This is a genomic window from Variovorax sp. DAIF25 (assembly GCF_050711835.1).
GTDB lineage: Bacteria > Pseudomonadota > Gammaproteobacteria > Burkholderiales > Burkholderiaceae_C > Variovorax.
Genome location: NZ_CP136636.1, coordinates 6,346,173 through 6,399,264 on the forward strand (window position 1 = coordinate 6,346,173; position 53,092 = coordinate 6,399,264).

Annotated in this window: 61 protein-coding genes (2 of these 61 only partly in view); 25 read left to right on the forward strand and 36 right to left on the reverse strand. The window is 70.0% G+C overall.

What is annotated here, in order from left to right:
- The 4 genes in view from pxpB to R0232_RS29415 are tightly spaced (at most 44 nt apart) and all read right to left on the reverse strand, a layout consistent with a single transcriptional unit that may run on beyond the window.
- On the reverse strand, positions 1-11 hold the 5' portion of the coding sequence (gene pxpB / locus R0232_RS29400) for a 5-oxoprolinase subunit PxpB (RefSeq protein ID WP_208512591.1). Its footprint begins 652 nt before the window's first position; the window shows 11 of its 663 coding nt (coding positions 1-11); the start codon lies at positions 9-11; its stop codon lies off the left edge, out of view.
- 9 nt (positions 12-20) lie between these two features.
- Positions 21-524, reverse strand: coding sequence for a pantetheine-phosphate adenylyltransferase (gene coaD / locus R0232_RS29405; protein WP_057596071.1), 504 nt, complete (start codon positions 522-524; stop codon positions 21-23).
- A 44-nt stretch (positions 525-568) separates the two neighbouring features.
- A complete protein-coding gene (locus R0232_RS29410; protein WP_431510351.1) occupies positions 569-1,225 on the reverse strand; it encodes an RsmD family RNA methyltransferase in 657 nt (218 codons plus the stop codon).
- Between the two features lie 38 nt (positions 1,226-1,263).
- Entirely contained in the window at positions 1,264-1,899 is a 636-nt protein-coding gene (locus tag R0232_RS29415) for a LysE/ArgO family amino acid transporter (protein WP_093347394.1), read from the reverse strand.
- A gap of 75 nt (positions 1,900-1,974) precedes the next feature.
- Here R0232_RS29415 and R0232_RS29420 point away from each other — a divergent pair, with 75 nt between their 5' ends.
- Entirely contained in the window at positions 1,975-2,877 is a 903-nt protein-coding gene (locus R0232_RS29420; RefSeq protein WP_431510352.1) for a LysR family transcriptional regulator ArgP, read from the forward strand.
- 6 nt (positions 2,878-2,883) lie between these two features.
- On the opposite strand, the gene R0232_RS29425 is transcribed toward R0232_RS29420, so the two are convergent.
- Together R0232_RS29425 and R0232_RS29430 are read right to left on the reverse strand one after the other, a co-directional pair.
- Positions 2,884-4,209 (reverse strand): M16 family metallopeptidase, encoded by a 1,326-nt coding sequence (locus R0232_RS29425; protein ID WP_431512936.1) that lies wholly within the window; start codon positions 4,207-4,209, stop codon positions 2,884-2,886.
- Between the two features lie 95 nt (positions 4,210-4,304).
- The gene (locus R0232_RS29430) at positions 4,305-5,747 is read right to left on the reverse strand and encodes a M16 family metallopeptidase (RefSeq protein WP_208512974.1); all 1,443 of its coding nucleotides are present in this window, start codon (positions 5,745-5,747) and stop codon (positions 4,305-4,307) included.
- 29 nt (positions 5,748-5,776) lie between these two features.
- Here R0232_RS29430 and ftsY point away from each other — a divergent pair, with 29 nt between their 5' ends.
- Positions 5,777-7,072, forward strand: coding sequence for a signal recognition particle-docking protein FtsY (gene ftsY / locus R0232_RS29435; protein ID WP_431510353.1), 1,296 nt, complete (start codon positions 5,777-5,779; stop codon positions 7,070-7,072).
- A 15-nt stretch (positions 7,073-7,087) separates the two neighbouring features.
- Here the strand turns inward: ftsY and R0232_RS29440 are convergent, their stop codons facing one another.
- Together R0232_RS29440 and R0232_RS29445 are read right to left on the reverse strand one after the other, a co-directional pair.
- Positions 7,088-8,878: an ATP-binding response regulator gene (locus R0232_RS29440; protein ID WP_093347405.1), complete on the reverse strand. Its 1,791-nt coding sequence runs from the start codon at positions 8,876-8,878 to the stop codon at positions 7,088-7,090.
- Between the two features lie 10 nt (positions 8,879-8,888).
- On the reverse strand, positions 8,889-9,614 hold the full coding sequence (locus tag R0232_RS29445) for a response regulator transcription factor (RefSeq protein ID WP_057597537.1): 726 nt from the start codon (positions 9,612-9,614) through the stop codon (positions 8,889-8,891).
- 176 nt (positions 9,615-9,790) lie between these two features.
- Between R0232_RS29445 and R0232_RS29450 the strand changes: the two genes are divergently transcribed.
- Positions 9,791-10,261: a DUF962 domain-containing protein gene (locus tag R0232_RS29450; RefSeq protein WP_431510354.1), complete on the forward strand. Its 471-nt coding sequence runs from the start codon at positions 9,791-9,793 to the stop codon at positions 10,259-10,261.
- A gap of 171 nt (positions 10,262-10,432) precedes the next feature.
- A complete protein-coding gene (rpoH, locus tag R0232_RS29455; RefSeq protein WP_057597535.1) occupies positions 10,433-11,374 on the forward strand; it encodes an RNA polymerase sigma factor RpoH in 942 nt (313 codons plus the stop codon).
- A gap of 66 nt (positions 11,375-11,440) precedes the next feature.
- On the opposite strand, the gene R0232_RS29460 is transcribed toward rpoH, so the two are convergent.
- Genes R0232_RS29460 through R0232_RS29485 form a run of 6 tightly spaced genes read right to left on the reverse strand, consistent with a single transcriptional unit; the run spans position 11,441 to position 16,622 of the window.
- Positions 11,441-12,304, reverse strand: coding sequence for a DNA alkylation repair protein (locus R0232_RS29460; RefSeq protein WP_431510355.1), 864 nt, complete (start codon positions 12,302-12,304; stop codon positions 11,441-11,443).
- A 4-nt stretch (positions 12,305-12,308) separates the two neighbouring features.
- Positions 12,309-12,926, reverse strand: a complete 618-nt coding sequence (locus tag R0232_RS29465; protein WP_208512971.1) for an SCO family protein — start codon at positions 12,924-12,926, stop codon at positions 12,309-12,311.
- A gap of 3 nt (positions 12,927-12,929) precedes the next feature.
- Complete coding sequence (gene cyoE, locus R0232_RS29470; protein ID WP_208512970.1) at positions 12,930-13,835, reverse strand: heme o synthase; 906 nt, start codon at positions 13,833-13,835, stop codon at positions 12,930-12,932.
- The gene (locus R0232_RS29475) at positions 13,832-15,070 is read right to left on the reverse strand and encodes a COX15/CtaA family protein (protein ID WP_431510356.1); all 1,239 of its coding nucleotides are present in this window, start codon (positions 15,068-15,070) and stop codon (positions 13,832-13,834) included. The genes cyoE and R0232_RS29475 overlap by 4 nt, the downstream gene beginning before the upstream one ends.
- Positions 15,071-15,106: 36 nt before the next feature.
- Positions 15,107-15,787: a hypothetical protein gene (locus R0232_RS29480; protein WP_093347419.1), complete on the reverse strand. Its 681-nt coding sequence runs from the start codon at positions 15,785-15,787 to the stop codon at positions 15,107-15,109.
- The gene (locus R0232_RS29485) at positions 15,774-16,622 is read right to left on the reverse strand and encodes an SURF1 family protein (RefSeq protein ID WP_431510357.1); all 849 of its coding nucleotides are present in this window, start codon (positions 16,620-16,622) and stop codon (positions 15,774-15,776) included. The genes R0232_RS29480 and R0232_RS29485 overlap by 14 nt, the downstream gene beginning before the upstream one ends.
- A 27-nt stretch (positions 16,623-16,649) precedes the next feature.
- Here R0232_RS29485 and R0232_RS29490 point away from each other — a divergent pair, with 27 nt between their 5' ends.
- On the forward strand, positions 16,650-16,880 hold the full coding sequence (locus R0232_RS29490) for a twin transmembrane helix small protein (RefSeq protein WP_093347422.1): 231 nt from the start codon (positions 16,650-16,652) through the stop codon (positions 16,878-16,880).
- A gap of 77 nt (positions 16,881-16,957) precedes the next feature.
- Here R0232_RS29490 and R0232_RS29495 read toward each other — a convergent pair whose 3' ends face one another.
- The 8 genes from R0232_RS29495 to R0232_RS29530 form a co-directional block, all read right to left on the reverse strand.
- The gene (locus R0232_RS29495) at positions 16,958-17,839 is read right to left on the reverse strand and encodes a cytochrome c oxidase subunit 3 (RefSeq protein WP_093347424.1); all 882 of its coding nucleotides are present in this window, start codon (positions 17,837-17,839) and stop codon (positions 16,958-16,960) included.
- 71 nt (positions 17,840-17,910) lie between these two features.
- Positions 17,911-18,132 (reverse strand): DUF2970 domain-containing protein, encoded by a 222-nt coding sequence (locus R0232_RS29500; RefSeq protein WP_296801225.1) that lies wholly within the window; start codon positions 18,130-18,132, stop codon positions 17,911-17,913.
- On the reverse strand, positions 18,132-18,758 hold the full coding sequence (locus R0232_RS29505; RefSeq protein ID WP_431510358.1) for a cytochrome c oxidase assembly protein: 627 nt from the start codon (positions 18,756-18,758) through the stop codon (positions 18,132-18,134). The genes R0232_RS29500 and R0232_RS29505 overlap by 1 nt, the downstream gene beginning before the upstream one ends.
- A 40-nt stretch (positions 18,759-18,798) precedes the next feature.
- On the reverse strand, positions 18,799-18,912 hold the full coding sequence (locus tag R0232_RS29510) for a cytochrome oxidase small assembly protein (RefSeq protein ID WP_218159410.1): 114 nt from the start codon (positions 18,910-18,912) through the stop codon (positions 18,799-18,801).
- 46 nt (positions 18,913-18,958) lie between these two features.
- Positions 18,959-20,596 carry a cytochrome c oxidase subunit I gene (gene ctaD, locus R0232_RS29515; RefSeq protein ID WP_093347430.1) on the reverse strand — a complete coding sequence of 546 codons (1,638 nt, stop codon included), beginning with the start codon at positions 20,594-20,596 and terminating at the stop codon, positions 18,959-18,961.
- A gap of 62 nt (positions 20,597-20,658) precedes the next feature.
- Positions 20,659-21,831 carry a cytochrome c oxidase subunit II gene (gene coxB / locus R0232_RS29520; RefSeq protein ID WP_093347433.1) on the reverse strand — a complete coding sequence of 391 codons (1,173 nt, stop codon included), beginning with the start codon at positions 21,829-21,831 and terminating at the stop codon, positions 20,659-20,661.
- Between the two features lie 60 nt (positions 21,832-21,891).
- Complete coding sequence (locus R0232_RS29525) at positions 21,892-22,368, reverse strand: DUF2244 domain-containing protein (RefSeq protein WP_093348338.1); 477 nt, start codon at positions 22,366-22,368, stop codon at positions 21,892-21,894.
- 178 nt (positions 22,369-22,546) lie between these two features.
- A complete protein-coding gene (locus tag R0232_RS29530; protein WP_296788237.1) occupies positions 22,547-23,464 on the reverse strand; it encodes a biotin synthase in 918 nt (305 codons plus the stop codon).
- Positions 23,465-23,487: 23 nt separating this feature from the next.
- Here R0232_RS29530 and R0232_RS29535 point away from each other — a divergent pair, with 23 nt between their 5' ends.
- The 3 genes from R0232_RS29535 to R0232_RS29545 all read left to right on the forward strand — a co-directional run bounded on the left by R0232_RS29535 (position 23,488) and on the right by R0232_RS29545 (position 25,111).
- The gene (locus R0232_RS29535) at positions 23,488-24,204 is read left to right on the forward strand and encodes a double zinc ribbon domain-containing protein (RefSeq protein ID WP_431510359.1); all 717 of its coding nucleotides are present in this window, start codon (positions 23,488-23,490) and stop codon (positions 24,202-24,204) included.
- A gap of 20 nt (positions 24,205-24,224) precedes the next feature.
- On the forward strand, positions 24,225-24,686 hold the full coding sequence (gene trmL / locus R0232_RS29540) for a tRNA (uridine(34)/cytosine(34)/5-carboxymethylaminomethyluridine(34)-2'-O)-methyltransferase TrmL (protein ID WP_203202772.1): 462 nt from the start codon (positions 24,225-24,227) through the stop codon (positions 24,684-24,686).
- A 131-nt stretch (positions 24,687-24,817) separates the two neighbouring features.
- Positions 24,818-25,111: a DUF4148 domain-containing protein gene (locus R0232_RS29545; RefSeq protein ID WP_093347443.1), complete on the forward strand. Its 294-nt coding sequence runs from the start codon at positions 24,818-24,820 to the stop codon at positions 25,109-25,111.
- 21 nt (positions 25,112-25,132) lie between these two features.
- On the opposite strand, the gene R0232_RS29550 is transcribed toward R0232_RS29545, so the two are convergent.
- A complete protein-coding gene (locus R0232_RS29550; RefSeq protein WP_208512965.1) occupies positions 25,133-25,594 on the reverse strand; it encodes a MaoC family dehydratase in 462 nt (153 codons plus the stop codon).
- A gap of 94 nt (positions 25,595-25,688) precedes the next feature.
- Positions 25,689-26,309, reverse strand: a complete 621-nt coding sequence (locus R0232_RS29555; RefSeq protein ID WP_208512964.1) for a ParA family protein — start codon at positions 26,307-26,309, stop codon at positions 25,689-25,691.
- Between the two features lie 79 nt (positions 26,310-26,388).
- Here R0232_RS29555 and R0232_RS29560 point away from each other — a divergent pair, with 79 nt between their 5' ends.
- The gene (locus R0232_RS29560; protein WP_208512963.1) at positions 26,389-27,114 is read left to right on the forward strand and encodes an NAD(P)H-dependent oxidoreductase; all 726 of its coding nucleotides are present in this window, start codon (positions 26,389-26,391) and stop codon (positions 27,112-27,114) included.
- Entirely contained in the window at positions 27,115-28,965 is a 1,851-nt protein-coding gene (gene kefC, locus R0232_RS29565) for a glutathione-regulated potassium-efflux system protein KefC (RefSeq protein WP_431510360.1), read from the forward strand.
- On the opposite strand, the gene R0232_RS29570 is transcribed toward kefC, so the two are convergent.
- Positions 28,962-29,912, reverse strand: a complete 951-nt coding sequence (locus R0232_RS29570) for a succinylglutamate desuccinylase (RefSeq protein ID WP_431510361.1) — start codon at positions 29,910-29,912, stop codon at positions 28,962-28,964. The genes kefC and R0232_RS29570 overlap by 4 nt on opposite strands.
- Positions 29,909-30,904: a Bug family tripartite tricarboxylate transporter substrate binding protein gene (locus R0232_RS29575; RefSeq protein ID WP_431510362.1), complete on the reverse strand. Its 996-nt coding sequence runs from the start codon at positions 30,902-30,904 to the stop codon at positions 29,909-29,911. Before R0232_RS29575 ends, R0232_RS29570 begins: the two co-directional genes overlap by 4 nt.
- Positions 30,905-31,038: 134 nt before the next feature.
- On the opposite strand from R0232_RS29575, the gene R0232_RS29580 reads away from it, so the two are divergent.
- Positions 31,039-31,926, forward strand: a complete 888-nt coding sequence (locus R0232_RS29580) for a MurR/RpiR family transcriptional regulator (protein ID WP_431510363.1) — start codon at positions 31,039-31,041, stop codon at positions 31,924-31,926.
- Here the strand turns inward: R0232_RS29580 and R0232_RS29585 are convergent, their stop codons facing one another.
- Positions 31,927-32,805 (reverse strand): amidohydrolase family protein, encoded by an 879-nt coding sequence (locus tag R0232_RS29585; RefSeq protein ID WP_431510364.1) that lies wholly within the window; start codon positions 32,803-32,805, stop codon positions 31,927-31,929. It lies immediately after the preceding gene.
- A gap of 103 nt (positions 32,806-32,908) precedes the next feature.
- Here R0232_RS29585 and R0232_RS29590 point away from each other — a divergent pair, with 103 nt between their 5' ends.
- From R0232_RS29590 to R0232_RS29610, 5 genes are all read left to right on the forward strand, one after another.
- Positions 32,909-33,682, forward strand: a complete 774-nt coding sequence (locus tag R0232_RS29590) for a crotonase/enoyl-CoA hydratase family protein (protein WP_431510365.1) — start codon at positions 32,909-32,911, stop codon at positions 33,680-33,682.
- A gap of 48 nt (positions 33,683-33,730) precedes the next feature.
- Positions 33,731-35,590, forward strand: a complete 1,860-nt coding sequence (locus tag R0232_RS29595; RefSeq protein WP_431510366.1) for a feruloyl-CoA synthase — start codon at positions 33,731-33,733, stop codon at positions 35,588-35,590.
- Between the two features lie 31 nt (positions 35,591-35,621).
- Positions 35,622-36,386 (forward strand): SDR family NAD(P)-dependent oxidoreductase, encoded by a 765-nt coding sequence (locus tag R0232_RS29600; protein ID WP_431510367.1) that lies wholly within the window; start codon positions 35,622-35,624, stop codon positions 36,384-36,386.
- Between the two features lie 32 nt (positions 36,387-36,418).
- A complete protein-coding gene (locus tag R0232_RS29605) occupies positions 36,419-37,414 on the forward strand; it encodes a Bug family tripartite tricarboxylate transporter substrate binding protein (protein WP_093347478.1) in 996 nt (331 codons plus the stop codon).
- Between the two features lie 73 nt (positions 37,415-37,487).
- Positions 37,488-37,988, forward strand: a complete 501-nt coding sequence (locus R0232_RS29610) for a MarR family winged helix-turn-helix transcriptional regulator (protein ID WP_093347480.1) — start codon at positions 37,488-37,490, stop codon at positions 37,986-37,988.
- 31 nt (positions 37,989-38,019) lie between these two features.
- Here the strand turns inward: R0232_RS29610 and R0232_RS29615 are convergent, their stop codons facing one another.
- On the reverse strand, positions 38,020-38,685 hold the full coding sequence (locus R0232_RS29615; RefSeq protein ID WP_093347483.1) for a TetR/AcrR family transcriptional regulator: 666 nt from the start codon (positions 38,683-38,685) through the stop codon (positions 38,020-38,022).
- Positions 38,686-38,845: 160 nt separating this feature from the next.
- Between R0232_RS29615 and R0232_RS29620 the strand changes: the two genes are divergently transcribed.
- From R0232_RS29620 to R0232_RS29640, 5 genes are all read left to right on the forward strand, one after another.
- Positions 38,846-39,271 (forward strand): VOC family protein, encoded by a 426-nt coding sequence (locus R0232_RS29620; protein ID WP_431510368.1) that lies wholly within the window; start codon positions 38,846-38,848, stop codon positions 39,269-39,271.
- Between the two features lie 58 nt (positions 39,272-39,329).
- Complete coding sequence (locus R0232_RS29625) at positions 39,330-39,866, forward strand: SRPBCC family protein (RefSeq protein WP_296799162.1); 537 nt, start codon at positions 39,330-39,332, stop codon at positions 39,864-39,866.
- Positions 39,867-39,914: 48 nt separating this feature from the next.
- On the forward strand, positions 39,915-40,334 hold the full coding sequence (locus tag R0232_RS29630; protein ID WP_431510369.1) for a VOC family protein: 420 nt from the start codon (positions 39,915-39,917) through the stop codon (positions 40,332-40,334).
- A gap of 61 nt (positions 40,335-40,395) precedes the next feature.
- Positions 40,396-41,871, forward strand: coding sequence for a DHA2 family efflux MFS transporter permease subunit (locus R0232_RS29635; protein WP_431510370.1), 1,476 nt, complete (start codon positions 40,396-40,398; stop codon positions 41,869-41,871).
- Positions 41,872-41,935: 64 nt separating this feature from the next.
- Positions 41,936-42,295, forward strand: coding sequence for a DUF1428 domain-containing protein (locus R0232_RS29640; RefSeq protein WP_093347496.1), 360 nt, complete (start codon positions 41,936-41,938; stop codon positions 42,293-42,295).
- A gap of 19 nt (positions 42,296-42,314) precedes the next feature.
- Here the strand turns inward: R0232_RS29640 and R0232_RS29645 are convergent, their stop codons facing one another.
- From R0232_RS29645 to R0232_RS29655, 3 genes are all read right to left on the reverse strand, one after another.
- A complete protein-coding gene (locus R0232_RS29645; protein WP_296799154.1) occupies positions 42,315-43,076 on the reverse strand; it encodes a sulfite exporter TauE/SafE family protein in 762 nt (253 codons plus the stop codon).
- Positions 43,077-43,176: 100 nt separating this feature from the next.
- Positions 43,177-43,782, reverse strand: coding sequence for a nuclear transport factor 2 family protein (locus tag R0232_RS29650; RefSeq protein ID WP_208512950.1), 606 nt, complete (start codon positions 43,780-43,782; stop codon positions 43,177-43,179).
- 40 nt (positions 43,783-43,822) lie between these two features.
- Positions 43,823-44,698 carry an intradiol ring-cleavage dioxygenase gene (locus tag R0232_RS29655; RefSeq protein WP_431510371.1) on the reverse strand — a complete coding sequence of 292 codons (876 nt, stop codon included), beginning with the start codon at positions 44,696-44,698 and terminating at the stop codon, positions 43,823-43,825.
- Between the two features lie 166 nt (positions 44,699-44,864).
- Between R0232_RS29655 and R0232_RS29660 the strand changes: the two genes are divergently transcribed.
- A complete protein-coding gene (locus R0232_RS29660; protein WP_431510372.1) occupies positions 44,865-45,797 on the forward strand; it encodes a LysR substrate-binding domain-containing protein in 933 nt (310 codons plus the stop codon).
- A gap of 145 nt (positions 45,798-45,942) precedes the next feature.
- Positions 45,943-46,413: a DoxX family protein gene (locus R0232_RS29665; RefSeq protein WP_431510373.1), complete on the forward strand. Its 471-nt coding sequence runs from the start codon at positions 45,943-45,945 to the stop codon at positions 46,411-46,413.
- 12 nt (positions 46,414-46,425) lie between these two features.
- Here R0232_RS29665 and R0232_RS29670 read toward each other — a convergent pair whose 3' ends face one another.
- A complete protein-coding gene (locus tag R0232_RS29670; protein WP_431510374.1) occupies positions 46,426-47,172 on the reverse strand; it encodes a Crp/Fnr family transcriptional regulator in 747 nt (248 codons plus the stop codon).
- Between the two features lie 53 nt (positions 47,173-47,225).
- Between R0232_RS29670 and R0232_RS29675 the strand changes: the two genes are divergently transcribed.
- Both R0232_RS29675 and R0232_RS29680 read left to right on the forward strand, forming a co-directional pair.
- On the forward strand, positions 47,226-48,869 hold the full coding sequence (locus R0232_RS29675) for an adenylate/guanylate cyclase domain-containing protein (protein ID WP_431510375.1): 1,644 nt from the start codon (positions 47,226-47,228) through the stop codon (positions 48,867-48,869).
- Between the two features lie 167 nt (positions 48,870-49,036).
- Entirely contained in the window at positions 49,037-49,495 is a 459-nt protein-coding gene (locus R0232_RS29680; protein WP_281077139.1) for a hypothetical protein, read from the forward strand.
- A gap of 104 nt (positions 49,496-49,599) precedes the next feature.
- Here the strand turns inward: R0232_RS29680 and R0232_RS29685 are convergent, their stop codons facing one another.
- The 4 genes from R0232_RS29685 to R0232_RS29700 form a co-directional block, all read right to left on the reverse strand.
- A complete protein-coding gene (locus R0232_RS29685) occupies positions 49,600-50,661 on the reverse strand; it encodes a maleylacetate reductase (RefSeq protein WP_431510376.1) in 1,062 nt (353 codons plus the stop codon).
- 98 nt (positions 50,662-50,759) lie between these two features.
- Positions 50,760-51,179 (reverse strand): DoxX family protein, encoded by a 420-nt coding sequence (locus R0232_RS29690; protein WP_431510377.1) that lies wholly within the window; start codon positions 51,177-51,179, stop codon positions 50,760-50,762.
- The gene (locus tag R0232_RS29695; protein ID WP_431510378.1) at positions 51,176-52,597 is read right to left on the reverse strand and encodes an MFS transporter; all 1,422 of its coding nucleotides are present in this window, start codon (positions 52,595-52,597) and stop codon (positions 51,176-51,178) included. Before R0232_RS29695 ends, R0232_RS29690 begins: the two co-directional genes overlap by 4 nt.
- On the reverse strand, positions 52,594-53,092 hold the 3' end of the coding sequence (locus R0232_RS29700) for a 3-hydroxybenzoate 6-monooxygenase (protein ID WP_431510379.1). The gene runs 722 nt beyond the window's last position; 499 of the gene's 1,221 nt are visible here — the last part of the coding sequence; its start codon lies beyond the right edge, outside the window — the gene reads right to left on this strand; its stop codon occupies positions 52,594-52,596. Before R0232_RS29700 ends, R0232_RS29695 begins: the two co-directional genes overlap by 4 nt.

Consider the following 53,092-nt stretch of genomic DNA (forward strand, 5'->3'; position numbering starts at 1 on the left):
GCGCCGCTCATCGGCGGCGCCTACTCTCTGCCGAGGCTTCGGACCTTGGCCGCGAGCTGCTGTTCGACGTTGGGCGAGACGAACTTGTGCACCTCGCCGCCGAGCATCGCGATCTCGCGCACGAAGGTGCTGGAAATGAACTGGTACTTGTCGCTGGGCGTGAGGAACACGGTCTCGACGTCGGGCATCAGCGAGCGGTTCATGCCCGCGAGCTGGAACTCGTAGTCGAAGTCGGTGACGGCGCGCAGGCCACGCACCATGGCCTTGCCGCCGCGCGCCACGACGAAGTCGCGCAGCAGGCCCGAGAAGCTCTCGACCGAGACCTGGTCGCTGTAGGGCTTGACGGCTTCGCGCGCCATCTCGATGCGTTCCTGCAGCGTGAAGAGCGCCTTCTTGTGGTGACCGGCCGCCACGGCGACGATCACCTTCGAGAACAGTTGGGTCGCACGCCGCACCACGTCCTCGTGCCCGAGGGTGATGGGGTCGAAAGTGCCGGGATAAACCGCGATCACGTTGCTGGCCATGGTTGCTACCTCCTCATGCAGCCGATGCGGCTTGGGTCGGCGGATTATGCAGTGCCGTGTGCGGCATGCATCAAAAGGTGTGCATGCACCGCGCCGGCCTTCAAGTGACGGAACACGACGAGGCCGAGCGCGGCCGCCTCCTCGTCGCTCCAGCGGCGCGGTGCCTCGAGGTAGATGGCACCACCCGCGCGGACCGCGCGCGCGGCGGCGCGCAGCGCGGGTTCGTAGAGCGTGGTGCTGTCGAAGGGCGGGTCGAGGAAGACCACGTCGAGGCTCGCGGCCGGCGCGCGCTCGAGCGCCGTGACGCCGTTGCCGCGCTCCACGCGCACCGCCTCGGCAGCGAGTTTGGTCTTGGCGGCCTGGATCTGCGCGACCAGCGCGGCGTCCTGCTCGCACAGCAGCACGCCGGCCGCGCCGCGCGACGCGGCCTCGAGGCCGAGCGCGCCGGTGCCCGCGAAGGCATCGATGCACTGCCAGCCCGGCAGCTCGCCGCCACCGGCGCCGGCCAGGCTCGCGAGCCAGTTGAACAGCGTCTCGCGCACGCGGTCGGGCGTGGGGCGCAGGCCGGGCTTGTCGGCGACGGCGAGGCGGGTGCGTTTCCACTGGCCGCCGATGATGCGCACCTCGTGCGCGCGCGCCGGACGCGCGGGGGAAGAAGTCGTTGGGGTGCGCGGGGGCGCGGCGGCAGGCTTGCGGGGCATGCGGCGAGCTTAACGCGCCCGCCCGGCCCCACCGCAGCTCAGAAGCCCGCGATGGCGCGTCGCGCGAGCAGCGCCGCCAGCACCAGCATCGTGCCGCCGATCAGCGCGTCGAGCATCTGCCAGGCGCGCGGCCGCGCGAACACCGGCGCCAGCAGTCGCGCGCCATAGCCGAGGGCCGAGAACCACAGCGCGCTCGCGAGCGCCGAGCCGGCCACGAACCATCCCTTGAGCGAGCCCGCGTACTGCGCGCCGGTGCTGCCCACGAGCAGCACGGTGTCGAGGTAGACGTGCGGGTTGAGCAGCGTGAAGCCCGCGGCCTGGGCCAGCACCGCGGTGCGCGACAGCGAACTGCCCTGCGTGACCGTGCGCAGCGCACCGGCCGCGCGCGAGCGCCACAGCGCGCGCAGCCCGTAGCCGGCGAGGAACAGCGCGCCGAAGCCGGCGAGCGCGGTGGCCAGCATCGGCCGGCCCTGGAGCGCCTGCGCCATGCCGGCCACGCCGGCCGAGATCAGCACCGCGTCGCTCACGGCGCAGAACAGCACGACCGCGCTCACGTGCTCGCGGCGCAAGCCCTGGCGCAGCACGTAGGCGTTCTGCGCGCCGATGGCGACGATGAGCACCAGGCTCATGAAGAGCCCGTTGAGGAAGGCGGTGGTGACGAGTTCGGCAGACATGGTGCGAGCTTGCCGTCGCGCGCGAATTAACTCAAACTAAACTTTCTTAAGCCAATTCAGTTTTGCTTCATTCACATGCTCGACTACGCCGCCCTCAACGCCCTGGCCACCGTGGTGCGCGAAGGCAGCTTCGAGCGCGCGGCCCGCGCGCTCAACGTCACGCCCTCGGCGGTGTCGCAGCGCGTGAAGCTGCTCGAGGAACGCATCGGCGGCGCGCTGCTGGTGCGCGGCCAGCCCTGCGTGGCGACCGAGGCCGGGCTGCAGCTGTGCCGGCACGTCGAGCGCGTGGGCATGCTCGAGCACGAGCTGCGCGATGCGCTGCCGGTGCTGGACGCCGGCGAGGCCGGCGAGCGGGTCACGGTGCGGGTGGCGGTCAATGCCGACAGCCTCGCGACCTGGTTCGTCGGCGCGGCGGCCGCCTTCTCGCAGCAGCACGGCGCGTTGCTCGACCTCACGGTCGACGACCAGGACCACACGGCCGAGCGCCTGCGCAGCGGCGCGGTGCTGGCGGCGGTCACCGCGCTGGCGCAGCCGGTGGCCGGCTGCAACAGCGAGGCGCTGGGCACCATGCACTACGTGGCGGCCGCCAGCCCGGCCTTCGTGCAGTCGCATTTCGCCAAGGGCGTGGGCGCGCGCACGCTGGCGCAGGCGCCGAGCCTGGTGTTCGACCGCAAGGACGCGCTGCAGGCGCGCTGGGTGCGGCGCATCTGCCATCGCGAGGTCGAGACGCCGCGCCACTGGCTGCCCTCGCCGCAGGCCTTCGTCGAGGCCGCGCGCGCGGGCATGGGCTGGGGCATGCATCCGCTGAGCATGGTGGCGCAGGCCTTGCGCGACGGCTCGCTGGTGGAGCTGGTGCCGGGCTCGCGGCTGCCGGTGCCGCTGTACTGGCAGCAGGCGCGCGCGGCGCCGCGGCTGCTCGCGCGGCTCGGCGATTGCGTGCGCGCCGCCTCGCGCACGGGGCCGCACGCGCTGGCCTGAAGCGACCTACTTGCCGTCCCGCGGCTTGGCCTGCGGGTCGCTGCCCACCACCACCGTCACCATGCGATCGGGCTGCAGCTTGCGCGCGAACGCGGCCTTGATGTCGGCGGCGGTCACGGCATTCATGCGCGCGGTCCAGGTGTCGAGGTAGTCGAGCGGCAGGTCGTTCCAGGCGATGTTGGCGACGTTGCCGATCAGCTTGCGGTTGCTGTCGAGCAAAAGCGGAAAGCCGCCGATCAGGTTGTCCTTCGCGGCCTTGAGCTCGTTCTGCGTGGGCCCCTCGGCGACGAACTTCGCGAGCACCTCGCGCGCCACCTTCACCGCCTCGGCCGCCTGGTCGGGCCGGGTCTGGAAGCCGACGCGGAACGCGCCCGCGTCGAGCCCCGGCGCGAAGCCGCTGTAGACGCTGTAGGTCAGGCCACGCTTCTCGCGCACCTCGTCGGTCAGGCGCGAGACGAAGCCGCCGCCGCCGAGGATGTAGTTGCCGAGGTTGAGCGCGAAGTGGTCGGGGTCCTTGCGCGGATAGCCGGGCTGGCCGATGTAGACATGGGTCTGCGCCGACTCGAAGGGAATGCGCACCTCCTTCGATTCGGCCAGCGCCGGCACCGGCGCGATCGCGGGCAGCGGCGTGCAGGCCTCGGGGCCGGGCAGCCGCGACAGCATCGCGTTGGCGATGCCCTCGGCCTGCGCGCGCGTCACCGCGCCCACGATGCTGAGCTTGGCGCGGCACGGCACGATCAGTTGCTGGTAGCGCTGGCGCATGGCCGCGGTGTCGATGCGCGCGAGTGTGGCCTCGGTGGTCTGCTGGCCATAGGGATGGCCGCTGTAGACCGCGGTCGCGAAGGCACGCGCCGCGACCGTCGCGGGCTTGGTGTTGCCCTCGCGGATCGAGGCGGAAAGGCGCTCGCGTTCGCGCTGCCAGATGTCGTCGGGGAAGGTGGGTTCGCCGATCACGCGCGCGGCCAGCGCCACCGCCTTGTCGAGCAGCTTGGGGTCGGCGAGGCTGCGCAGCGTGTAGCTGGTGCGGTCGTTGCTGGCGCTGACGTCGAACTCGGCGCCCAGATCGGCCCAGGCCTCGCCCAGCGCGTTCTGGTCGAGCGCGGGCTCGCCGTCGCGGCCGGCGCGCACGCCCTTCTCGACCATGGTCGAGCTCACGCTCGCGAGGCCGGCCTGGTCGGCGGGATCGCGCCGGCTGCCGGCATCGAAGTCGACCTCGACGTCGACGATCGGCAGCGCCTGCGAGGACACGAGGTAGATCTTGGCGCCGTTGGCCAGCGTCCAGTGTTCGATCGGCAACGCGGCCTGCGCGGCCAGGCCGGCGAAGCCGAGCATGGCCAGCACGCCGGTGCGCAGCAGGCGGCCGGCGGCGGCCGGCTTGGAATGGGAGAGGGACATGGGGATCTGACCTTCGAGCGATGCAGCGGCGTTCAACGCAGTTCTCCCGCGGGAGCGGCGAAGCCGCGGGCACGGGGCCGCGCATCGGGCGGCAGCGGGACCAAGGTGGCCACGGTGAGCTGGTCGTCGCCGAAGTACTTGGCGGCCACCGCCTGCACCTGCGCGGCGGTCACGGCCTGCAGCTTCGCGATCATGCGCGGGTCGGCATCGAGCGGCAGGCCCTGCACCCAGTTGCTGCCGAGTTCGCGCGCCTGCGCCATCACCGAATCGCGCTTGTAGGTCTCGCTCGCCACCCACTGCGTCTTGACGCGCGCGAGCTCGGCCTCGCCCACGCCTTCCCTGGCGATGCGCGCGACCTGCGCTCGCAGCGCGGCCTCGACCTGCGCGGCGGTCTTGCCGGCCGCGGGCACGCCCGCCAGGCCGAACAGCTGCGGACCGCGTCCCATCAGCCCCGAATAGGCACCGGCCGAATCGGCCACGCGCTCGGGTCCCTGCGTGAGCGCACGGTCGAGCCGCGAGCCGGTGTAGCCGTCGAGCACGGCCGACAGCACCTCGAGCGCCCAGGCGTCGCTCTCGGCATCGATGCTCTCGAGCTGCGGGATGCGGAAGGCCAGCGAGACGTAGGCCTGCTCGGCCGGTGCCTTGAACTCGATGCGGCGGATGCCGCGCTGCGGCGGCTCGATGCGCGGCTTGCGCACCGGCACCGCGCGCGCGGGGATGCCGCCGTAGTACTTCTCGGCCAGCGCGCGCACCTTGTCGACGTCGACATCGCCGGCGATCACGATCGCGGCATTGGCGGGCACGTACCAGCGGCGGTGGAACTCGCGCACGTCCTCGGGCGTCATCGCGTCGAGGTCGCTCATCCAGCCCACCACCGGCCGGTGATAGGGCGAGGCGATGAAGACGGCCGCGCTCTGCTGCTCGCCGAGCAGGGCGCGCGGCTGGTCCTCGGTGCGCATGCGGCGCTCTTCCTTGACCACCTCGATCTCGCGCTTGAACTCGTCGTCGGGCCACTGGTTGTTGGCGAAACGGTCGGATTCGAGCTTCATCACCTGCTCGAGGCTGCCGACCGGGATCTGCTGGTAGTAGCCGGTGTAGTCGCGCGTGGTGAAGGCGTTCTCCTGCCCGCCCAGCGCCGCGACGCGGCGCGAGAACTCGCCGGGCTTGATCGACTTCGTGCCCTTGAACATCATGTGCTCGAGCGCATGGGCCACGCCCGAGGTACCGTCGACTTCGTCGATCGAGCCCACGCGCACCCAGACCATCTGCACCGCGGTCGGCGAACGCCGGTCGGGCTGCACGATCAGGGTCATGCCGTTGGAGAGGGTGAACTGCTGGGGACCGGGGGCGGAGGCAGTGGCTGCGGTGGCCGGGGGCGATGGCTGTTGCGCCTGCGCAGGCAAGCCCCAGGGCGCCGCGAACGCCAGGGCCAGCACCGCACCAGACGCAGCGCGGCGTGGCGAGGGGTGTTTCATAGAATGGCTCCGATTCTAAAAAGCGCCCGATGTTCAGTTTCTTCAAGAAAAAACCACCCGCGGAAACGCCCGAAGCACCGGCCCCGCAGGCGCCAGCGATCCCGCCGGCCGATCCTGCCCCCGCCGCGGAGAGCGCGCCCTCGCGCTCGGTGTTCTCGCCCTCGAGCTGGTTCGGCGCGAAACCGGCGGCGAAGGAAGTGCCGGCCGCGGCACCGGTGGCGCCAGTGGCACCACCCGCGGCCACGCCGGCACCGGCTCCGATCGCTGCGCCCGCGGTGCCCACGGTCCAGCCCGTGGCGCCGGCGCCCGTCGCACCGCCACCTGTCGCACCGCCGCCGCCCGCCGTCGACCTCCCGATCCTCGCGCCGGCCCCCGCGCCGGTGCCGGCACCGGTGCTCGAGGTCGCTCCGCCGCCCGCACCCGAGCGCCGGGGCTGGCTCGACAAGCTCAAGACCGGCCTGCGCAAGACCGGCACCGGCATCCAGGCGGTGTTCGTCAATGCCCAGATCGACGAGGCGCTCTACGAAGAGCTCGAATCCGCGCTGCTGATGGCCGATGCCGGCGTGAAGGCCACCGAATACCTGCTCGACGACCTGCGCCGCCGCGTGAAGAGCCAGATGGCGACCGACGCATCGCAGGTCAAGCGCCTGCTCGCCGAGGCCATCGCCGACCTGCTGCGCCCGCTCGAGAAGCCGCTGGAGATCGGCCGCCACACGCCCACCGTGATCATGGTCGCGGGCGTGAACGGCGCGGGCAAGACCACCTCCATCGGCAAGCTCACCAAGCACCTGGCCAACGAAGGCGCCTCGGTGCTGCTGGCCGCGGCCGACACCTTCCGTGCCGCGGCGCGCGAGCAGCTGCTGGTCTGGGCCGACCGCAACACGGTGGAGATCGTGAGCCAGGAAGGCGGCGACCCCTCGGCCGTGAGCTTCGACGCGGTGAACGCCGGCAAGGCGCGCGGCAAGGACGTGGTGCTGGTCGACACCGCCGGCCGGCTGCCGACCCAGCTGCACCTGATGGACGAGCTCAAGAAGATCAAGCGCGTGGTCAACAAGGCCGACGCCACCGCGCCGCACGAGGTGCTGCTGGTGATCGACGGCAACACCGGCCAGAACGCGCTGGCGCAGGTCAAGGCCTTCGACGAGACGCTGGGCCTGACCGGACTGGTCGTGACCAAGCTCGACGGCACGGCCAAGGGCGGCGTGCTGTGCGCGATCGCGCGCGAGCGGCCGATCCCGGTCTACTTCATCGGCGTGGGCGAGAAGCTCGAGGACCTCGAGACCTTCGACGCGCGCGAGTTCGCGCAGGCGCTGCTGGGCAATTGAGGGTCGCCCGCTCCCTCAACGAGCGAGCACCGCCTCGCTCATCGCCTCGAGCAGCCGGTTCGCCACCACCGGCTTGAACAGCACCGGCACGCGCGACTCGCGCACGCGCAGCAACCGGTCGGGCGAGGTCTCGCCGGTGATCAGCAAGAGCGGCGTGGCACCGTCGCCGGCCCGGCTCAGGCGCAGGCCTGCATCGAGGCCGTCGGCGCCATCGGCCAGCCGGTAGTCGCACAGCAGCAGTTCGAAGGGACGGCCCTCCCCGCGCGCCTGCGCCAGCGCCCGCGCGGCCGACGCTTCGTCGCCCACGGCCTGCGCCTCGACCGCATGCGAGCGCAGCAGGCCGGTCATGGCCTCGCGGATCTCCTGCTCGTCGTCGAGCAGCAGCACGCGCGCGGGCAGCCGCGCCGCGCCGCGGCGGCGCTGTTCCTCGGCATCGGCCGCCGCGGCCTGCGGCGGAAACGGCCCGGCCAGCGCGCTGGCCTGCGCGTTCGCGGCCTGCACCACCAGCCGGAAATGCGTGCCGCGGCCCAGGCGCGAATGCATCTGCACCGGATGGCCGAGCAGGCGCGAGAGACGCTGCACGATCGACAGCCCGATGCCCAGCCCGTGCGAGCGGTCGCGGCCCGGGTTGTCGACCTGGTAGAACTCCTCGAAGATCCGGCCCGACTGCTCGGGCGCGATGCCGATGCCGGTGTCGCGCACCTCGATCCAGACCGTCTCGCCGCGGTCGCGCGCGATCACCGTCACGCCGCCGCTGGCGGTGTACTTGAGCGCGTTGTCCATCAGGTTCGACAGCATGCGGTGCAGCAGCTGCGGATCGCTGCGCACCCACAGGCCACTGGCGCGCACGCGCAGTTGCAGCGACTTCTGCTCGGCGCGCGCCGAGAAGGTGTGGTTGAGCGGCAGGAACAGCGCATCGAGCTGCACCGCCTGCACCTCGGGCACGACCACGCCGGCGTCGAGCCGCGAGACGTCGAGCATGGTGTCGAGCGAGGCGCCGAGCGCGTTCACGGCGCGCATCAGCCGTTCGGCATTGCGGCCTTCGGGGCGGTTGCGCAGTTCGTTCTCGAGCGCCGCGCCGAACAGCGCGATGGCATGCAGCGGCTGGCGCAGGTCATGGCTGGCGGTGCCGAGGAAGCGGGTCTTCTCGAGGCTGGCGCGCTCGGTGGCCGCGATCTGCTCGCCCAGGCGCGCGGCCAGCGCCTCGTTCTCGAAGCGCAGCATCAGCGAATCGGTCAGGAGCCGGTGCTGGCGGATGCCCGCATGCAAGGTCAGCATCAGGTAGGCCGCGCCGGCCGCGGCCAGGAACAGGTGCAGCCCGTCGCCCTGCCAGGCCAGCGCGGTGATCATGCCCAGCGACATCGGCAGCGTGTAGCCGAACAGCGCCGGCTTCAGCGGCCACAGCGACTGCGAGGCACGCGCGCAGCTGCCGACGATGACCGCCATCAGCAGCGAGGTCATCGGCAGGTTGCCGGCCGGCACGACCAGCCAGGGCACGACGGCCGTGACCATGCTGACCAGCGTGACCAGGCGCGAGATCTTGCGCGCCCAGTACGGGCTCTCGACGGCCGGCCGCGCCGGGTACCAGCGCGGCGTGAAGAAGACGTAAATGTCGGCCAGCACCATGCCGGCCATCCAGAACAGCAGCCGCGGGTCGTGCAGCTGCGCGTAGAGGATGGCGCCGAACACCGCCACGAAGCACAGGTGGGTCAGCGTCGAGGCGCTGTAGGTGTCGTAGACCGAGGCGACGTGTTCGCGCAGCACGCGCTGGCCGAGAACGACGTCGGCGGCCGGGTCGTTCAGCACCGCGCGCCGTTCAATGCAGGGTGCTGATCAACTGGGCCCGCGAGCGCATGCCGAACAGCAGCAGGATGGTCGACACGTGGTTCTTCACCGTGCCTTCGCTCAGATTGGCGAGTTGGGCGATCTCCTTGTTCGCCTTGCCCTCGAGCACCCACTGCAGCACCTGCATCTGGCGCGGCGTGAGTTCCTGCCAGGCGCTGGCGTGGGCGAACTCGGCATAGCCGGTGAGCGCCTTCGGCACTGCCGGCGGCGGCGACTGGGCGGCATCGGGGTCGAGCAGGCCGCAGGCGCGGATGAAGCTCACCACTTCCTTGAGGTCGGCCGACTTGGGCAGGAAGGCGCTCGCGCCCAGCGCCAGCACGCCCTGCGCCAGGGTGCTGTTGCCGGTGCCCGAAAGCACCACGATGCGGGCCTCGGGATAGCGCAGGCGGAACTCGGCCAGGCCGCTCAGGCCATGGGTGTCGGGCAGCGCGAGGTCGAGCAGCACCAGGCCGATGGCGTCCTGGTGTGCCTCGTAGAGCTTGAGCGCGTCGGCGACGTTGCCGGCCTCGTAGACCTCGATCGCGGCGCCCGAGGAAGTCGCCTGGGCCTGGACCAGCGCGCAGACGCCGAGCCGCAGCAGGTCGTGGTCATCGACCACCAGGATCGCGGTGCGGCCGCGCGGCGCGATGCCGGCCTGGGCCGCCGAGGACGGGGGAGTGGAGGAGGAAGAGGGATCGAGCGGAGCCACGCGCCGCATCTTAGCGGTGCACCCAGGGCGCGACAGTGCCGGAAGTCATGGCGATCCCCGCGATGGCCGCTCGATGTAATGCTATTGTTTATATAGCACTTGCCAGCGAAGCCGGCGCGGGGCACCATCGGCGGATTCCATCGCGGGCCGCAACGAACGGACCGCACGAGCCACGGAGACATGCCATGCCGCACACCGCCACCGCCCACGCGCCCGAGGCCGCCAGCGACCGCAAGATCGACCGCCTGCTGGCCCACTACGAACAGAGCCACCGGCACCCGACCAACGAACTGATCCACTTCGTCGCGATCCCCGCGATCATGGTCAGCCTGGTCGGGCTGATCTTCGCGATCCACCCCTGGGCCGCCTACGCCTTCCTGCTGGCCAGCCTCGTCTACTACCTGACGCTGCGCTCGCCGGCCTTTCTGCTCGCGATGGGCATCCAGACCGCCATCCTGCTGGCGCTGGTCCATGCCATGGGCAGCCTTGTGTTGCCGATTTCCGCCGCCATCTTCGTGGTGGCCTGGATCTTCCAGTTCGTCGGCCACAAGATCGAGGGACGGAAACCTTCGTTCTTCGAAGACATCCAATACCTCTGGGTCGGGCCGCTGTTCGTGGTGTCCAAGCTGCTGCTGAAGCTGGGCATCCGCTGGTAAGTACCCGCTTACGGGGCTTTGCCGGCTGCAAGTCGGACAAGACCGCGGTCCTTCGGGGCCGCCGGCCGACAGCCCTTGCCTATCGGCCCGATAGAGACTTTAGGGGAACCCTTGCCTTAGCACTCCCTCTAACCGAGTGCTAATATGGCCAATACGAAGGAGTTTCCCCTGATGACATCCCTGTCTGGAGCCTCTGCCAACCAGCTCGCCGTCGCCAACCCCTGGTCGATGGTGCCCCCGCTGGGTAACCTGGATGCTTACATTTCGGCCGCCAACCGCCTGCCGCTGCTCACCCTCGAGGAAGAGCAGGGCTTCGCCCGCCGTTTGCGCGACCACAACGACCTCGAAGCGGCCGGTGCGCTGATCCTTTCGCACCTGCGCCTCGTGGTCTCCATCTCCCGCCAGTACCTGGGCTACGGGTTGCCGCACGGCGACCTGATCCAGGAAGGCAACGTCGGCCTGATGAAGGCCGTGAAGCGTTTCGACCCCGACCAGGGCGTGCGGCTGGTGAGCTACGCCATGCACTGGATCAAGGCCGAGATCCACGAGTACATCCTGAAGAACTGGCGCATGGTCAAGGTCGCGACGACCAAGGCCCAGCGCAAGCTGTTCTTCAACCTGCGCTCGATGAAGCAGGGCTTCAAGGCCGACTCGGCCGCGGCCGACACCGGCACGCACCGCGAAACGCTGAGCGCCGACGAGGTGACGCAGATGGCCGCGCGCCTGAACGTGAAGCCCGAGGAAGTGCTCGAGATGGAAACCCGGCTGTCGGGCGGCGACGTGCTGCTCGACCCGAGCCCGAACGACGACGGCGAGGAAGCCTTCGGCCCGATCGCCTACCTGGCCGACGCGACGCAGGAACCGACCGCGCTGCTCGAATCGCAGCAGCGCGACCGCCTGTCGAGCGACGGCATCGCGACCGCGCTCGAGGCCCTCGACGCGCGCAGCCGCCGCATCGTGGAAGAGCGCTGGCTCAAGGTCAACGACGACGGCTCGGGCGGCATGACCTTGCACGACCTGGCCGCGGTCTATGGCGTGAGCGCCGAGCGCATTCGCCAGATCGAGGTGGCCGCGATGAAGAAGATGAAGAAGGCGCTGGCCGATTACGCCTGATCGGCTTCTCCCGCCCCTTCGAACGAGCCCGGCCCCGCGCCGGGCTTTTTCATGGGCGCGCTTCGTTCAGCCCGAGGTCTTGGCGAGCGTGCGCAGCGCGCGCTTGGCGATGTAGCGCGTCTCGGGCGTGTTCGATTCCTTCACCCAGCGCGCGCAGACGCCATCGACCCACTCCGCCTGCGTCTTGCTCGCGTCGTTGAGCCAGTTGGCGACCGAGTTCTGCACGTAGCGGCTGCCGTCGGCGCGCAAGGGTTCGAGCAGCGGCAACGCGCGCCAGGGCTCGGCCTTCAGCGCCTCGATCTGCGCGCACCACACGCCGCGCGGGCGCGTGAGTTCGCTCGCGAAGCGGCGGATGTTCGGATCCTCGTCACGCACCCACGGCTGCAGCAGCGCGAGCGCCTCGTCGAGCGAACCGACGACCGCGTCGCGCACCGCCATCCAGGCGATCTCGCGCACGCCGAAATGCGGATCGGCCGCGAAGCGCCGCACCGCCTCGAGCTGCCCGGCCAGCGGCAATTGCGACAGCGTGACCCACTGCGCCGCCCAGCAGCGCGCGACGTCGCTGGCATGCGTGGCGAGCCGGTGCGCGACCGCATCGCGTTCGTCGTGCAGCGCGGCGAGGTCGTACAGCGCCCGCGCGATGTGGCCATGCCGCTGCATCGGCTTGAAGGCACTCAGCATCGCCAGCGTGTCGACCAGCCGCTCGCTCGCCGCGTCGAGGCCGATGTGGCCCGCCACGCTGCGCGCCAGCTGCGGCAGTTCGAGCGCGAGGAATTCGTTGAGGTTGACGGTCTCGATCAGCCCGTCGTTGAGCGCGCGCAGCACCTCGGGCGGGATCAGCGCGATGCGGAACGCGCCCTTGCGCGCCTTCAGGTGCTCGACCGCTTCGATCGCTGCGGCGAGGCTCGCGACCTCCGTGCCGGGCGCCATCGGCTCAGGCCGCCAGCAGGGTCTTGATGTCGGCCACCATCGGCGGCACGCCGGCGCCGTAGCGCGCGTACAGCCGCAGCCGGCCCTGCGGGTCGTAGACGAAGCTCGCGGCCGAGTGGTCCATCGAGTAGCTGGTGGGCGTCTTGCCGTCGACCTTCTTGTAGTAGACCTTGAAGTCCTTGGTCGTGGCGGCCAGCTCGTCGGCCGTCGGGATCAGCGCGACGAAGCTGGGGTCGAAGGCGCCCATGTAGGCCTTCATCACCTCGGGCGTATCGCGTGCCGGGTCGACCGTGACGAACACCACCTGCAGCTTGTCGCCGTCGGCGCCGAGCTGCTGCTTGACCTGCGCCATCTCGGTCATGGTAGTCGGGCAGACGTCGGGGCACTGCGCGTAGCCGAAGAACAGCACCACCACCTTGCCCTTGAAGTCGGCCATGGTGCGCAGCTTGCCGTCGGCATCCTTGAGCGAGAAGTCGCGCGCGTAGTCGGCGCCCGTGATGTCGACCGCATTGAAGCTCTGCTTGGTCTCGTTGCAGCCCGCGAGGCCCAGCCCCACGGTGGCGGACACGGCCGTCCAGCCCGCGCCGGCGGCGATCAACTTCAGGGCATTGCGCTTGTTCATGGGTCAGCGGAGGTAATGGTCGACGAGCAAGGCCGCGAACAGCACGCTCAGGTGGATCAGCGAGAACCGGAAGGTCTTGCGTGCCAGGGTGTCGGAGTAGTTGCGCCACAGCGCGAAGGCGTAGCCGGTGAAGCCCACGCTCACGACCACCGCCACCGCGAGGTAGAGCCAGCCGCTCATGCCGTAGATGAAAGGCATCAGGCAGCCCGCGAACAGGATGAAGGTGTAGAGCAGCACCTGCAGCCGCGTGAACTCGTTGCCATGCGTGACCGGCAGCATCGGCAGGCCGGCCTTGCGGTAGTCCTCGACGCGATAGAGCGCGAGCGCCCAGAAGTGCGGCGGGGTCCACAGGAAGATGATGAGGAACAGGATCAGCGCCTCGGGTCCCACTTCGCCGGTCATCGCGGCCCAGCCCAGCACCGGCGGCATCGCGCCCGAGGCGCCGCCGATCACGATGTTCTGCGGCGTCAGCGGCTTCAGGATCACGGTGTAGATCACCGCATAGCCGACGAAGGTGGCGAAGGTCAGCCACATGGTGAGCGGATTGACGGTGAACCACAGCAGCACCGAGCCGGCGATGCACAGCGCGGCCGAGAACAGCAACGCCTGGCGGTCGCTGAGCTCGCCGCGCGCGGTCGGGCGCCAGGCGGTGCGCTTCATCTTGGCGTCGATGCCCTTCTCGACCAGGCAGTTGAAGGCCGCCGCCGCGCCCGCCACCAGCCAGATGCCGATGCAGGCCAGCACGGCGCGCTGCACGTCGAGCCACGAGGGCGCGCCGGGCACGGCCAGCACCATGCCGATCAGCGCGCAGAAGACGATCAGCTGCACCACGCGCGGCTTGGTGAGCGCGTAGAACTGGCGCAGCACGCTCGCGCCGTGCGCCTGCTGCAAGGGAATCGGAGTGCTCATCGGGGGACCTCCGCGCCGCGCAAGGGGGCGCCGGGTGGAACGGCAGGGTTCGCGCGCGACAGGCGGGCGCCGGCCGCCTGCTCGCGCCGGCTTTCGCACAGCGCCCAGACCAGCACCACCGCCAGCGCCGCGGCGCCGCCCGTGTGCAGCACGGCCGCCGCGAGCGGCCAGCCGAGCAGCACGTTGCCCAGGCCGGTCGCGAGCTGCAGCAGCGCGAGGCCGGCGAGCCAGCCGGCCTGCGGCCGCAGGCCGTCGATGCGGCGCATGCGCCAGGCCAGCAGGCCGAGCGCGACGAACACGAGATACGCCAGCAGCCGGTGCGCGTAGTGGATGGCGGTGAGCGCCGCGAAATCGAGCGGCACGCCCTCGCCGGTCACGCCGAGGTGGCGCCAGATCTCGAAGCCCTGCGCGAAATTCATCGGCGGCCACCAGCTGTCCTGGCAGGTCGGGAACTGCGTGCAGGCCAGCACCGCGTAGTTGGTGCTGACCCAGCCGCCGAGCGCGATCTGCAGCACCAGCAGCACCGAGGTCGCGATCAGCCCGTTGCGCAGCGCCGGCGACACCGGCGTGGGCAGGCGCTGCGCGGCCACCTGGCGGTAGCGCACGGCCTGGATGCACAGCAGCGCGAGCAGCACCACGGCGCCCAGCAGGTGCAAGGTGACGATGGCGGGAAAGAGCTTCCAGGTGACGGTGAGCGCGCCGAAGGCCCCCTGCAGGCAGACCCAGACCAGCGTGGCCGCGGGCCACCAGGCGCTGAGCGCGGCATGGTCTGCGCCTTGCCGCACCGACGAAGGCGCCGCCCTCGCCTGCCGGCCTTGGCCCATGCGCACCACCCAGGTCGCGACCGCGAGCACCGTGATCAGCGCACCGACGCCGGTGGCGAGGTAGCGGTGGACCATCTCGACCCAGGCCTTGCTGTGCGTGACCGGGCCGGTGGGTTGCGCGGCCTGCGCCATCGCGATCTCGTGGCGCGCGCCCACCGGGCTCGCGTTGCCGTAGCAGCCGGGCCAGTCGGGGCAGCCCAGGCCCGAATCGGTGAGGCGCGTGAAGGCACCGAACAGCGTGAGGTCGAAGGTCAGGAACAGGGTGAGCACGGTCAGCGCATGCAGCCGCCGCGCCGGGCCGGCCCCCGCGTTGCGCCGCCACACCCAGACCAGCGGCCCGAGCGCGATCAGCGCGCCGGCCGCCAGCAACCAGGCGATCGGCGTGAGGTCGTAGAGCGAGCTGGAGTCCATCTTGATTGAAAGCGTCGTGCGTCTTCGTCGTCGTGCTCAGCGGCCCGGCTCGTCCCACGAGGCGGAGGCGCGCAGCAGGCGGTCGAGGTCGCGCTTGGCGCGGCCCGCGCCCTTGGCATCCATGCGCGCGGGGAAGCGCATCATGAAGTTGCCCATCGGGTCGACCACGAACAGGTGCTCGGCCAGCGTGTGACCGGCTTCGGGCGTGAACCACCTGGCGAGCTGCTCGGGAGGCAGGCGCAGCACGGTGGCGCCGCGCAGGCCGTTCTCGAGGCGCTCGGGCACGGGCGCGGCATCGCTGACCAGCCAGACGCGGTCGAGCCGGTCCTTCTCGCGGCCCAGCACCTCGCGCAGCTGGCGCTGCAGGTAGAGCTGCTGCTCGCACAACGCGTCGCAGGCGGCATCGCCCACCGCCACCAGCAGCCACTGGCCCTTGAGCGTCTGCAGGCTGACCGGCGCGCCCGCGCGGTCGGCCGCGGTCAGCGCGGGCATCTCATGCTGCGGGTCGATCAGCTGGCCGTAGACGCTGCGGCCTTCGGGCCGGATCACGTAGTAGGTGAAGTACGAGGCGATCACGGGCGCCGCGCACATCAGCATCACGGCGATCATCTTCCAGCGCCCGACGACCGTGCGGCGGCCCTCCGCGCCGTCGAGCGCCTGGGTCGGAGACGGCATCGAGTGCACGGTCAGCCCCAGCGGCTCGTCAGCGGACTGCATCGCGGCGTGCGCGGCGCGAGCGCCGGAGGGGGGCAATGAATTGGAACCAGACATAGAGGATCACCACGAGGGCCGACAGGCCGAACCACTGGAATGCATAGCCATAGTGTTTCTCCAGGCCCAGCGCGGGCGCCGGCCAATCGCGCTGCAGACCCTCGGAAGCAGGCCCGGTCTGCTGCAGCGACACGTCGGTGCGCAGCGGCAGTTGCGTTTCGGCACGGAAGCCTTCGAGGTCGAGATTCTGCCGGATGGGCGAAGACCCCTCGCCAGCCGGTGCCGAGGCCGGCGCGGCGGGCTTGCCGAGCTCGAGCAGGTGGCCCGGCGGCGGCTCGATCAGGCCGGTCACGTCGACGAGGCCGGCCGGCGTCTCGACCGCGCTGAGCTGCGTGCGGTCGTTGAAATTGCGCTGGATCCAGCCGCGCTGCACCATCACCGTCTGGTTGCTGCCCTCGAGCGCGAGCGGCGTCAGCACGTAGAAGCCGGGCACGCCGTGCATCTGGCGGTTGTCGAGGTAGACCGACTGCGCCGCGAGCCACAGCCCGCGCAGGTGCACGGGGCGGTGCAGCATCTCGGCCGGCCGCTCGAGCGCGAGGAAGTCGGCCTGCTCGAGCGGCGGCTTGAGCTTCTGGCCGTCGATCTCGGCCTGCAGCGCTTCCTTCTGCGCCGCGCGCGAGAGCTGCCAGCGGCCCAGCGAGATGGTCGAGGAGACGGTGACCAGCGCGGCGATGGTCATCAGCCAGAAGCGGGCCCAGGTCCAGCCGCGGTCGCTGCGCTGGCGGGAGGAGGCGGTGTCCGGCGCGCGGCCGGGAGGCGGGGTCAGGGGGTCGGGAGTCACTGGAACGCGGGTGGCAGGCGGCCGATAATGCGGGTCATGAAATACTTCGTTGCCCTGTTGTTCGTGGGCATCTTCGCGAGCCTGGCTTTCGCGCTCTTCTACATGTTGAAGGACGGTCGCAACGGGCGCGCCAAGAGCGGCGGCATGGCGCGCGCGCTCACCTTTCGGATCGGCCTCTCGGTCCTTTTGTTCCTCTGCATGCTGCTGGCCTGGAAACTGGGCTACATCCAGCCCACCGGGCTCCCTCTCGGCAAGTAGGTGGTGCTCGTTCCACGAGAACCATGAAAAAGGCGCCTGACGGCGCCTTTTTTGTGGAATGCCGCGAGGTGCTTCGCTCAAAGCCAATAGACCAGCATGTAGAGGCCCAGCCACACCACGTCGACGAAGTGCCAGTACCAGGCGGCACCCTCGAAGCCGAAGTGGCGCTCGGGCGTGAAGTGGCCCTTCTGCAGGCGCAGCGTGATGAACAGCAGCATCAGCATGCCGATGAACACGTGCAGGCCGTGGAAGCCGGTCAGCATGAAGAAGGTCGAACCGTAGGTGCCCGAGCTGAGCTTGAGGTTCAGTTCGGTGTACAGGTGGTAGTACTCGTAGCCCTGCACGCCCAGGAAGATCACGCCGAGCAGCACGGTGAGCCACATGAAGCGGATGGTCTGCGCACGATGGCCGGCACGCAGCGCGTGGTGGGCGATGGTCAGCGTCACGCCCGAGCTCAGCAGCAGCGCGGTGTTGATCGTGGGCAGCCAGAACGGGCCGACGGTCTGGAACGGCTCGACGATGCCGGCCGGCGAACCGGTCACGCCGGCCGCGACGCTGGGCCACACGGCCTTGAAGTCGGGCCACAGCAGGGCGTTGTCCAGGCTGCCGAGGTTCGGCAGCGCATGGGTGCGGGCCCACCACAGCGCGGTGAAGAAGGCGCCGAAGAACATCACCTCGGAGAAGATGAACCAGCTCATGCTCCAGCGGTACGAGAGGTCGATCTTGTGGCCGTACTGGCCGCTCTCGCTCTCGCCGATGGCGGCGCGGAACCACACGAACAGCGTGCCGAGCCAGATCAGCATGCCCAGCAGCAGCGACCACGCACCCCACTGGTGGCCGTTGATCCATTGCCCCGCGCCGAGGATCACGAAGAACAGGCCGATGGCGGACACGACCGGGTAGGCCGAGGGTCCTGGCACGAAGTAGTAAGGCGTGGTGCCGTGGGTGGTTGAACTCATATCAGCTCCTGGCTTTCTTTCTTCTCTCGATTCGATGGGTTCTGGGTAGCGTGGGTTCGTTCGCTCGGGGCTCAGGGCGCGACCACGAAGCGCACCACCAGCACGAGGCCGACGATGAACGCGATCACCATGACGAAGGCGACCGCGATGATGTGCAGCGGGTTCAGCTTGGCCAGGTCGTCCTGGTAGGCGCTCTTCTTGCGGATGCCGAAGAACGACCAGGCCACCGCCTTGAGGGTCGCGAGCAGCGAACCCTTGCGCGGCGTTCCGGGTGTGGGCGGCGAATCGACCATCACGAACGCGGCTCGGCGGCAGCGGTGGGCGCGACGGCGACCGGCGCCGCGGGCGTCTTGCCGCCGACCTCGAAGAAGGTGTACGACAAGGTGATCGTCTTCACGTCCTTCGAGATCTTGGGGTCGATCACGAAGGCGACCGGCCACTGCTTCTTCTCGCCCGCGTCGAGCGTGTACTGGTTGAAGCAGAAGCACTCGAGCTTGTTGAAATAGGGCGCGGCCTGCTGCGGTGCGTAGCTCGGGATGGCCTGCGCGGCCATGCGGCGGTTCTGCACGTTCTGGAACTCGTACATCACCGTGTTGAGCTCGCCCGGGTGCACTTCCATCGTGCGCTCGGCGGGCTTGAAGTCCCAGAGGCCGCCGCGCACGTTGGAGTCGAACTCGACCTTGATGGTGCGGGTCATGTCGACCTGCGTGTTGTCGGGCACGCGCACGTTCTTGCCGCCGCTCGCGCCGCCGGGCACCTCGAGCTCGGAGAGCGCGAGGATGTTGATGCCGGTCATCTCGCAGATGGCGCGGTACAGCGGCACCAGCGCATAGCCGAAGGCGAACATGCCGCAGGCGACCACGGCCAGCTTGCCGACCATCTGGACATTGGCGCGCCGGATGCGTTGACCGAGGCTCATGTGCGTGTGCTCCTGTGCCTTGAGGCTTGCAAAGACCGCGTCAGCGGCCGCTGAACCAGACCATGCGCACGACGAAGCCGACGAAGAAGATCAGCGCGATCGAGGCCAGCGTGAGCCCCATGCGGCGGTTGTTTCTTCTCTGTTCGGGCGTCATCGCGTGGCGGTCTCGATCGTCGGGGATGCGTGGGGCGATGCGGCACTCAGCCGATCACCTTGGTGGCGGTCGCGTCGAGCTTGGGCGGCGTCTCGAAGGTGTGGAACGGTGCCGGCGACGGCACTTCCCACTCGAGGCCTTCGGCGGCTTCCCACGGCTTCTGCGGTGCCTTCTCGCCCTTGCCGAGCATGGTCGGCAGCACGACGAAGAAGAAGAAGTACACCTGGGCCAGGCCGAAGGCGAAGGCGCCGACCGATGCCACCGCGTTGAAGTCGGCGAACTGCATCGGGTAGTCGGCATAGCGGCGCGGCATGCCCGCCAGGCCCAGGAAGTGCATCGGGAAGAAGGTGACGTTGAACGAGATCAGCGACCACCAGAAGTGGATCTTGCCGCGCGTTTCGTTGTACATCACGCCGGTCCACTTGGGCGCCCAGTAGTAGTAGCCCGCGAACATGGCGTACAGCGAGCCGGCCACCAGCACGTAGTGGAAGTGGGCCACCACGTAGTAGGTGTCCTGCAGCTGGATGTCGATCGGCGCGATCGCGAGGATCAGGCCGGTGAAGCCGCCCATCGTGAACACGAAGATGAAGCCCACCGCGAACAGCATCGGCGTCTCGAAGGTCATCGAGCCCTGCCACATGGTCGCGATCCAGTTGAAGATCTTCACGGCCGTCGGCACCGCGATCAGCATGGTCGCGTACATGAAGAACAGCTGGCCCGTGACCGGCATGCCGGTCGTGAACATGTGGTGCGCCCAGACGATGAACGACAGGATCGCGATCGACGAGGTGGCGTACACCATCGAGGCGTAGCCGAACAGCTTCTTGCGCGCGAAGGCCGGCACGATCTGGCTGATGATGCCGAAGGCCGGCAAGATCATGATGTAGACCTCGGGGTGGCCGAAGAACCAGAAGATGTGCTGGTACATCACCGGGTCGCCGCCGCCGGCGGGGTTGAAGAAGCTGGTGCCGAAGTGGCGGTCGGTCAGCGTCATCGTGATGGCGCCGGCGAGCACCGGCATCACGGCGATCAGCAGGTAGGCGGTGATGAGCCAGGTCCAGCAGAACATCGGCATCTTCATCAGCGTCATGCCGGGGGCGCGCATGTTGAGGATGGTCACGATGATGTTGATCGAGCCCATGATCGACGAGGCGCCCATGATGTGCATCGCGAAGATGCCGGCGTCCATCGAGGGGCCCATCTGCAGCGTGAGCGGCGCGTAGAGCGTCCAGCCCGCGGCCGGTGCGCCGCCGGGCATGAAGAACGAACCGACCAGCATCAGCGCCGCGGGGATCAGCAGCCAGAAGCTGAAGTTGTTCATGCGCGCGAACGCCATGTCCGAGGCGCCGATCTGCAGCGGGATCATCCAGTTCGCGAAGCCCACGAAGGCCGGCATGATCGCGCCGAACACCATGATCAGGCCGTGCATGGTGGTGAACTGGTTGAACAGCTCGGGGTTCACGAGCTGCAGGCCCGGCTGGAACAGCTCGGCGCGGATCAGCAGCGCGAGCACGCCGCCCACCATCAGCATCGTGAAGCTGAACAGCAGGTAGAGCGTGCCGATGTCCTTGTGGTTGGTCGCGAACACCCAGCGGCGCCAGCCGGTGGGCGCGTGGTGGTCATGGTGGTCGTCGTGCGCGTGGTCGCCGTGGGCGTGACCGTGGGGGTCGAGGACTGCACTCATTTCATCGTTCCTTGAATATCTCGTCGCTGGGCGCTGTTCGCTGTGTTGTTCCGGTCAACCGATCACTTGCCGCGCAGGGCAAGGACTTCGGCCGGCTGCACGATCTGGCCCGTCTTGTTCGACCAGCTGTTCTTGGTGTAGGTGGCGACGGCCGCGAGGTCGGTGTCGCTCAGTTGCTTCCAGGACGGCATCGCGCCGTTGTTCTGGCCGTTGAGCAGCACCATCAGCTGCACCTTGTGGTCGGCGTCGAGCACCTTCGGGTCGCCGTCGAGCGCCTTGATCGGGCCCGCGCCCTTGCCGTTGGCCTGGTGGCAGGCCGCGCAGTTGGCGGCGTAGACCTTCTCGCCGCGCGCCATCATGTCGGGCAGGGTCCAGACCTTGGTCGGGTCGTCGAGCTTGGCGGCGGCTTCCTTGCGCTTGGCGGCGACCCAGGTCGTGTAGTCGGCGGCCGAGACCACCTTCACGTGGATCGGCATGTAGGCGTGTTCCTTGCCGCACAGCTCCTGGCACTGGCCGTAGTAGTCGCCGACGGTCTCGGCACGGAACCAGGTGTCGCGCACGAAGCCGGGGATCGCGTCCTGCTTGATGCCGAGCTGCGGCACCGCGAAGGCGTGGATCACGTCGTTGGCCGTGGTGATGATGCGAACCTTCTTCTGCACCGGCACGACCAGCGGGTTGTCGACCTTGAACAGGTAGTCGTCGGGGATCGCGCCCTTGGCGCCGGCGTCCGACATCGCGCGCTGCGAGCTGTCGAGCGTGGAGATGAAGGCCAGGCCCTCGCCTTCGCCGTTCAGGTAGTCGTAGCCCCACTTCCACTGGTAGCCGGTGGTCTTGATCGTGAGGTCGGCGTTGGTGGTGTCCTTCTGGGCCACCAGCACCTTGGTGGCGGGCAGCGCCATCACGATCACGATCAGGAAGGGAACGATGGTCCAGATGACTTCGACCACCACCGATTCATGGAAGTTGGCGGCCTTGTGGCCCACCGACTTGCGGTGCTTCCAGATCGAATAGAACATGACCGCGAACACGGCCACGAAGATCACCGTGCAGATGATCATCATCACCGTGTGCAGGAAGTGCTGCTCCTGCGCAATCTTGGTCACACCGACCGGAAGATTCAACTGGCGCACCGAGGGGCCGCCGGGCAGATCGTTGACTGCGTGCGCCGCGCCGCTGAAAGCCGCGCCGGCCGCCAGCATTGCCGGCATGAACTTATTGCGCCAAATGCTCTTCATCGTGTTCACGTTTCTTCAAATTTTCAACAAACCCAACCGTGCAGCACCGCGCGAGCCCCCTCAGGCGCCGCGCAACGCCATCCGAATCTCGCGCGCCAGTGCGGCCCTCAACTCCGGCCGTACATAGCGCCCCACCCTGACCGATCGACCCTGGCCCGACAACTCGATCAACGATCGGTCGCCGGTCTGCGGCTCGATCCGCACCCGGTGCGGGAGAAATTCCGTGCGCTCGTAGCTCCCGCCGTTCTCGAGTTCGACCACGAGCCGGCCCGCCTGCAGCATGATCCTCTCGCCATCGGTCGCATGCCGGGCGTAGGCCATGAACGCGAACCCCACGGCAGCCAGTTCGAGCCAGGCGAACGGCAACACGAGCGGCGCGCCGTGCATCCAGAAGACCGTTCCGATACCGAGCGATACCACGCACAGTGAAGCGTAGAGCCAGCCGAGCTGGCTCGGCGTCACCGAGCAGTTCCGCTTCAGAAACCAGTGGATGTTCTGGCCTGAAACAGTGGCAAATCGAAACACGGAATTCGACACGGGCGAGTTCAGCAAATCGGTAAGTCGGCGCCCGCCAGATCCCTTGTCTTCCACGGGTTCCGACGGACCTCGATCGCGGGCATGTACCCACGAGTTTCACGCAACGGCGGATTGTAGCGGGTAGATACCAGCGGCCGTGTACCGAATGCGGCACGCGCGGGCCGCGCTACAACGGTCTTCAGTGGGCGGACGGGCGCCCGCGCTGCAGCATCTCGCGCATCTCGCGCAGCGAGACCGCGCTCTCGGCCGACAGCGAGACCCGCGGGGTCGGCTTGAAGGCATGGCCGTAGATGATCTCGAAGGTCAGCGCGATCCGGCCTTCGCCACCCTCGGCCGGCGCGAGCTCGGGCAGCGCCTTGTGCAGGGCCGCCTGCCAGGCCCGGCCGCGCAGGGCCGGAAAACGCGCCGGATGCAGGTTGCGCCCGAGCGTTCGCAGCTCGGCCAGCGCGGCCTCGGGCGTGGCCCAGGTCAGCACGATGCGCTCCATGTCCATCACGGGTTCGGCGAAGCCGGCATGGACCAGCATGTCGCCCCAGTCGTGCATGTCGGTGAACTCGTGGCTCGCGGCCGGCCAGCCCAGGCGCGCATGCAGCGCGCGCAGTTCGCGCAGGGTGTCGGGGCCGAAGCACGAGAACATCAGGAAGCCGTCGGTGGCGACCTGCCGGTGCCAGTGCGCGATCAGCGCCTCCGGGTCGGCCGCCATGTGCAGCGCCATGTTGGCCCAGAGCAGGTCGACGCCCTCCTCGGGCAGTCCGTCGAAGCGCAGCTTGCCGCCCTGCCAGCGCCGCGCGCTCCACCAGGGCGCGGCCAGCGCGGCCGAGGTCGCGGCGGCCAGCGCCGGTTCGGGCTCGATCACGAAGGCCTCGGCCTCGCGGTAGCGGCGCGCCAGCAGCTCGTGCGCCTCGAGGCCGCCGCGCAGCGGCGCCCAGTCGGCCCAGTGGCGCGGCTTGGCCTTGATCCATTGCAGCCGGTCCTCCATGCGCCGCCCGATCTCCTCGTGCAGCCAGGGCGAGCCGTCGGCGGGCGCCAGCCGGCGCCAGCGGGCGGCCGCCGCGGCATCGATGGTCGGCGGTCGTCGTTGGGGGTCGGTGGCCATGGGGGCGTGAGTATATTGAGCCCATGCTCAGCCGTTGGACCGCACGCCCTTTGACCTCGCTATTGGCACGGCTGCCCAGCCAGTGCGCGCTGTGCCGCGACTGGCCGTCGCGCCCGGTGTGCGAGGCCTGCGCCACGCGCTTCGCCGCCAGCGCGCCGCGCTGCCAGACCTGCGCGCTGCCGCTGCCCGCGGGCGTGGCGCGCTGCGGCGACTGCGTCGTGCATGCGCCGCCGCTCGATGCCTGCCTCGCGGCCTGCGACTACGCCTGGCCGTGGCCGGACTGCGTCGCGGACTTCAAGTTCCACGGCGACACCGGCTGGGCCGGCCCGCTGGCGCAGCTGCTGCGCGCCATCCCCTCGGCGGCGGCGCTGCTCGATGCCTGCGACTGCGTGCTGCCGATGCCGCTCGCGCCGGGCCGGCTGCGCGAGCGCGGCTTCAACCAGGCGCTGGAGCTGGCGCGCCGGCTCGCGCCCGCCAAGACCGATGCCGCGCTGCTGCTGCGCACGCGCGAGACGCCGGCCCAGCGCGGCCTCTCGCGCGCCGAGCGCATGCGCAACCTCCAGGGCGCCTTCGCGGTCGAGCCGCTGCGCGCCGATGCGCTGGCCGCGCGGCGCGTGGTGCTGGTCGACGACGTGATGACCACCGGCGCCTCGCTGTTCAGCGCGGCCCAGGTGCTGCGGCGCGCGGGCGCGGCGCATGTCGCGGGCATCGTGCTGGCGCGCACCGACAGGCCGCACTGAGCGTGGCGACAATCGGGGCCATGTTCCATATCGTCCTGGTCCACCCCGAGATTCCGCCGAACACCGGCAACGTGATCCGCCTCGCCGCCAACACCGGCTGCACCCTGCACCTGGTCGAGCCGCTGGGCTTCTCGATGGACGACAAGCTGCTGCGCCGCGCCGGCCTCGATTACCACGAGTACGCCGAGGTGCGCCGCCATGCGAGCTGGCAGGCGCTGCTCGACAGCGAACGGCCGGCGCCCGATCGCCTGTTCGCGCTGACCACGCGCGGCACCCGCGCCGTGCACGACATCCGCTTCGCGCCCGGCGACTGGCTGGTGTTCGGTTCCGAGACCAGCGGCCTGCCCCCCGCGATCCGCGAGAGCTTCGATCCCGCCCAATGGCTGCGGCTGCCGATGCGCGAAGGCCAGCGCAGCCTCAACCTGTCGAACGCGGTGGCGGTGACGGTGTTCGAGGCCTGGCGGCAAAACGGATTCAAATGAGGCGTTGCGACCCCTCGCGCGATGGGGTCGCATCCGAACGGCGGAATCCCCCGTATGGAAAGCATGCCGGCTCGATGCATTCCGGCATGCCGATCCACCCACGCTCCACACGGGGCACGAGGAGTTCCACCATGCAAGCCAAGTCCATCGCCTTCGCCGCCCTCGCCACCCTGGTCCTGAGCCACGGCGCCCAGGCCTTCCAGGGCGAACAGAATCCGCTGCCCGCGGCGCCGTTCCAGTCCACGCTGTCGCGCGCCGACGTGCAGGCCCAGGCCCGTCAGCCGCTGCGCATCACCAATGGCGGCACCGGCGTGGCCCGCCCCACCGACGGCATGACCGACCGCGCCGCGGTCCGCGCCAGCGCGGTGGGCATCACGCGCCAGGGCGCGGCCGCCTATGGCGAGATCAGCGACCGCCGCATGTAAGAAAGCAAGGGGCCGCCCGCCTCAGCGGTAGCGGCGCACCACCGACTCGGCCACGCAGGCGGGCTTGGCCGCGCCTTCGAGCTCGATGGTGGTTTCCCAGGTCATCTGGATGCCGTCGTCGGCAATGGGTTCGGAGGTCAGCAGCTTCATGCGCGCGCGCAGCCGCTTGCCCACCGGCACGGGCGACATGAAGCGCACCCGGTTCAATCCGTAGTTCACGCCCATGCGCGACTCCGTCACGTCGAACGCGGTTTCGTAGAAGCGCGGCAGCAGCGACAGCGTGAGGAAGCCGTGGGCGATCGGCCCGCCGAACGGACCGGCCTTCGCGCGCTCGATGTCGACGTGGATCCACTGGTGGTCGCCGGTCGCCTCGGCGAACTGGTTGACCTGCTCCTGGGTGATGGTGATCCAGTCGCTCACCGCGACTTCCTGGCCGACGCAGGCGGCCAGATCCTGAAGGGTCTGGAAGGTCTTCTTGGTCATGCGCCGCACTCTAGCGGCAAGGCCGCGGCCGCGGGTGTCGGCACGGCGACAAGCGGGCTCAGGGAATACCTGGGGCGCAGCGGCATGCGGCGGCTCAGCTCTCGAGCCATTCGCAGATCGGCTGCCACTGCTCGAGGTCGCGCTGCACCCGGCCCGGCGCGATGTCGAACAGGGTGAGCCCGCGCGCCGCGAGCTGCACGTAGTTCTGCGTGTCGCGCAGCTCGCCGACCACCGGCACGCCCAGCCCCGCGATGAATTCGTTGAGCCGGTCGGCCGCCAGGGTGCGGGCGTTGACGCGCATGCCGACCAGGCCGATCTGCGTCTTCTCGGCGCGGCGCTGCTCGAGCAGCCGGTCGATGAATTCGCGCGTGGCGTAGATGTCGAAGATGCTCGGCTGCAGCGGCACGATGAGCTTGTCGGCCAGCCCGATCACGTCCTTGAAGCGCCAGCCGTGCAGGCCGGCCGGTGTGTCGAGCACCGCATGGGTGGTGCCGCGCGGCGGGCGCACCACGCTGTTGTCGCCGGTGGCGTCCCAGGTCGAAATCGGCCGCGCCTGCGGCGGCCGCAATCCGAGCCAGAGCCGGGAGGACTGCTGGCGATCCACGTCGCCGAGCATCACGGCATGGCCGCGGCTCGCAAAGTAGCCCGCGATGTTCGTCGCGAGCGTCGACTTGCCAACGCCACCCTTGGGATTGGCGACCAGAACCACCGGCATGGAAATCTCCTCCAGAAGGGACAGTCCGCCATGGTAGTGGCTGGCGCCCAAAATCCCGGGACTGCGCTATGTTCGCGGGATGACGACAACAACATCCACGGGAACCCCTCAGGGCGGAGGCACCTACGTGCTCGCCGCCCATCCGCACTGGCGCGATTCGCGCGTGAACCGCCGGCTGCTGGCCGCGGCGCGCGCGGTGCCGGGCGTCGATGTCAACGACCTCTACGGCACCTACCCCGACTACGCGATCGACGTCGAGGCCGAGCAGCGGCGCCTCGAACGCGCCCAGCTGGTGGTGCTGCTGCATCCGATCCAGTGGTATTCGATGCCGGCGCTGCAGAAGCTCTGGGTCGACGAGGTGCTGGCCTACGGCTGGGCCTACGGCCCGGAGGGCATCGCGCTGCAGGGCAAGGACCTGTGGCTGGTCGCCACCACCGGCAGCCCCGAGAGCAGCTACCACCCGCAGGGCTACCACCGCTTTTTCTTCGATGCTTTCCTGCCGCCCTACGAGCAGACCGCCGCGCTGTGCGGCATGCGCTTCCTGCCGCCGCTGATCTTCCACGGCGCGCGCAGCGCCCCCGAGGCCGAAGTGGCCGCGCACGTCGAGGTCTTCGCCCAGCGCCTGGGCAGCTACCCCGACTGGCCCGAGATGGACGAACTCGACGCCTGCGTGGCCTGCCCGGTGCCCGAGAGCGACCGGCCGGCCGAATCGGACGACATCGGCAAGGTGGTCTCGCGGGTGTTCCAGAGCGCCATGAGCCGCGGGCTGTCGGCCACGGTCGGCGGCACCGGCGGGAGCGCCTGAATGGAGCACGCACCCGCCTGGCTGACCAACAGCCTGATCTACCTGAGCGCCGCCGTGCTGGTGGTGCCGCTGTCCAAGGCCCTGGGCCTCGGTTCCATCATCGGCTACCTGGTGGCCGGCATCGCCATCGGCCCCTGGGGGCTGGGGCTGGTGTCGCGCGTGGAGGACGTGCTGCATTTCGCCGAGTTCGGCGTGGTGCTGATGCTGTTCCTGGTCGGCCTCGAGCTCGAGCCCAAGCGGCTGTGGAACCTGCGCCGGCCGATCTTCGGCTGGGGCACGGCGCAGGTGCTCAGCTGCGCCGCCGTGCTGTTCGCCATCGGCTGCGCGGTCGGCGCGCCCTGGCGCGTGTCGCTGGTGGCGGCGCTGGGGCTGGCGCTGTCCTCGACCGCGATCGCGCTGCAGGTGTTCGGCGAACGCAACCTGCTGCGCACGCCGAGCGGCCAGGCCGGCTTCTCGATCCTGCTGTTCCAGGACGTGGCGGCGATCCCGATCCTCGCCATCCTGCCGCTGCTGGCCGGCGCCACCGCGGCCGAGCAGTCGATGAGCGGTCTCGACCGCCTGCTCGAGGGCCTGAAGATCTTCGGCGTGATCGGCGGCATCGTGCTCGGCGGCCGGCTCGCGTTGCGCCCGGTGCTGCGCTGGATCGCGCGCAGCGACACGCCCGAGATCTTCACCGCCGCCGCGCTGCTGCTGGTGGTGGCGATCGCGGCGCTGATGCAGTTCGTCGGCCTGTCGATGGCGCTGGGCGCCTTCCTCGCGGGCGTGCTGCTGGCCGAGAGCGAATACCGGCGCGAGCTCGAGACCGACATCGAGCCCTTCAAGGGCCTGCTGCTCGGGCTGTTCTTCATCGCCGTGGGCATGACGATCGATTTCGGCGTGCTGCTCGCGAGCCCCTGGATCATGGCGATGCTGGTGGTCGGCTTCATGGCCATCAAGCTGGTGGTGATCTACGCGCTGGCCAAGGCGATGGGGCTGGCCTACCAGGAGCGCCCGGTGTTCACGCTGCTGCTGGCGCAGGGCGGCGAGTTCGCCTTCGTGGTGTTCCAGTCGGCCGGGCCCGACGTGCTGCCGCCGCAGGTCACCTCGCTCTTGATCGGCGCGGTCGCGCTGTCGATGCTGCTGTCGCCGCTGCTGCTGGTGCTGATCGACCGCTACCTGCTGCCGCGCTACAGCCGCATCGGCGGGCCGCAGCTCGAGGAGATCTCGGAGCAGCAGGACGCCAAGGTGCTGATCTGCGGCTTCGGCCGCTACGGCCAGATCGTGGGCCGCATGCTGATGTCGCAGGGGCTGCGCGTGACCGTGCTCGACCACGATGCCGACAACGTCGAGGGCCTGCGCGAATTCGGCTTCCGGGTGTTCTATGGCGATGCCACGCGCCTCGACCTGCTGCGCACCGCGGGCGCCGGCACGGCCAAGGCGGTGGTGGTGGCGGTCGACGACATCGAGCAGTCGCTCGAGATCGTCGACCTGTTCCGCGAGAACTTCCCGCAGGCGCAGATCATCGCGCGGGCGCGCAACGTGAGCCACCTGTTCCAGCTGCGCGACCGCGGCGTGACGCTGGTCGAGCGCGAGGTCTTCGAGTCGTCGCTGCGCAGCGCGCGCTCGGTGCTCGAGGTGCTCGGCTGGCCCGCGCACGAGGCGCGCGAATCGAGCATGCGCTTCCGCGAGCGCAACCTGAAGCTCACCGACGACATCTACCCGCACTACAAGGACCGCGCGAAGCTGATCGCGGTCAACAAGGCGGGCCGCCAGCAGTTCGAGGAACAGATGGCGCGCGAGCGCGAGGAGCGCAAGCGGCGCGCCGGGCGCGACTGGGACCGGCAGGAAGAGGACGAGGAGCGGGTGCCTTAGACCGGCACCGTGAGGTAGACGCCCTCGCGCCCCACCAGCGCCGCGCGCGTGGGCATGAACACCGTGCAGCCGTCGCAGGGCGAACGGATCTCCTGCCCCGCGTCGACCGCGATCAGCTCGCCCTGGTCGAAGGTCTCGAAGCCCAGCAGCGGCCGCGTGAAGGCGAAGCTCTCGGTCTTCACCATGTGCACCTCGAGCAGGCGGAAGCGACGCGCGGGCGCGGCGGGCGCCTGCGAGGCCACCGGATCGACCAGCCCCAGATGCGCGAGAAAACGCTGCGTCACGTCGACCGCGAGCTCGGCCGCCGACCGGCTGAAGTGCTGGCCGCACTCCACCACGACCGCCGCGCCCTGGCCCTCGGCCGCGCCATGACGGCCGTAGCCGATCACGCCCGTGCCCGGCGCCGCGCCCGCGGGCATCACCAGGTGCACCAGCGGCGCGCCCACGGCCAGCGCCAGCCGCGCATTGCGCTCGAGCTCCGGATAGACCCAGAAAGGCTGCACCGGTGCGCGCGTCGAATGGATGTCGAGCACGTGGTCGGCCGCGTCGAGCACCGGCCGCAGTTCGCGCGCGCGGCGCAGCTCGGGGCTTTGCTCGCTGCCGTCGAGCAGCGCCGGCGTCCAGATGCGGTTGAGGTTGTGCACCAGCTGGCGGTTCTCGTAGGGCCGCTCGATGTCGAAGGCCTCGTAGGCTTCGACGTTGGCGAAGCTCACGGTCAGCGTGCCGATCCTCGGGCGCACGCCGCGGTCGAGCAGGTCGGTGGCCGCCACCATGCCGCAGATCTCGTTGCCGTGCGTCAGCGCATTGACCAGCACATGCGGCCCGGGCCGGCCCGATTCGAAACGATGGACGTAGTCGATGCCGGTGTTGCCCGCGCGGTAGGCCGAGAGGTCGCGCGGCAGCACCTCGAGCGGCGCGGTGTCGGGGGTGAACGAGGACACGGTCATTCGCCGCGGATCCCCGCGCGCTTCACCATCTCGCCGTACAGCGCGAGGCGCTCCGACATCATGGCCGTGAACTGCGCGGGCGACTGCTGCTCGGGCGTGAGCGAACCGCGCGACTCCAGCGCCTCGACCATGGACGGCTGGTCGGCCACCGAGCGCACGGCCTTGTGCAAGGTGACGATCACGTCGCTCGGCGTCTTCGCGGGCGCGGCCAGGCCGATCCACGAGGTGGTGTTGAGCACCGGGTAGCCGAGCTCCGCGAAGGTCGGCACGTCGGGCAGCGCCGCGACGCGCGCCGGCGCGGCCACCGCGAGCGCGCGCAGCTTGCCGGCCTGGATGTGCGGCAGGAAGGGCGCGAGGTTGTCGAGGCCGAACTGCACCTCGTTCGAGATCAGCGCCGTGACCAGCGGCCCGCCACCGCGGTACGGCACGTGCGTGGCATTGAGCTGCAGCTGCGACTTCATCAGCTCGACGTTGAGCTGGCCCATGCTGCCCGGTCCGGCGCTGCAGAAATTGAGCTCGCCCGGGCGCGCCTTCACGAGCGCGACGAATTCCTTGAAGTTCTTCGCGGGCACGGCCGGGTTCACCAGCAGCACGTTGATCGAGCGCGCGAGCTGGCTGATGGAGGCGAAGTCCTTGATCGGGTCGTAGCCGGGGTTGGCCTGCGTGAGCGGATTCGCGAGATGCGAGCTCTGCGACGAGACCACCAGCGTGTAGCCGTCGGGCTTGGCGCGCGCCACCTGCGCGCTGGCGATCGAGCCGCCCGCGCCGCCGCGGTTGTCGATCACCACCGGCGCGCCCAGCGCCTTCGCGAGCGGATCGGCGTAGAGCCGCGCGATCAGGTCCACCGAGCCACCGGCCGGGAACGGCACCACCAGCGTGACCGGCCGCGACGGATAGGCCTGCGCATGCGCCGCCAGCGGCAGCGCGGCCGCGAGGCCCGCGCCCAGGAAGGTGCGGCGGCGCAGCGCGGAGGCGGAAAGGGGGAAGGTCATGGAAGCGTCCTGGAAACGGGAAGGGATGAGGCCTGAATGTGCGCGCATTCTTGCAAGGTCGTCACAGTTTTGCAATAACCATTGCAAAATCGAAGCCCATCTCGACCCCTGCGCGGGCAGAATGCCCGGCGACCATGAACCTCAACCAACGCATCTCGGGCTACGGCCGCAAGCTCACGCGCAGCGAGCAGCGCCTGATCGAGGAACTGCAGACGCGCTATCCCCAGGGCCTGCTCGAATCTGCAACGAGCCTTGCAAAGAAGGTGGGCACCAGCGCCTCGACCGTGGTGCGGCTGCTCGCCAAGCTCGGCTATCCCAGCTATGCGGAAGCGCAGCTCGAGGCCCGCTCCGAGGTCACGGCGCGGCTGGCCTCGCCCGCCACGCGCGCCGATGCCGTGATCGTCGACGACGCATCGGTGCGCACCTGCCTGGCCAACGCGCTGCTGCACGACCAGCACAACCTGAGCTCGACCTTCGCGGCCATCGATCCGGTGGCCTTCGAGGCCGCCGTGCGGCTGCTGGTGCAGCGCAAGGCGCGCGTGCATGTGCTGGGCCACCGGCATGCGGCCACCATCGCGGGCCACCTGGCGCTGCACCTGAACCTGTGCCTGCCCGAGGTGCGGCCGCTGGCCGGCACGGCCGCGCTGCCGCTCGAGGACCAACTGCTGTGGATCGGCGAGAACGACGTGCTGCTGGCCGTCACCTTCCGACGCCACTCGCTGGCCACGGCGCGCGCGGCGGCCTACTTCCGCGAACGCGGCGCGAAGGTGATCGTCATCACCGACAGCCCCTCGGCGGCCGCGGCGGCCTCGGCCGAACACCTGATGCTGGTGCGCACCTCGAGCGCCTCGCCCTTCGATTCCTACACGGCCGCCTTCTCGCTGTGCAATGCGCTGGTCACCGCGGTCGTGCAGCGGCGCAGGAAGGAGCTGGGCGCCGCGCTCGAACGCGGCGACGCCCTGTGGGAGCAGCACTGGAACGACGCCGCCGCGCCGGCGGGCCGTGCGCGCAAGGCGGACTGATCAGGCCGCGGCTGAAGTCTCGAGCCGCAGCAGCCGCACCGCGTTGCCCTTGAGGATGCCCGGCATCACCTCGGGCTTGAAGCCCGCGACCTCGAAGTCCTTCATCCAGCGCTCGGGCGTGATCAGCGGGTAGTCGCTGCCGAACAGCACGCGGTCCTTCAGCAGCGTGTTGGCGTACTGCACCAGCTGCTTCGGAAAGTACTTGGGGCTCCAGCCCGACAGGTCGATCCAGACGTTGGGCTTGTGCGTGGCCACGCTCAGCGCCTCGTCCTGCCAGGGAAAGCTGGGGTGGGCCATCACGATCTGCATGTCGGGGAAGGCTATCGCCACGTCGTCCAGGTGCATCGGGTTGCTGTACTCGAGTCGCAGGCCGCCGCCGCAGCGCATGCCCGAGCCGATGCCGCTGTGGCCGGTGTGGAAGATCGCGGGCATGCCGTACTCGGCCGCCACCTCGTAGATCGGCCAGGCCATGCGGTCGTAGGGATGGAAGGCCTGCACCGTCGGGTGGAACTTGAAGCCCTTGACGCCGTGCTCCTCGATCAGCCGCCGCGCCTCGCGCGCGCCCATCTTTCCCTTGTGCGGATCGATGCTCGCGAAGGCGATCATCATGTCGGCATTCTTCTGCGCCGCCTCGGCGATCTCTTCGTTCGGGATGCGCCGCCGGCCCATGTTCGACTCGGCGTCGACCATGAACATCACCAGCCCCAGCTTGCGCTCGCGGTAGTAGGCCACCGTCTCCTCGATCGTCGGGCGGCGGTTCGAGCCGAAGTACTTGTCGGCCGCGCGGTCGTACTCCTCGCCGTAGTTGTCGAACGGGTTCCAGCAGCTCACCTCGGCATGGGTGTGGATATCGATCGCGATCAGGTTCTGGTGGTCCACTTCATCGTCTCCTTTACGGGAAAGTCCCTAGTCCGCGGCATCGTCGAATGCCTTGAATTGATTATTTTACATAACCATAATCCGCTTCAATCCAGAACGCAACATGACCTCTTCCGACCTCCACATCGAACTCCGCGACGACGTCGCCATCATTCGCCTGACGCGCGGCGCCAAGCGCAACGCGCTGTCGGACGGCCTGATCCTCGCGCTGCGCGATGCCTTCCAGAACCTGCCCGCCAGCGTGGGCGCGGCCGTGATCGATGGCGAGGGCCCGCACTTCTGCGCCGGCCTCGACCTGAGCGAACTCAAGGAGCGCGACGCGGGCCAGGGCCTCGCCCATTCGCGCCTGTGGCACGCGGCGCTGGAGTGCATCGAGAAGGGCCCGGTGCCGGTGATCGCCGCGCTGCACGGCGCGGTGGTCGGCGGCGGGCTCGAGCTCGCGAGCGCCTGCCACATCCGCGTGGCCGATCGCAGCACCTTCTATGCGCTGCCCGAGGGCTCGCGCGGCATCTTCGTGGGCGGCGGTGGCTCGGTGCGCATCCCCAAGCTGATCGGCGTGGCGCGCATGACCGACATGATGATGACCGGCCGCGTCTACAACGCCGAGGAAGGCGAGCGCGCCAACTTCGCGCAGTACCTGGTCGACGAGGGCACGGCCTTCGACAAGGCCTTCGAGCTCGCCAAGCGCGTGGCAACCAACGCGCCGCTCACCAACTACGCGCTGATGCACGCGCTGCCGCGCATCGCCGAGCAGCCGGCCGACCACGGCTTCTTCACCGAGGCGCTGATGTCCGGCATCGTGCAGGCCGCGCCCGAGGCCAAGCAGCGCGTGCGCGACTTCCTCGAAGGCCGCGGCGCCAAGGTCAGCAAGGGCTGAGGCCCTTCCTTCGTTCATTGACTCATCCACTCACGCACGGGCGCCCCGATGACGGCCATCAAATACCGACCGCTCGCCTTCGGCGTCACGCGCGCGCTGCTGCGCGACGGCGCGCCGGGCACGCAGTACCTGAGCGCGGAAACGCCGCTTCGCCCCTACCGCGAACGCATGACCGACCGGCTGCACCACTGGGCCGAGGCCACGCCCGAGCGCACCTTCATCGCGCGCCGCGCGCGGCTGGCCGATGGCGGCACCGGCGACTGGCTGCGCGTGAGCTACGCCGAGGCCCTGCAGAAGGCGCGCGCGATCGGCCAGGCCCTGCTAGCGCGCGGCCTGGACGCCGAGCGCCCGGTGGCGATCCTCAGCGAGAACGGCATCGAGCATGCGCTGCTCGCGCTCGGCTGCCTCTACGCGGGCGTGCCCTACTGCCCGGTCTCGCCGCCCTACTCGCTCGTGAGCCAGGATTTCGACAAGCTGCGCCACGTGCTGGCCACGCTCACGCCGGGCCTGGTGTTCGCGGCCGACGCCGCGCGCTATGCCCGCGCGATCGAGGCCACGCTGCCGGCCGACGCGGACGTCGAGATCGTGCTGGCCGAAGGCGAGCTGCCCGGCCGCGCCACCACCTCGTTCGACGCGCTCGCGGCAACGGTGCCCACGCCCGCCATCGACGCCGCGATGCACGCCACCGGCCCCGACACCATCACCAAGTTCCTGTTCACCTCGGGCTCGACCAAGATGCCCAAGGCGGTGGTCAACACGCACCGCATGTGGTGCGCCAACCAGCAGCAGCTGCGCCAGTCGATCCCGGCGCTGGGCGACGAGCCGCCGGTGCTGGTCGACTGGCTGCCGTGGAACCACACCTTCGGCGGCAACCACAACGTGGGCATCGTGCTCGACAACGGCGGCACGCTCTACATCGACGAGGGCAAGCCCACGGCCACCGGCATGGCCGAGACGCTGCGCAACCTGCGCGAGATCGCGCCCACCATCTACTTCAACGTGCCGACCGGCTTCGAGGCGATCGCGCAGGCGATGGAGACCGACCCGGTGCTGCGGCGCAACCTGCTGTCGCGCGTGAAGATGTTCTTCTACTCGGGCGCGGCGCTGTCGCAGCCGGTCTGGGACAGCCTGCACCGCACGCAGGAGGCCGAGGTCGGCGAGCGCATCGTGATGGGCACCGGCCTGGGCATGACCGAATCGGGCCCGTTCGCGCTCTACGTGACCGGCCCCGACGTGAAGTCGGGCGACGTCGGCCTGCCCGCGGCGGGCATCGAGCTCAAGCTGATCGAGGTCGACGGCAAGACCGAGGTGCGCTATCGCGGCCCCAACATCACGCCCGGCTACTGGCGCGCGCCCGAGGCCACGGCCGAGGCCTTCGACGAGGAAGGCTTCTTCTCGACCGGCGACGCGGTCAAGTGGATCGACGACGCCGACATCCACCGCGGCCTGCGCTTCGACGGCCGCATCGCCGAGGACTTCAAGCTCGCCACCGGCACCTTCGTGAGCGTGGGCCCGCTGCGCGCGAAGATCGCCACGGCCGGCTCGCCCTACGTGCAGGACGCGGTGCTGACCGGCATCAACCTCAAGGAGGTCGGCGCGCTGGTCTTCACTACGCAGAAGGTGCGCCAGCTCGCAGGCCTCGACGCCGGCGCGAGCATGCGGCAGGTGCTCGAGAGCGCGCCGGTGCAGGCGCACTTCCAGCAGGTGCTGGACCAGCTCGCGGCCGCGAGCACCGGCAGCGCCAACCGCATCGCGCGGCTGCACCTGATGAGCGAGCCGCCCTCGATCGACAAGGGCGAGGTCACCGACAAGGGCTCGATCAACCAGCGCGCCGTGCTCAAGCACCGCGCCGCGCTGGTCGAGGCGCTGCACGACGGCACGCTGCCCTTCACCCTGCGGCCGCGCTGACGCCTTTTTCCCCCTCTTTGGAGACGAACCCATGAAGATCGAAGGACAGGCCGCACTCGTGACCGGCGGCGCATCGGGCCTCGGCGAGGCCACTGCGCGCGAACTCGCGCGCCTGGGCGCGAAGGTGGCGCTGCTCGACCGCAATGCCGAGCTGGCCGCCAAGGTCGCCGCCGAGATCGGCGGCATCGCCTGCGCCTGCGACATCACCGATGCCGCGAGCGTGAGCGCCGCGCTCGACCAGGCCGAGGCCGCGCACGGCCCGGCGCGCATCCTGATGAACGTGGCCGGCATCGGCAGCGCGAAGCGCATCGTCGGCAAGGACGGCAACCCGGCGCCGCTCGAGGACTTCGTGCGCGTGGTCAACGTCAACCTGATCGGCAGCTACAACATGGCGCGCCTGTTCGCCGCGCGCTGCGCGAAGCTAGCGGCGCTCGCCAACGGCGAGAAGGGGGTGATGCTGTTCACCGCCTCGGTCGCGGCCTTCGACGGCCAGGTCGGCCAGCAGGCCTACAGCGCCTCGAAGGGCGGCCTGGTCGGCATGACCCTGCCGATGGCGCGCGACCTCGCGCAGCACGCGATCCGCGTTTGCACCGTCGCGCCCGGCCTGTTCGCCACGCCGCTGCTGCTCGAGCTGCCCGAGCCGGTGCAGCAGTCGCTCGCGGCCTCGATCCCGTTCCCGCCGCGGCTGGGCCAGCCCTCGGAATTCGCCGAGCTGGCCTGCCACGTCGTGACCAACGGCCACCTCAACGGCGAGGTGATCCGCCTCGACGGCGCGCTGCGCATGGCGCCGCGATAGAGCCCCCAGCACCACCAACCGGAGACAAGACCATGACCAACCGACGTCAGTTCGTGACGGCGCTCGGCGGCGCAGCCGCGCTCGGCGCCCTGCAGCATCCCCTGGCCGCGCTGGCCGAGATCGTCGCCCAGCAGGTGAAGATCTACTACGGCTTCCCGGCCGGCAGCGCGGGCGACAGCGTGGCGCGCCGCGTGGCCGACAAGCTCGGCGGCACCGACTTCACCAAGCTCAACCCCGTGGTCGAGAACAAGCCCGGCGCGGGCGGGCGCATCGCGCTCGACTCGCTCAAGAGCGCGCCGGCCGACGGCTCGGTGCTCGCGCTCTCGCAGGCCTCGGCGCTGTCGACCTATCCCTACATCTACAGCAAGCTGAGCTACGGCCTGGCCGACTTCGCGCCGGTCTCGATCGGCGCGGTGATGACGCATGGCCTGGCGGTCGGCCCGATGGTGCCGGCCAGCGTGAAGACCTTGAAGGACTACGTGGCCTGGGCCAAGGCCAACCCGGGCCAGGCCAGCTACGGCTCGCCGGGCGCGGGCTCCACGCCGCACTTCCTCGGCGCGCTGCTGGGCCTCAACAGCGGCGCCGACCTGCGCCACGTGCCCTACCGCGGCTCGCTGCCGGCGGTCAACGACGTGGTGGGCGGCCAGATCGCCTCGAGCCTCACGCCCAGCGGCGACTACCTGCCCTTCGTCAAGGCCAACAAGCTGCGCGTGCTCGCCACCTCGGGCGCCCAGCGCGCCGCCTACCTGCCCGAGGTGCCGACCTTCGCCGAGCAGGGCTTCCCCGAGCTGGTGGCCGACGAGTGGTTCGGCTTCTTCGCGCCCGCGAAGACGCCCGCGCCGGTGATCGCCGCCGCGAGCGGCGCGATCCAGGCCGCGCTCAAGGACAAGGCCGTAGCCGACGGCCTGCTGTCGGTGGGCCTGATCGCGCAGGGCTCCACGCCCGAGGAGATGCGCCGGTCGCTGCAGTCCGAATACGAGCGCTGGGGCCCGCTGGTGAAGAAGATCGGCTTCACCGCGGAGTCCTGAGCCCGCGCCGGGCTGTCGCCAAGTCGCCACCGGCCCGGCGCTTCGGGGCCCCGCTCGCGGTTACGCTTGCGCCATGCCCACCTCCCCGAAATCCGCCGCTCCGAAGAGCGCGAAGAGCGACATGGCCGCCGCGCCGCTCGGCCGGACGGACCGCCTCGACGCGCGCGTGCTCGAGACCCTGGTCGGCTACAACGCGCGCCGCGCCTGGCTGGTGGTGAGCGCGCTGTTCGCCAAGCGCATGGCGGCCTTCAAGCTCAAGCAGATCGACTTCTCGGTGCTCTCGCTGCTGGCACACAACCCGGGCGCCACCTCGCGCCAGATCTGCAGCACGCTCGACATCCTGCCGCCCAACCTCGTGAGCCTGGTGGCCGAGCTCGACGCGCGCGCGCTGATCGAGCGCAAGCCGCACCCGCACGACGGCCGCGCGGTCGGCCTGCATCTCACGCCGGCCGGCGAGGCGCTGGTGCGCGAGGCCGAGCAGGCCGTGATCCAGCTCGAGCTCGATGCCAGCGCGCGGCTCAACGCGCGCGAGCGCGAGACGCTGATCAAGCTGCTGCAGAAGGTCTACCTTTGAGCCTTTGAGCGCCTGAACAGGTGAGCCGCGCCTACTGCAGGCCCAGCTCCACCATCTCCAGCAGCCGCAGCGTCAGCGGCTCCAGCACCGACGGGTCGGCCTCCTTGAGCGGGCCCTCGATGATCAGCAGCGCGAGTCCGTGCACCGCCGACCAGGCCAGGTACTCGGCATTCGGGCGCCGCGCCGGATCGAGCGCGCCGGCCTCCACCAGCCGGTCGAGGCCCGAGCCCAGCAGTTGGAACGGATCCATCCCGCTCGCGCCCGCGCTCGAGGGGCCGATGGTGCCGCGTGCCTCGTCGGAAGAGATCACGAAGGCGGTGCGGAACAGCCCCGGCTGGTCCTGCGCGAAACGCAGGTAGCCCGAGCCGATCGCCCGCACCCAGGCGCGCGCGTAGTCGGCCGGCGGCTGGTCGTGCGAGATCGCGCCGAGCTCCTTCTCCATCGAGCGCGCCGCGGCCGACAGCGCCGCGCCGCGCACCGCCAGCAGCAGCTCGTGCCGGCTCGCGAAGTGGCGGTAGGCCGCGTTGGGCACCACGCCCACGCGGCGCGTGGCCTCGCGCAGCACCACGGCGTCGGGGCCGCCGTCGCGCGCCAGTTCGATGCCCGCGTCCAGCAAGGCCCGGCGCAGGTCGCCATGGCGGTAGGTGGAGCGCGAGGGCGGCGCGGATTCGGCGGCGATGGCGGCGTTGCGGACCATTTCCTTCTTTCTCGGACTACGATTTTTCGATGTGGACAGTGTCCATTATCTTTGCTATTCTTTGTGGACGGTGTACACAAAGTAGTGCCATCGTATTCGCCCCGGGCCCTCCTGCCCAGCGGCGCCCCCGAAATAACCGCTCTTGCAAAGAGGAATTGCCATGAAAGTCCAGTCCTATCTCTCGTTCGAAGGCCGCTGCGACGAGGCCATCGCGTTCTACGGGAAGGCGCTCGGCGCCGAGGTCGTGCAGCTCATGCGCTACAGCGACGCCCCCGCCGACATGCCGCCCGACGCGGACGGCTGCGCCGGCGCCATGCCCGGTCCCGACAAGGTCATGCACTCGGTGCTGCGCATCGGCGAGACCGAGCTCATGGCCTCCGACGGCCGCTGCTCGGGCCAGGCCGAGTTCAAGGGAATCATGCTGGCGATCACCGCGCCCACCGAGGCCGATGCGCGCAAGTGGTTCGACGCGCTGGCCGACGGCGGCCAGGTGATGCAGCCGCTGATCGCCACCTTCTTCTCGCCGGGCTTCGGCATGGTCGGCGACCGCTTCGGCGTGGGCTGGATGGTGGTGGTCGGCGACTGAAGCCGCGCCGCGCGAAGCCCCCTTTCCCCCTTTTCCATTCGTCGTTCCAGAGCGCTCCATGTTCAAGAAAATCGCCCTCCTCCTCGTCGTGCTGATCGCCGGTGTCCTGCTGTTCGCGGCCACCCGCCCCGACAGCTTCCGCGTCGAGCGCAGCGCGCGCATCCAGGCCCCGCCCGCACGGATCGCGCCGCTGGTCGCCGACTTCCACCGCTGGAGCGAATGGTCGCCCTACGAGAAGCTCGATCCGGCCATGAAGCGCAGCTTCGGCGGCGCCGCCAGCGGCCCGGGCGCGACCTACGCCTGGGAGGGCAACGACAAGGCCGGCGCCGGCCGCATGGAGATCCTCGAGGCCTCGCCCACGAAGGTCTCGATCAAGCTCGACTTCCTCCAGCCCTTCGAGGCCCGCAACACCGCCGACTTCAGCTTCCAGCCGCAGGGCGACGCGACCCAGGTCACCTGGGCCATGCACGGCCCGGCGCCCTACGTCTCCAAGCTCATGGGCCTGTTCTTCGACATGGACACCCTGATCGGCAAGGACTTCGAAGCCGGCCTCGCCAACCTCAAGACCGCGGCCGAGAAGCCGGCGGGATCCTGAGCCTGTCCCCTCCGTTGTCCCATCCACCCACTCACCGAAGGAACTCCCATGTCGCTCCTCAATGCCTATCTCACCTTCGACGGCAACGCGGCCGAGGCCATGCGCTTCTACGAGAAGACGCTCGGCGGAAAAATGGAAATGCTCATGACCGTGGGCGAAAGCCCCGAAGCCGCCAACATGCCGCCCGAGGCCGCCAGCCGCCTGATGCACGCCAGCCTCGTGGTCGGCGACAGCATGCTCATGGCCTCCGACAGCATGCCGGGCATGCCGTACGAAGGCATGAAGGGCTTCGGCGTCGCGCTCAACTACCCGACGGTCGCCGAGGCGAAGCGCGTGTTCGACGCCTTCGCCGACGGCGGCCACGTCGGCATGCCGTTCGAGAAGACCTTCTGGGTCGAGGGCTTCGGCATGGTGACCGACCGCTACGGCACGCCCTGGCTGATCAACGGCGGCGCCTCCCTCGTCTGACGAAGAACGCCACAACCATCCGCCGGGCGGCGCGCCGCCCGGCCCCTGAGGAATCCTTTCCATGACCGAATCCCTCGACAACCGCAAGCGCTGGCTCGCCCTCATGGTGCTGTGCCTGGGCGTGCTGATGATCGTGCTCGACACCACCATCGTGAACGTCGCGCTGCCCTCGATCCGCACCGACCTCGGCTTCACCGAGACCTCGCTGGTGTGGGTCGTCAATGCCTACATGCTGACCTTCGGCGGCTTCCTGCTGCTGGGCGGGCGGCTCGGCGACCTCTACGGCCACCGCCGCGTCTTCCTCGCCGGGCTGGTGCTGTTCACGCTGGCCTCGCTGGCCTGCGGCATCTCGACCACGCAGGGCCTCTTGATCGCCGCGCGCGCGGTGCAGGGCCTGGGCGGCGCGATCGTGTCGGCCGTCTCGCTGTCGCTGATCATGAACCTCTTCACCGAGCCGGCCGACCGCGCCAAGGCGATGGGCGTCTACGGCTTCGTCTGCGCCGGCGGCGGCAGCATCGGCGTGCTGCTCGGCGGCCTGCTGACCAGCTCGCTGAGCTGGCACTGGATCTTCCTGGTCAACCTGCCGATCGGCGTGGCCGTGTACGCGCTGTGCATCGCGCTCTTGCCGAGCGCGCGCGGCCAGGCCCATGGCGAGAAGCTCGACGTGGCCGGCGCGGTCACGGTCACGCTCTCGCTGATGCTCGCGGTCTACGGCGTGGTCAACGGCAACGAGGCCGGCTGGCGCTCGGCGCAGACGCTGGGCCTGCTCGGCACCGCGGTCGCGCTGCTCGCGATCTTCATCGCCATCGAGGCCAGGGTGAAGCATCCGCTGATGCCGCTGGGCCTGTTCCGGCTGCGCAGCGTCTCGGTCTCGAACGTGGTGGGCGTGCTGTGGGCCGCGGCGATGTTCGCCTGGTTCTTCATCTCGGCGCTCTACATGCAGCTGGTGCTCGCCTACACGCCGATGCAGATCGGCCTGGCCTTCCTGCCGGCCAACGTCATCATGGCCGTGTTCTCGCTGGGGCTGTCGGCAAAGATCGTGATGCGCTTCGGCATTCGCCGTCCGCTCGCGGCGGGTCTGTGGCTCGCGGCCATCGGGCTGGCGCTGTTCGCGCGCGCGCCGGTCGACGGCCGCTTCGCGATCGACGTGCTGCCCGGCATGCTGCTGCTGGGCCTGGGCGCCGGCATGGCCTTCAATCCGCTGCTGCTGGCCGCGATGAGCGAGGTGAGCGCTAGCGAATCGGGCCTGGCCTCGGGCGTGGTCAACACCGCCTTCATGATGGGCGGCGCGCTGGGCCTGGCGGTGCTCGCGAGCATCGCGGCCGCGCAGACCGGCTCGATGCTCGCGGCCGGCGCGAGCACGCCGCTCGCGCTCACCGGCGGCTACCAGATGGCATTTCTCGTCGGCGCCGTGTTCGCGGCGGTGGCGGGTTTGTTGGGCGCCCTGCTGCTTCGCTCCGCCATGCCGGGGCAGATGCAGAACAACGAGGAATCGGCAGGCCCCGGGAGCGCGGCGAATGGCGCGGCAACGTCCTGACGGGCTGCTGCTGGGCCGGCCGCCGTTTCTGTTTCTCTTTCCCTTCTTTTCAAGGAGTGTTCCCATGGCTCGCTATGTCGACGGTTTCATCGTGCCGATTCCCGCCAAGAACGTGGAGGCCTACCGCAAGGTGGCGCGCAAGGCCGGCAAGGTCTGGATGGAGTACGGCGCGCTCGAATACGTGGAGTGCGTCGCGGACGACGTCAAGCCCGGCAAGCTGACCTCGTTCCCGCAGAGCGTGAAGCTCAAGGCCGACGAGGTGGTCGCGTTCTCGTGGATCGTCTACAAGTCGCGCAAGCACCGCGACACGGTCAACGCCAAGGTGATGGCCGACCCGCGCATCGCGGCGATGGACCCGAAGACCATGCCCTTCGACGCCAAGCGCATGATCTTCGGCGGCTTCAAGTCGATCGTCGAATTCTGAGCGCCGCGGCGGCGGGGACTCAGGCCGCCACGAAGCCGTCGTAGACGAGCTTGAGCCCCGTCAGCAGCATGCCCAGGTAGACGAAGCGGTAGAACCAGGTGGCGTCGATGCGCCGCGCGATGCGGATGCCGACCCACACGCCCAGCGGCGCGAAGGGCATCAGCGCCAGCGAGGTGGCCAGCGTGCGCAGGTCGATCAGGCCCAGCCATGCGTAGGGGATCCACTTGCTGAGGTTCACCACGAAGAAGAAGTAGGCCATGGTGGCCGTGAACACCACCGGCGACAGCCGCAGCGGGATCACGTAGGCATTGATCGGCGGCCCGCCCGCATGCGCGATGAAGCTCGTGAAGCCCGACACCGTGGTCAGCGCGGCACCGATGCCGCGCGAGGGCAGCGGATCGTCGGGCTTGGGCGGGAACAGCAGGCGCTGCGCCAGGAAGAGCAGCGTGAACACGCCCACGATGCCCGCCACCGTGTGCGCCGACAGCGCGCGGAACAGCAGCGTGCCGATCACCGTGCCCAGCAGGCCGAAGGGGATCAGGAACTTCAGCAGCGAGCGGTCGAAGTCGCGCCGGAAGGCCGCGAGCCCCAGCAGGTCCATCAACAGCAGCAGCGGCATCAGGATCGCCGCGGCCTGCGGCACCGTGACCGCCAGCGCCATCAGCGGCACCGCGAGCGAGCCGAAGCCCGCGCCGAAGCCGCTCTTGCTGATGCCGAGCAGCAGCACGGCGGGAATGGCGACCGCGTAGAAGTGCGGGTCGGTGATGAGGGGGAAGACCATGGGCAGGGACGGCGCGCGAAAAAAAGCCCGTCGTCGCGGCGGGCCCCGGCGAGCGTAGCAGGAAGGCGCGCGGGCCGCTGCAGCCCCGATCCGATCCGGCTCAGCGCTCGAGCGCGCCGCCCGCGAGCCAGCGCGCGCCGCGCTGGTAGAGCGCCTCGACCGCCGGCCCCTTGAGCATCGGCATGTCGAGCTTCACCGTGTAGCCGATGCGCTGCTGGATGTAGGCCAGGTGCCGATAACCCTCGGGCAGCTCGGCCAGCTTCGCGGCATCGAGGGTCACGGTGGCGGCCGGATCGATCGGGTCGATGCGGTCCTTCTCGTAGATCGGCTGGCGGTGCAGCAGCTTCCACTGCCCCTCGTGCAGCACCACGAAGTCGTAGAAGCGGCCGGTGCACACCACGTCGCAGGGCACGCCCTCGACCAGGCCGCGCTGCGAGATCGTCATCTTGGTCTGCACGATGGCGCGCTCGCCCGCCAGCTCGATCGCCGAGCCGCCGAGGAAGTGCAGGATGCTCACGCCCTTGGCCCAGCCTTCCTGCGTGACGCGGATGAACTCGGCGAACGGCCCCTGGAACCAGGTCGCCATCATCACGCCCTCGGGATGCCACACGGTGGCGAAGCGCTCCCAGTCGCCGGCATCGCGCCAGACGGCCCAGCGTTCGATCATGCGGCGGATCAGCAGCTCCTGCTGCAGCGTGTCGTTCATTCCTCTGTCTCCTGGTTCCGGTGTGTGTCGTCGTCGGTGTTCAGGCCGGCTGTGCCGCGGCCTGCGGTGCGGATCGCGCCGGCGCCGCCGCGAGCGGGTTCAGCACGAAGTCGAAATCGAGCCGCCAGCGGCCGTCGGCCTGCCGCGTCCAGGGCGCCACCAGCGATTCGCGCACCGCGAACACCGCATCGGAATCGAGCCACTGGTCGCCCTCGCGGAACACGTGGGTGATGAGCCGCTCGTAGCCCGGCGCCTGGATCATGAAGTGCAGGTGCGCGGGCCGCCACGGATGGCGCTTCGTGGCGTCGAGCAGTTGGCCCACCGGGCCGTCGGTCGGGATCGGGTAGGCCTCGGCCAGCACGCTGCGGAAATGCAGCGCGCCGTCGGGCCCGGTGTGCAGGCGGCCGCGGTTCTCGGCATGGCCGAGCTCGGGATGCTGCACGTCGTAGTGCCCGCCCGCGTCGGCCTGCCACACGTCGACCACGGCGCCGGCCACCGGCTCGCCGTCGAGGCCGCGCACCGTCACGCTGACGTCGCAGGGCTCGCCGGCCGCGCCGTTGGCCACGTCGTCGCCATGCGCATACTCGGGCGCGCCCTCGACGTAGAAGGGGCCGAACACCGTCGCCTCGGTACAGCCCGCGGGCTTGTCGTTGTTCATCGCGATCGTGAGCATCGACAGCCCCAGCACGTCCGACAGCAGGATGAATTCCTGGCGCGTGTCGTCGCACATCTGGCCCGTGGCCGTCAGGTAGTCGACGCCCTGCTTCCACTCCGCTTCAGTCAGCTTCACCTCGCGCGCGAAGGCGTGCAGGTGCTGCACCAGGCTGGTCACGATCTCGTGCAGCCGCGGGTTCGGGGTGTCGGCGAAGCGCGCGAGCACGGCCTGGGTGATGTTGTCCTGGTTGAGATTGCGCATGGCGGCTGTCTCCATTCGTTCGAGGGGTTCGCCCGACTCTAGGCGTCGGACCGGTGGGCGCAAAGCACCTCGGCGCAAATGATTTTTCCGCCCAGCGGAACGGTCGACCCACCCCCTGGGACAAAATCCCCCAGCCCGAAAAAGACGCTCGCCGGAGACACGCCCCATGGACCGCTGGACCGAAATCGCCCTGCTCGTGCAGATTGCCGACGCCGGCAGCCTGAGCCGCGCCGCCGAGGCGCTGGGGCTGTCGAACGCGGCCGCGAGCCGCCACCTGAGCGCGCTCGAGGCGCGGCTGGGCGCCCGGCTGGTCGAGCGCAACACGCGCCGGCTCTACCTGACCGACACCGGCCGCGAGTTCTGCGGCCGCGCGCGCACCATCCTGTCGGACCTCGACGATGCCGAGACGGCCGTCAACGCCACCGCGTTGCAGCCCACGGGCACGCTGCGCATCACGGCCTCGCTGTCGTTCTCGATCCACCACATCGCGCCGCTGCTGCGCGAATACACCCAGCGCTACCCCGGGGTGAAGGTGCACGTAGAAGCCGCCAACCGCTACTTCGACCTGATCGACAACAACATCGACGTGGCGATCCGCACGCGCGAGTACGAGCCCGATTCCAACGTGACGATCCGCCGCCTCGGCGAGACGCGGCGCATTCTCGCGGCCTCGCCGCGCTACTTCGCGCAGCACGGCTTCCCGAAGACGCTCGAAGAACTGCAGCAGCACAAGCTGCTGATCTACACCTACGCCAACAACCCGAACGAGCTGCGCTTCACCGGCCGCGACGGCGAAGTCCGCACGGTGGCCGTGCAGGGGCTGCTCGAGTCGAACGACGGCCAGGTGCTGCGCGCCGCGGCGCTCGACGGCATGGGGATCCTGGTGCAGCCCACCTACATCGTCTACGACGACATCGTGGCCGGCCGGCTGGTGCCCACGCTCGACGACTGGGACCTGCCGCACCTGCGCATCAACCTGGCCTACCCGAGCCGCAAGCACCTGTCGGCCAAGGTGCGCAGCTTCATCGACTTCATGGCCGCGCACTTCCACAAGATGGACTACGAGCGCAAGTGGACCGGGCATTTCCTGGGCCGCTGATCCGCTCGCCCGAGCCGCTTTCTCGAAAAAAGGTGCGTAAACGCACCGACCGGCCCGCCGCCTCCTGCGCACACTGGAAACGGACCTGCCCGCATCCTGCGGGCGGGCACTGTCTTTTTCCATCCTGACCGCTCGAGGAACCGCCATGAACACCCAGGCCGCCACCGCCGCCACCCCGCGTGCGCCGATCGCTTCGTCGTTCGCCGCCCCCGCCCTTGCCAACGACGACGCCGGCAAGCTGCTGCTGCGCGTCGCCATCGGCGTGCTCGTGCTGCTGCACGGCATCTTCAAGCTCTCGGCCGGCGTCGGCTTCATCGGCGGCATGCTGGCCAAGGCCGGCCTGCCCGGTGGCCTGGCCTACCTGGTCTACGTCGGCGAGATCGTCGCGCCGCTGCTGCTGATCGCCGGCTTCTGGACCCGCGCCGCGGCCGCGGTGATCGTGGTCAACATGCTGTTCGCCTTCGGCCTGGTGCACATGGGCGACCTCTTCGCGCTGACCAAGCAGGGCGGCTGGGCGCTCGAACTGCAGGGCCTGTACCTGTTCGGCGCGCTCGCCGTGGTGCTGCTGGGCGCGGGCCGCTTCAGCGTGGGCGGCACGAGCGGCCGCTGGAACTGAGCGCGCGGTGGTTCAGGACGCGTCGCCGCGCACCTGGGCCACCATCCGCTCCAATCGGCCGGCGTCTTCCAGCACCAGCGCGCGGCCGTCCTTGCGCAGCACGCCGCTGCGCACCAGCGCATTGAGCTCGCGCGTGACCTGCTCGCGGTTGGTGCTGATCTGGCTGGCCAGGGCCGCATGGCGCGGCGCGGGTTCGAGCCGCGCCTGGTTGCCGTCGAAGCCGGCGCCGCGTGCCAGCCGCAGCAGCTCGGCATGCAGCCGGTTCTGCACGCCCAGGGTGCTGAGGTCGATCACGCGTTCGCTGAGCTGACGCACCAGCGCGGCCAGCCGCTGCATCACGCGCTCGGCCACCAGCGGCTCCTCGCGCAGCAGGGCCAGGAAGGCGGTGCGGTCGAGGCTGGCGACCACGCAGGGCTCGAGCGTGACCACGTCGGCCGAACGCGGCCCGCCGTCGATGGCGGCGATGTCGCCGAAATGCTCGCCGGCCTCGGAATCGCGGAAGGTCACCTGGCGGCCATTGGCCGAATAGGTGGTCACGCGCACGCGGCCCGAGACCAGCAGGAACACCTCGCCCTGCTGCTCGGCGCGCAGCAGCAGCGGCTTGCCCGCGGCCACGCTGTGCCACAGGCACTGCTGCGCGAGCTGGTCCAGCCGCTGGTCGGACAGCCCCGCGAGCAGCGCGATCTGGCGCAGCGCGAGGCTGGAGCGCGGGACGGCCGAAGCCGGGGAGGAAGGCGAGGAAGGTGTGGTGGAGGCCATGCCGGGTCGGTGGGCGCCGCGCATTATGCTCGGGTGCCCTTCCGACCCGCCGCATGCACAGACGTTCCCCATCCGCCCTGAGAACGCCCACGCGGCGCAACCTGCGCTGGGCCAGCGGGATCGTGCTGATGGCCTACGTCACGCTGCACCTGCTCAACCATGCGCTGGGCATCGCCTCCTTCGCCCAGGCCGAGGCGGTGCTCGACCAGTTGCGCGCCTTCTGGCACAGCCTGCCCGGCACCCTGCTGCTGTATGGCGCCGCGCTGGCGCACCTGGCGCTGGCCGTGGTCGCGCTGTGGGAACGGCGCACGCTGCGCATGCCGCCGCTCGAGGGCCTGCGCGTGCTGCTGGGCTTCTCGTTGCCGCTGCTGCTGGCCACCCACCTGACGGCGATGCGCGGCGCCTACACCGTCTACGGCATCGAGGGCTCGTACGCGCGCGTGGTCTGGGGCCTGTGGGACCTGCCGGGCGCGAGCGCGCAGTTCGCGCTGATGCTCGCGGCCTGGGCGCATGGCTGCCTGGGCCTGCACTTCGCGCTGCGCGTGCAGCCCTGGTACCGCCGCTTCTCGCACCTGCTGCTGGCCATCGCCGTCGTGCTGCCGCTGATGGCCGCCGTGGGCTTCGTCTCGATGGGGCGCGAGTTCCAGTGGACCGGCGTGCCGCCGACGGCCATGCCCACGGCCGAGCAGTCACGCGCGCTCGGCGCGATCGAGCGCAACATCAAGCTCTTCTATGCGCTGGCGCTGGCCGCGCTGCTGCTCGCGCGCTGGGGCCGCACGGCCTTCTACCGCTGGTCGGGCCGGCCCTCGATCGCGCTGCGCTACCCCGAGCGCACGGTGCACGTGCCGCGCGGCTGGAGCGTGCTCGAGGCCAGCCGCTCGCACGGCATCGCCCACCTGTCGGCCTGTGGCGGCCGCGCGCGCTGCTCGACCTGCCGCGTGCGCGTGAACGGGCCGGCCGGCCACGTCGACCCGCCGGGCCGCGACGAGCAGCGCACGCTCGAACGCGTGCGCGCGCCGGCCGACGTGCGCCTGGCCTGCCAGCTGCGCCCGCGCGGCGACATCGAGGTCACGCCGCTGTTCGCGCCGCGCCCCAACGAGGGCCGGCCCGCGCCCGTGGGCAGCTTCGGCCACGAGCGCGACGTGGCGATCCTGTTCGTCGACCTGCGGCGCTGGTCGGGGCTGTCGGAGCGGCAGTGGCCCTTCGATCTCGCCTACGTGCTCGACCGCTACTTCGCCACCGTCGGCGCCGCGGTGCGCGAGGCCGGCGGCGTGCCCAACCAGTTCATCGGCGACAGCGTGATGGCGATCTTCGGCCTCGAGACCGACCTCGCCACCGCCTGCCGCCAGGCGCTGCGCGCCACCGCGCTGATCGGCGAGCGCATGGACGCCTGGAGCGAGGGCTTCGAGGCCCAGTTCGGCCAGCGGCTGGACTTCGGCATGGGCCTGCACGCGGGCCGCGCCGCGGTCGGCGAGGTCGGCTACCTCGAGACCACCACCTTCACCGCGATCGGCGAGGTGGTCAACACCGCGAGCCGGCTACAGGACCATTCGAAGAAGGCTTCTGCGCGGCTGGTGCTCTCGCTGTTCGCGGCGCAACAGGCCGGCGCGGCCGAGACGCTCGGCGAGCCCGAGATGCTCGTTGTGCGCGGGCGCACCGAGCCGCTGGCGGTGCTGTACGCGGTGCGAACGGCCTGAGCCTTCGTCCCCGTTTCTCCCCACTGCCAGTGGGGTTCACGGCCCCGCGCGATCGATCGAAAGCGGTGCGCAAACGCACAGCGCGAACCACGATGCGGTTTCACACTGCATCCCGTGGCAACGACGAATGTCCGCCGCCCACACAGACATCCGAAGGGACTCCCATCATGAACACCAAGCAACTCATCGCCCTCTCCGCTTTCGCACTCGCAGCCGGCGCCGCCTCGGCCCAGACCGTGCCGGCCGAAGCCTGGGTGGGCGCGCCGATCGCCACCACCGGCAGCGCGCTGAGCCGCACCGACGTGCGCGCCGACCTGGACCGTTCGAAGACCGTGGCCCAGGCACCGCAGGAAGCATGGGTCGGCAGCACCGCCGGCGAGAACGTGGCCGCGGGCGCGCTGAGCCGCGCCGAAGTCAAGGCCGACCTCGCACTGTGGACCCGCGCCGGCCTCAATCAGTACGCGCGCATCGACGGCATCGACAGCACCAACCCCGACTTCCGCCAACGCACGGCCGCCTACGAGCGCCTGCGCAACAGCCCGGCCTACCTGGCCGAAGTGAAGCAGCTGCAGGGCGTGCCCTCGGTGGCCAGCACGCAGCCCGCGGGCGGCGAAGCGGCCAACTGATAGCAGCACCCGGACCTCGCGTGAAGGGCGCGAAGGTCCCGCCAGCACGGCGGGCCCTTCGCGCCCTTCTTCTTTTGAGCTCGACGAAGAAAGAACGCAGCCGCTCAGGGCCGCGCGCCTTCCCAGGCGTTCTGCAGCAGCGCGCGGATCGCGTCGCGCTCCAGCGGGCGCGGATTCGGATACTGGTTCTGCAGCGCCTGCGCGCAGGCCACGTCGAGGTCGGCTTCCTTCATGCCGATGTCGCGCAGTGCCACCGGCGCGCCGTTGTCGCGCGCGAGCTCGTACACGGCCTGCGCCGCGCTGCGGCCGCCGAGCGCGCCGGCGATGCGTTCCATGGCGCGCGGCGCGGCCGCGGCGTTGTAGGCCAGCGCATGCGGTAGCACGATGGTGTGGGTCTCGGCATGCGGCAGGTTGAAGCTGCCGCCGAGCGTGTGGCAGAGCTTGTGGTGCAGCGCCATGCCGACGTTGCCGAGCACGGTGCCGCACAGCCATGCGCCGTACAGCGCATCGCCGCGCGCCGCCACGTCCTGGGCCGAGGCACGCAGCACGGGTAACGCTCGGCCCAGCGCGGCGATGCCCTCCACCGCCATCAGGTCCATGATCGGATTGGCATCGACCGCATAGAGGCCCTCGGCCGCATGCGCGATCGCGTTGATGCCGCTGGTCACGCTCATCGCCACCGGCAGGCTCAGCGTGAGCTCGGGGTCGTAGATCACGGTGCGCGGCAGCACGCGCGCGTCCTTGCCGGTTTTCTTGAGGCCGGCCTCGGTGATGCCGTAGATCGGCGTCATCTCGGAGCCCGCGTAGGTGGTGGGAATGGCGAGGATCGGCAGCCCCGAATCGAGCGCGATCGCCTTGCCCAGGCCGGTGGTCGAGCCGCCGCCGATGGCCACGGCGCAGTCGGCATCGAGCCGCCGCGCCACCTCGCGCGCCTCGCGCGCGGTCTCGATCGGCACGTGCATCACGGCGCGGTCGAACACGCCGGCCGCATGGTCGCCGAGCAGGGCGGCGATGCGCTCGGCCTGCGGCCGCTGCTCGGGCGTGGACAGCACCAGCGCGCGGCGCGCGCCGAGCGCCTCGATCTCGCGCGCCAGGTGCCGTAGCGCGCCGGCACCGAAGACCACGCGCTGGGGCGCGCTGTTGTAGACGAAGGAAGAAATGGTCATGCGTCGGGCTTTCTTTTTTCAGGGCGCGAGGCGCCCGCCGCGAGTCTCCCGCGCGCCCGCGCGTGTTTCCATGCCGCGAACGGAAAGCAGTTTTCCGCTCAGCGCACAGTCTCCCCAGTCTCCCTGGTGCGGGCCTGCACGATCAGCACCAGGAAGCCGCCCACCATCGCCACGTTCTTGAGGAAGTTGTTGAGCTGCGCATTGAACTGCGCCGCGTCGGCCGCCCAGAAGGCATGGGCCGCGAAGGCGGTGGCGAGGGTGAAGAGCGCGAGCGCACCCGCCACCCACTTCACGCGCCAGCCCGCGACCAGCAGCAGGCCGCCGCCGATCTCGAGCGCGATGGTCAGCGGCAGCACCACGTCGGGCAGCGGGATGCCGAGCTTGGCGAAATAGCCGAGCGTGGCGCCATAGGTCATGAGCTTGCGCGTGCCCGCGATCAGGAAGATCGCGGCCATCAGCACGCGTGCCGCCACCACCGCCGCACCGCCCTCGCGCGCGCCCACCGTTGCCGTCGTCATGTCTTCTCTCCTTCGCGCGTCGCCGCGCCGTTGTTGCCGTTGTTGCCACCGTTGTGGCCTTTGCCGAATCCCGTGCGCCCCATGCAGAACACCATCGCGCACGACAGCAGCGCGGGCAACGCCGCCGCCACGAACAGCGCGCCGTTCGACCAGTGCAGCCCGATCAGCCAGCCCGCCACCAGCGGCCCCGCGATCGAGCCCGCGCGGCCGATGCCGAGGCTCCAGCCCATGCCGGTGGCGCGCACCGTGGTCGGGTAGACGCTCGAGGCCAGCGCGATCAGCGCCGGCTGCGCGCCGACGATGCAGAAGCCGCTGACCACCACCGCCGCCAGCATGGCCGCGAGCGGCAGCGCGGGCTGGCCGATCAGCGCGATGGTCAGCACCGCGAGCGCGAACACCGGCACCAGCACGCGGTAGAAGCCCACGCGGTCGATCAGCGGCCCCATCGCCACCGTGCCCACCACGCCGCCCACCTGCAGCAGCGTTCCGGCGGCCACCGCCACGTTCGCGCTGTAGCCCGCGTCGACCGCCAGCGTGGGCAGCCAGTTGGCGAGGAAGAACAGGTTCAGCAGGTTGAGGAAGTTGATGCCCCACAGCAGCAGCGTGGCGCGCGCGCGGCCGCCGCGGAACAGTTCGGCCACGGGCGCGCCGTCCTGCTTCGCCTCGTGCACCACGTAGCGGCTGGCGGCATCCACCGGCACGCCGGGCGCGATGTGGCGCAGCCATTGCTGCACCCGGTCGAGCCGGCGCCCGCGCAGCACCAGGAACTGCATCGACTCGGGCATGTAGCGCAGCATCAGCGCCGCGATCACCAGCGGCACCACGCCGCCGAACACGAACACCGCGCGCCAGCCGCCCAGCGGCAGCAGCAGCGCGCTGATTGCGCCGCCTAGCACCGCGCCGCCGGTGAAGCCGCACGAGACCCACATCATCAGCGTCACGCGCCGCCGGTGCGGGCTGTACTCGCTGGCCAGCGCGCTGGCGTTGGCCATGATGCCGCCCAGCCCGATGCCGGTGACGAAGCGCATCGCGAGCAGCTGGCCCAACGTGTGGACCCCGGTGGTGGCGAGCATGCACAGCGCGAAGAACACCGTGGCCGCGATCAGCACCGGCCGGCGGCCGAAGCAGTCGGCGCAGATGCTCAGCACCAGCGAGCCGACCAGCATGCCCAGCAGGCCGGCGCCGAACACCGGGCCCAGCGCGGCCTTCTCGATGCCCCATTCGTGCACGATCGCGGGCGCCACGAAGCCCATCGCCTGCACGTCGAAGCCGTCCATCACCACCGCGCAGCCCACCAGCACCAGGATCCAGCGTTGGAAGCTGCTGACCGGATGGCTGTCGATCAGCGCGGGGATGTCGATCGGCGCGCGCACTTCGGCGGCACCGCCCGTGCCCGCGGATTCGGCGATGGCTCTCACGAGAGCGCCTCGTCGAGATCCAGGCAGTGCTCGGCGCTCCAGCCGTAGAGCCATTCGAGCGCATCGTAGAAGCGCGCCTGCGGCCGGCCTTTCCACATGCTGTTGCGCACCTGCCGCTCCACGCCCCTGGCGTGATAGATGCGCCCCATCTCGCGCGCCGACAGCACCACGCGCGCGGTGCGCGCCACGCGCGAACGCTCGTACAGCGCGAGCGCGCGCGGCCAGTCGCCCTGCGTGTGGCGCAGCGCGAGGCCGAGCGTGACCGCGTCCTCGCAGGCCATGCAGGCGCCCTGCGCGAGGTACTGCACCATCGGATGCGCGGCGTCGCCCAGCAGGGTGGCGCGGCCGAAGGTCCATTGCTCGATCGGGTTGCGGTCGGCGGTCGAGTAGCGCTTCCAGGCCTGGGGCACGCGCAGGATCTGCTGCACCCGCTCGCAGGTGCCGGCGAAGAAGCGCAGCAGCTCGGCCGGGTCGCCATCCATCGAGCCCCATTCC

What these genes read in the sequence shown, in the direction of transcription:
- coaD (WP_057596071.1), bottom strand. Translation starts at nt 524, where the DNA reads ATGGCCAGCAACGTGATCGCGGTTTATCCCGGCACTTTCGACCCCATC.
- R0232_RS29410 (WP_431510351.1), bottom strand. Translation starts at nt 1,225, where the DNA reads ATGCCCCGCAAGCCTGCCGCCGCGCCCCCGCGCACCCCAACGACTTCT.
- R0232_RS29415 (WP_093347394.1), bottom strand. Translation starts at nt 1,899, where the DNA reads ATGTCTGCCGAACTCGTCACCACCGCCTTCCTCAACGGGCTCTTCATG.
- R0232_RS29420 (WP_431510352.1), top strand. Translation starts at nt 1,975, where the DNA reads ATGCTCGACTACGCCGCCCTCAACGCCCTGGCCACCGTGGTGCGCGAA.
- R0232_RS29425 (WP_431512936.1), bottom strand. Translation starts at nt 4,209, where the DNA reads ATGCTCGGCTTCGCCGGCCTGGCCGCGCAGGCCGCGTTGCCGATCGAA.
- R0232_RS29430 (WP_208512974.1), bottom strand. Translation starts at nt 5,747, where the DNA reads ATGAAACACCCCTCGCCACGCCGCGCTGCGTCTGGTGCGGTGCTGGCC.
- ftsY (WP_431510353.1), top strand. Translation starts at nt 5,777, where the DNA reads ATGTTCAGTTTCTTCAAGAAAAAACCACCCGCGGAAACGCCCGAAGCA.
- R0232_RS29445 (WP_057597537.1), bottom strand. Translation starts at nt 9,614, where the DNA reads ATGCGGCGCGTGGCTCCGCTCGATCCCTCTTCCTCCTCCACTCCCCCG.
- R0232_RS29450 (WP_431510354.1), top strand. Translation starts at nt 9,791, where the DNA reads ATGCCGCACACCGCCACCGCCCACGCGCCCGAGGCCGCCAGCGACCGC.
- rpoH (WP_057597535.1), top strand. Translation starts at nt 10,433, where the DNA reads ATGACATCCCTGTCTGGAGCCTCTGCCAACCAGCTCGCCGTCGCCAAC.
- R0232_RS29460 (WP_431510355.1), bottom strand. Translation starts at nt 12,304, where the DNA reads ATGGCGCCCGGCACGGAGGTCGCGAGCCTCGCCGCAGCGATCGAAGCG.
- R0232_RS29465 (WP_208512971.1), bottom strand. Translation starts at nt 12,926, where the DNA reads ATGAACAAGCGCAATGCCCTGAAGTTGATCGCCGCCGGCGCGGGCTGG.
- cyoE (WP_208512970.1), bottom strand. Translation starts at nt 13,835, where the DNA reads ATGAGCACTCCGATTCCCTTGCAGCAGGCGCACGGCGCGAGCGTGCTG.
- R0232_RS29475 (WP_431510356.1), bottom strand. Translation starts at nt 15,070, where the DNA reads ATGGACTCCAGCTCGCTCTACGACCTCACGCCGATCGCCTGGTTGCTG.
- R0232_RS29480 (WP_093347419.1), bottom strand. Translation starts at nt 15,787, where the DNA reads ATGCAGTCCGCTGACGAGCCGCTGGGGCTGACCGTGCACTCGATGCCG.
- R0232_RS29490 (WP_093347422.1), top strand. Translation starts at nt 16,650, where the DNA reads ATGCGGGTCATGAAATACTTCGTTGCCCTGTTGTTCGTGGGCATCTTC.
- R0232_RS29495 (WP_093347424.1), bottom strand. Translation starts at nt 17,839, where the DNA reads ATGAGTTCAACCACCCACGGCACCACGCCTTACTACTTCGTGCCAGGA.
- R0232_RS29500 (WP_296801225.1), bottom strand. Translation starts at nt 18,132, where the DNA reads ATGGTCGATTCGCCGCCCACACCCGGAACGCCGCGCAAGGGTTCGCTG.
- R0232_RS29505 (WP_431510358.1), bottom strand. Translation starts at nt 18,758, where the DNA reads ATGAGCCTCGGTCAACGCATCCGGCGCGCCAATGTCCAGATGGTCGGC.
- R0232_RS29510 (WP_218159410.1), bottom strand. Translation starts at nt 18,912, where the DNA reads ATGACGCCCGAACAGAGAAGAAACAACCGCCGCATGGGGCTCACGCTG.
- ctaD (WP_093347430.1), bottom strand. Translation starts at nt 20,596, where the DNA reads ATGAGTGCAGTCCTCGACCCCCACGGTCACGCCCACGGCGACCACGCG.
- coxB (WP_093347433.1), bottom strand. Translation starts at nt 21,831, where the DNA reads ATGAAGAGCATTTGGCGCAATAAGTTCATGCCGGCAATGCTGGCGGCC.
- R0232_RS29530 (WP_296788237.1), bottom strand. Translation starts at nt 23,464, where the DNA reads ATGGCCACCGACCCCCAACGACGACCGCCGACCATCGATGCCGCGGCG.
- R0232_RS29535 (WP_431510359.1), top strand. Translation starts at nt 23,488, where the DNA reads ATGCTCAGCCGTTGGACCGCACGCCCTTTGACCTCGCTATTGGCACGG.
- trmL (WP_203202772.1), top strand. Translation starts at nt 24,225, where the DNA reads ATGTTCCATATCGTCCTGGTCCACCCCGAGATTCCGCCGAACACCGGC.
- R0232_RS29545 (WP_093347443.1), top strand. Translation starts at nt 24,818, where the DNA reads ATGCAAGCCAAGTCCATCGCCTTCGCCGCCCTCGCCACCCTGGTCCTG.
- R0232_RS29550 (WP_208512965.1), bottom strand. Translation starts at nt 25,594, where the DNA reads ATGACCAAGAAGACCTTCCAGACCCTTCAGGATCTGGCCGCCTGCGTC.
- R0232_RS29555 (WP_208512964.1), bottom strand. Translation starts at nt 26,309, where the DNA reads ATGCCGGTGGTTCTGGTCGCCAATCCCAAGGGTGGCGTTGGCAAGTCG.
- R0232_RS29560 (WP_208512963.1), top strand. Translation starts at nt 26,389, where the DNA reads ATGACGACAACAACATCCACGGGAACCCCTCAGGGCGGAGGCACCTAC.
- kefC (WP_431510360.1), top strand. Translation starts at nt 27,115, where the DNA reads ATGGAGCACGCACCCGCCTGGCTGACCAACAGCCTGATCTACCTGAGC.
- R0232_RS29570 (WP_431510361.1), bottom strand. Translation starts at nt 29,912, where the DNA reads ATGACCGTGTCCTCGTTCACCCCCGACACCGCGCCGCTCGAGGTGCTG.
- R0232_RS29575 (WP_431510362.1), bottom strand. Translation starts at nt 30,904, where the DNA reads ATGACCTTCCCCCTTTCCGCCTCCGCGCTGCGCCGCCGCACCTTCCTG.
- R0232_RS29580 (WP_431510363.1), top strand. Translation starts at nt 31,039, where the DNA reads ATGAACCTCAACCAACGCATCTCGGGCTACGGCCGCAAGCTCACGCGC.
- R0232_RS29590 (WP_431510365.1), top strand. Translation starts at nt 32,909, where the DNA reads ATGACCTCTTCCGACCTCCACATCGAACTCCGCGACGACGTCGCCATC.
- R0232_RS29595 (WP_431510366.1), top strand. Translation starts at nt 33,731, where the DNA reads ATGACGGCCATCAAATACCGACCGCTCGCCTTCGGCGTCACGCGCGCG.
- R0232_RS29600 (WP_431510367.1), top strand. Translation starts at nt 35,622, where the DNA reads ATGAAGATCGAAGGACAGGCCGCACTCGTGACCGGCGGCGCATCGGGC.
- R0232_RS29605 (WP_093347478.1), top strand. Translation starts at nt 36,419, where the DNA reads ATGACCAACCGACGTCAGTTCGTGACGGCGCTCGGCGGCGCAGCCGCG.
- R0232_RS29610 (WP_093347480.1), top strand. Translation starts at nt 37,488, where the DNA reads ATGCCCACCTCCCCGAAATCCGCCGCTCCGAAGAGCGCGAAGAGCGAC.
- R0232_RS29615 (WP_093347483.1), bottom strand. Translation starts at nt 38,685, where the DNA reads ATGGTCCGCAACGCCGCCATCGCCGCCGAATCCGCGCCGCCCTCGCGC.
- R0232_RS29620 (WP_431510368.1), top strand. Translation starts at nt 38,846, where the DNA reads ATGAAAGTCCAGTCCTATCTCTCGTTCGAAGGCCGCTGCGACGAGGCC.
- R0232_RS29625 (WP_296799162.1), top strand. Translation starts at nt 39,330, where the DNA reads ATGTTCAAGAAAATCGCCCTCCTCCTCGTCGTGCTGATCGCCGGTGTC.
- R0232_RS29630 (WP_431510369.1), top strand. Translation starts at nt 39,915, where the DNA reads ATGTCGCTCCTCAATGCCTATCTCACCTTCGACGGCAACGCGGCCGAG.
- R0232_RS29635 (WP_431510370.1), top strand. Translation starts at nt 40,396, where the DNA reads ATGACCGAATCCCTCGACAACCGCAAGCGCTGGCTCGCCCTCATGGTG.
- R0232_RS29640 (WP_093347496.1), top strand. Translation starts at nt 41,936, where the DNA reads ATGGCTCGCTATGTCGACGGTTTCATCGTGCCGATTCCCGCCAAGAAC.
- R0232_RS29645 (WP_296799154.1), bottom strand. Translation starts at nt 43,076, where the DNA reads ATGGTCTTCCCCCTCATCACCGACCCGCACTTCTACGCGGTCGCCATT.
- R0232_RS29650 (WP_208512950.1), bottom strand. Translation starts at nt 43,782, where the DNA reads ATGAACGACACGCTGCAGCAGGAGCTGCTGATCCGCCGCATGATCGAA.
- R0232_RS29655 (WP_431510371.1), bottom strand. Translation starts at nt 44,698, where the DNA reads ATGCGCAATCTCAACCAGGACAACATCACCCAGGCCGTGCTCGCGCGC.
- R0232_RS29660 (WP_431510372.1), top strand. Translation starts at nt 44,865, where the DNA reads ATGGACCGCTGGACCGAAATCGCCCTGCTCGTGCAGATTGCCGACGCC.
- R0232_RS29665 (WP_431510373.1), top strand. Translation starts at nt 45,943, where the DNA reads ATGAACACCCAGGCCGCCACCGCCGCCACCCCGCGTGCGCCGATCGCT.
- R0232_RS29670 (WP_431510374.1), bottom strand. Translation starts at nt 47,172, where the DNA reads ATGGCCTCCACCACACCTTCCTCGCCTTCCTCCCCGGCTTCGGCCGTC.
- R0232_RS29675 (WP_431510375.1), top strand. Translation starts at nt 47,226, where the DNA reads ATGCACAGACGTTCCCCATCCGCCCTGAGAACGCCCACGCGGCGCAAC.
- R0232_RS29680 (WP_281077139.1), top strand. Translation starts at nt 49,037, where the DNA reads ATGAACACCAAGCAACTCATCGCCCTCTCCGCTTTCGCACTCGCAGCC.
- R0232_RS29685 (WP_431510376.1), bottom strand. Translation starts at nt 50,661, where the DNA reads ATGACCATTTCTTCCTTCGTCTACAACAGCGCGCCCCAGCGCGTGGTC.
- R0232_RS29690 (WP_431510377.1), bottom strand. Translation starts at nt 51,179, where the DNA reads ATGACGACGGCAACGGTGGGCGCGCGCGAGGGCGGTGCGGCGGTGGTG.